The 55,972-nt window shown below is 68.8% G+C and carries 48 protein-coding genes, 2 tRNA genes and 3 pseudogenes (2 of these 53 cut by a window edge); 35 read left to right on the top strand and 18 right to left on the bottom strand.

Features of this window, described 5'->3' with window-relative positions; translation table 11 throughout:
* The 17 genes from pheS to KHF85_RS12065 form a co-directional block, all read left to right on the top strand.
* A protein-coding gene (gene pheS, locus KHF85_RS12145; RefSeq protein ID WP_284566859.1) for a phenylalanine--tRNA ligase subunit alpha crosses the window boundary here: on the top strand, window positions 1-137 show its 3' portion. Its footprint begins 859 nt before the window's first position; 137 of the gene's 996 nt are visible here — the last part of the coding sequence; the start codon falls outside the window, past its left edge; the stop codon is at window positions 135-137.
* Window positions 138-257: 120 nt separating this feature from the next.
* Window positions 258-2,636, top strand: coding sequence for a phenylalanine--tRNA ligase subunit beta (gene pheT, locus KHF85_RS12140; protein ID WP_284566858.1), 2,379 nt, complete (start codon window positions 258-260; stop codon window positions 2,634-2,636).
* Between the two features lie 21 nt (window positions 2,637-2,657).
* Window positions 2,658-2,957, top strand: a complete 300-nt coding sequence (locus KHF85_RS12135) for an integration host factor subunit alpha (RefSeq protein WP_003480904.1) — start codon at window positions 2,658-2,660, stop codon at window positions 2,955-2,957.
* Window positions 2,938-3,294, top strand: coding sequence for a MerR family transcriptional regulator (locus tag KHF85_RS12130; RefSeq protein ID WP_009597860.1), 357 nt, complete (start codon window positions 2,938-2,940; stop codon window positions 3,292-3,294). The genes KHF85_RS12135 and KHF85_RS12130 overlap by 20 nt, the downstream gene beginning before the upstream one ends.
* 97 nt (window positions 3,295-3,391) lie before the next feature.
* Window positions 3,392-3,468, top strand: a tRNA-Pro gene (locus KHF85_RS12125).
* Window positions 3,469-4,074: 606 nt separating this feature from the next.
* Entirely contained in the window at window positions 4,075-4,773 is a 699-nt protein-coding gene (locus KHF85_RS12120) for a polysaccharide biosynthesis/export family protein (protein ID WP_284566857.1), read from the top strand.
* Window positions 4,755-6,182 (top strand): GumC family protein, encoded by a 1,428-nt coding sequence (locus KHF85_RS12115; protein ID WP_284569545.1) that lies wholly within the window; start codon window positions 4,755-4,757, stop codon window positions 6,180-6,182. The genes KHF85_RS12120 and KHF85_RS12115 overlap by 19 nt, the downstream gene beginning before the upstream one ends.
* A gap of 315 nt (window positions 6,183-6,497) precedes the next feature.
* A complete protein-coding gene (locus tag KHF85_RS12110) occupies window positions 6,498-7,958 on the top strand; it encodes an undecaprenyl-phosphate glucose phosphotransferase (RefSeq protein WP_053834316.1) in 1,461 nt (486 codons plus the stop codon).
* A 244-nt stretch (window positions 7,959-8,202) separates the two neighbouring features.
* Window positions 8,203-9,459: a polysaccharide biosynthesis protein GumE gene (locus tag KHF85_RS12105; RefSeq protein WP_284569544.1), complete on the top strand. Its 1,257-nt coding sequence runs from the start codon at window positions 8,203-8,205 to the stop codon at window positions 9,457-9,459.
* Window positions 9,456-10,553: an acyltransferase family protein gene (locus tag KHF85_RS12100; protein WP_284566856.1), complete on the top strand. Its 1,098-nt coding sequence runs from the start codon at window positions 9,456-9,458 to the stop codon at window positions 10,551-10,553. Before KHF85_RS12105 ends, KHF85_RS12100 begins: the two co-directional genes overlap by 4 nt.
* A 43-nt stretch (window positions 10,554-10,596) precedes the next feature.
* Window positions 10,597-11,730 (top strand): glycosyltransferase family 4 protein, encoded by a 1,134-nt coding sequence (locus KHF85_RS12095; protein WP_284566855.1) that lies wholly within the window; start codon window positions 10,597-10,599, stop codon window positions 11,728-11,730.
* Entirely contained in the window at window positions 11,727-12,776 is a 1,050-nt protein-coding gene (locus KHF85_RS12090; protein WP_064538543.1) for a glycosyltransferase, read from the top strand. Before KHF85_RS12095 ends, KHF85_RS12090 begins: the two co-directional genes overlap by 4 nt.
* Entirely contained in the window at window positions 12,773-14,278 is a 1,506-nt protein-coding gene (locus KHF85_RS12085; protein WP_284566854.1) for a lipopolysaccharide biosynthesis protein, read from the top strand. Before KHF85_RS12090 ends, KHF85_RS12085 begins: the two co-directional genes overlap by 4 nt.
* Window positions 14,279-14,330: 52 nt before the next feature.
* On the top strand, window positions 14,331-15,518 hold the full coding sequence (locus KHF85_RS12080) for a GumK N-terminal domain-containing glycosyltransferase (RefSeq protein WP_074375757.1): 1,188 nt from the start codon (window positions 14,331-14,333) through the stop codon (window positions 15,516-15,518).
* A gap of 54 nt (window positions 15,519-15,572) precedes the next feature.
* Window positions 15,573-16,364 carry a polysaccharide pyruvyl transferase family protein gene (locus KHF85_RS12075; RefSeq protein WP_081004817.1) on the top strand — a complete coding sequence of 264 codons (792 nt, stop codon included), beginning with the start codon at window positions 15,573-15,575 and terminating at the stop codon, window positions 16,362-16,364.
* Complete coding sequence (locus tag KHF85_RS12070) at window positions 16,351-17,112, top strand: WecB/TagA/CpsF family glycosyltransferase (protein ID WP_284566853.1); 762 nt, start codon at window positions 16,351-16,353, stop codon at window positions 17,110-17,112. Before KHF85_RS12075 ends, KHF85_RS12070 begins: the two co-directional genes overlap by 14 nt.
* Window positions 17,113-17,214: 102 nt before the next feature.
* Window positions 17,215-17,685 carry a cupin domain-containing protein gene (locus KHF85_RS12065; RefSeq protein ID WP_284566852.1) on the top strand — a complete coding sequence of 157 codons (471 nt, stop codon included), beginning with the start codon at window positions 17,215-17,217 and terminating at the stop codon, window positions 17,683-17,685.
* 72 nt (window positions 17,686-17,757) lie between these two features.
* Here the strand turns inward: KHF85_RS12065 and dxs are convergent, their stop codons facing one another.
* The 5 genes from dxs to KHF85_RS12040 form a co-directional block, all read right to left on the bottom strand.
* Complete coding sequence (gene dxs / locus KHF85_RS12060; RefSeq protein WP_284566851.1) at window positions 17,758-19,671, bottom strand: 1-deoxy-D-xylulose-5-phosphate synthase; 1,914 nt, start codon at window positions 19,669-19,671, stop codon at window positions 17,758-17,760.
* A 138-nt stretch (window positions 19,672-19,809) separates the two neighbouring features.
* Window positions 19,810-20,475, bottom strand: coding sequence for an HNH endonuclease (locus KHF85_RS12055; protein ID WP_284566850.1), 666 nt, complete (start codon window positions 20,473-20,475; stop codon window positions 19,810-19,812).
* A gap of 102 nt (window positions 20,476-20,577) precedes the next feature.
* Complete coding sequence (locus tag KHF85_RS12050) at window positions 20,578-22,362, bottom strand: acyl-CoA dehydrogenase C-terminal domain-containing protein (RefSeq protein ID WP_284566849.1); 1,785 nt, start codon at window positions 22,360-22,362, stop codon at window positions 20,578-20,580.
* A 161-nt stretch (window positions 22,363-22,523) separates the two neighbouring features.
* Window positions 22,524-22,844 carry an HlyD family secretion protein gene (locus KHF85_RS12045; RefSeq protein WP_284569543.1) on the bottom strand — a complete coding sequence of 107 codons (321 nt, stop codon included), beginning with the start codon at window positions 22,842-22,844 and terminating at the stop codon, window positions 22,524-22,526.
* A 66-nt stretch (window positions 22,845-22,910) separates the two neighbouring features.
* Window positions 22,911-23,387: an LEA/WHy family protein gene (locus KHF85_RS12040; protein ID WP_284566848.1), complete on the bottom strand. Its 477-nt coding sequence runs from the start codon at window positions 23,385-23,387 to the stop codon at window positions 22,911-22,913.
* Window positions 23,388-23,998: 611 nt separating this feature from the next.
* On the opposite strand from KHF85_RS12040, the gene KHF85_RS12035 reads away from it, so the two are divergent.
* From KHF85_RS12035 to KHF85_RS12025, 3 genes are all read left to right on the top strand, one after another.
* Window positions 23,999-24,074, top strand: a tRNA-Phe gene (locus KHF85_RS12035).
* A 359-nt stretch (window positions 24,075-24,433) separates the two neighbouring features.
* Window positions 24,434-24,670, top strand: coding sequence for a hypothetical protein (locus KHF85_RS12030; RefSeq protein WP_284569542.1), 237 nt, complete (start codon window positions 24,434-24,436; stop codon window positions 24,668-24,670).
* A gap of 323 nt (window positions 24,671-24,993) precedes the next feature.
* Entirely contained in the window at window positions 24,994-25,536 is a 543-nt protein-coding gene (locus tag KHF85_RS12025; protein WP_284566847.1) for a lipocalin family protein, read from the top strand.
* Window positions 25,537-25,575: 39 nt separating this feature from the next.
* On the opposite strand, the gene KHF85_RS12020 is transcribed toward KHF85_RS12025, so the two are convergent.
* The 3 genes from KHF85_RS12020 to queG are packed head-to-tail and all read right to left on the bottom strand — an operon-like array spanning window position 25,576 to window position 28,502.
* Window positions 25,576-25,971 carry an antitoxin Xre/MbcA/ParS toxin-binding domain-containing protein gene (locus KHF85_RS12020; RefSeq protein ID WP_284566846.1) on the bottom strand — a complete coding sequence of 132 codons (396 nt, stop codon included), beginning with the start codon at window positions 25,969-25,971 and terminating at the stop codon, window positions 25,576-25,578.
* A 44-nt stretch (window positions 25,972-26,015) separates the two neighbouring features.
* On the bottom strand, window positions 26,016-27,347 hold the full coding sequence (gene xseA, locus KHF85_RS12015) for an exodeoxyribonuclease VII large subunit (protein WP_284566845.1): 1,332 nt from the start codon (window positions 27,345-27,347) through the stop codon (window positions 26,016-26,018).
* 27 nt (window positions 27,348-27,374) lie between these two features.
* Complete coding sequence (queG, locus tag KHF85_RS12010; RefSeq protein WP_284566844.1) at window positions 27,375-28,502, bottom strand: tRNA epoxyqueuosine(34) reductase QueG; 1,128 nt, start codon at window positions 28,500-28,502, stop codon at window positions 27,375-27,377.
* Window positions 28,503-28,525: 23 nt separating this feature from the next.
* Between queG and KHF85_RS12005 the strand changes: the two genes are divergently transcribed.
* From KHF85_RS12005 to KHF85_RS11980, 6 genes are all read left to right on the top strand, one after another.
* Window positions 28,526-30,004 carry an NAD(P)H-hydrate dehydratase gene (locus KHF85_RS12005; RefSeq protein WP_284566843.1) on the top strand — a complete coding sequence of 493 codons (1,479 nt, stop codon included), beginning with the start codon at window positions 28,526-28,528 and terminating at the stop codon, window positions 30,002-30,004.
* Entirely contained in the window at window positions 30,001-30,480 is a 480-nt protein-coding gene (tsaE, locus tag KHF85_RS12000) for a tRNA (adenosine(37)-N6)-threonylcarbamoyltransferase complex ATPase subunit type 1 TsaE (protein WP_284566842.1), read from the top strand. Before KHF85_RS12005 ends, tsaE begins: the two co-directional genes overlap by 4 nt.
* Before the next feature lie 81 nt (window positions 30,481-30,561).
* On the top strand, window positions 30,562-32,181 hold the full coding sequence (locus KHF85_RS11995; protein WP_284566841.1) for an N-acetylmuramoyl-L-alanine amidase: 1,620 nt from the start codon (window positions 30,562-30,564) through the stop codon (window positions 32,179-32,181).
* A 159-nt stretch (window positions 32,182-32,340) separates the two neighbouring features.
* Window positions 32,341-34,209, top strand: coding sequence for a DNA mismatch repair endonuclease MutL (gene mutL / locus KHF85_RS11990; protein WP_284566840.1), 1,869 nt, complete (start codon window positions 32,341-32,343; stop codon window positions 34,207-34,209).
* Window positions 34,209-35,138, top strand: a complete 930-nt coding sequence (locus KHF85_RS11985; protein WP_284569541.1) for a DUF1684 domain-containing protein — start codon at window positions 34,209-34,211, stop codon at window positions 35,136-35,138. The genes mutL and KHF85_RS11985 overlap by 1 nt, the downstream gene beginning before the upstream one ends.
* Before the next feature lie 13 nt (window positions 35,139-35,151).
* Window positions 35,152-36,123 (top strand): TraB/GumN family protein, encoded by a 972-nt coding sequence (locus KHF85_RS11980; protein ID WP_284566839.1) that lies wholly within the window; start codon window positions 35,152-35,154, stop codon window positions 36,121-36,123.
* Window positions 36,124-36,241: 118 nt separating this feature from the next.
* Here the strand turns inward: KHF85_RS11980 and phaR are convergent, their stop codons facing one another.
* The 3 genes from phaR to gluQRS form a co-directional block, all read right to left on the bottom strand.
* On the bottom strand, window positions 36,242-36,763 hold the full coding sequence (gene phaR, locus KHF85_RS11975; RefSeq protein ID WP_053834296.1) for a polyhydroxyalkanoate synthesis repressor PhaR: 522 nt from the start codon (window positions 36,761-36,763) through the stop codon (window positions 36,242-36,244).
* Between the two features lie 214 nt (window positions 36,764-36,977).
* On the bottom strand, window positions 36,978-37,718 hold the full coding sequence (gene phbB / locus KHF85_RS11970; protein WP_284566838.1) for an acetoacetyl-CoA reductase: 741 nt from the start codon (window positions 37,716-37,718) through the stop codon (window positions 36,978-36,980).
* 59 nt (window positions 37,719-37,777) lie between these two features.
* Window positions 37,778-38,686, bottom strand: a complete 909-nt coding sequence (gluQRS, locus tag KHF85_RS11965; protein ID WP_284566837.1) for a tRNA glutamyl-Q(34) synthetase GluQRS — start codon at window positions 38,684-38,686, stop codon at window positions 37,778-37,780.
* A gap of 103 nt (window positions 38,687-38,789) precedes the next feature.
* Here gluQRS and htpX point away from each other — a divergent pair, with 103 nt between their 5' ends.
* Window positions 38,790-39,674: a protease HtpX gene (htpX, locus tag KHF85_RS11960; protein WP_064538137.1), complete on the top strand. Its 885-nt coding sequence runs from the start codon at window positions 38,790-38,792 to the stop codon at window positions 39,672-39,674.
* A gap of 107 nt (window positions 39,675-39,781) precedes the next feature.
* Here htpX and KHF85_RS11955 read toward each other — a convergent pair whose 3' ends face one another.
* The 3 genes from KHF85_RS11955 to KHF85_RS11945 form a co-directional block, all read right to left on the bottom strand.
* A complete protein-coding gene (locus tag KHF85_RS11955; protein WP_284566836.1) occupies window positions 39,782-41,854 on the bottom strand; it encodes an EAL domain-containing response regulator in 2,073 nt (690 codons plus the stop codon).
* 119 nt (window positions 41,855-41,973) lie between these two features.
* Window positions 41,974-43,170, bottom strand: coding sequence for a BaiN/RdsA family NAD(P)/FAD-dependent oxidoreductase (locus KHF85_RS11950; protein ID WP_284566835.1), 1,197 nt, complete (start codon window positions 43,168-43,170; stop codon window positions 41,974-41,976).
* Complete coding sequence (locus KHF85_RS11945; RefSeq protein WP_284566834.1) at window positions 43,167-43,712, bottom strand: YaeQ family protein; 546 nt, start codon at window positions 43,710-43,712, stop codon at window positions 43,167-43,169. The genes KHF85_RS11950 and KHF85_RS11945 overlap by 4 nt, the downstream gene beginning before the upstream one ends.
* A gap of 42 nt (window positions 43,713-43,754) precedes the next feature.
* Here KHF85_RS11945 and KHF85_RS11940 point away from each other — a divergent pair, with 42 nt between their 5' ends.
* Window positions 43,755-44,660 carry a pseudouridine synthase gene (locus KHF85_RS11940; RefSeq protein ID WP_284566833.1) on the top strand — a complete coding sequence of 302 codons (906 nt, stop codon included), beginning with the start codon at window positions 43,755-43,757 and terminating at the stop codon, window positions 44,658-44,660.
* Window positions 44,661-44,749: 89 nt separating this feature from the next.
* On the opposite strand, the gene KHF85_RS11935 is transcribed toward KHF85_RS11940, so the two are convergent.
* The gene (locus KHF85_RS11935) at window positions 44,750-45,706 is read right to left on the bottom strand and encodes an IS1595 family transposase (RefSeq protein ID WP_284566649.1); all 957 of its coding nucleotides are present in this window, start codon (window positions 45,704-45,706) and stop codon (window positions 44,750-44,752) included.
* Between the two features lie 493 nt (window positions 45,707-46,199).
* Here KHF85_RS11935 and KHF85_RS11930 point away from each other — a divergent pair, with 493 nt between their 5' ends.
* On the top strand, window positions 46,200-46,409 hold the full coding sequence (locus KHF85_RS11930) for a cold-shock protein (protein WP_284566832.1): 210 nt from the start codon (window positions 46,200-46,202) through the stop codon (window positions 46,407-46,409).
* 199 nt (window positions 46,410-46,608) lie between these two features.
* Window positions 46,609-47,304 carry a glutathione S-transferase family protein gene (locus KHF85_RS11925; protein ID WP_064538131.1) on the top strand — a complete coding sequence of 232 codons (696 nt, stop codon included), beginning with the start codon at window positions 46,609-46,611 and terminating at the stop codon, window positions 47,302-47,304.
* Between the two features lie 47 nt (window positions 47,305-47,351).
* Here the strand turns inward: KHF85_RS11925 and KHF85_RS11920 are convergent, their stop codons facing one another.
* Complete coding sequence (locus KHF85_RS11920) at window positions 47,352-48,248, bottom strand: alpha/beta hydrolase (RefSeq protein WP_284566831.1); 897 nt, start codon at window positions 48,246-48,248, stop codon at window positions 47,352-47,354.
* Window positions 48,249-48,450: 202 nt separating this feature from the next.
* Entirely contained in the window at window positions 48,451-49,407 is a 957-nt protein-coding gene (locus KHF85_RS11915; protein ID WP_284566649.1) for an IS1595 family transposase, read from the bottom strand.
* A gap of 107 nt (window positions 49,408-49,514) precedes the next feature.
* On the opposite strand from KHF85_RS11915, the pseudogene KHF85_RS11910 reads away from it, so the two are divergent.
* The 3 genes and pseudogenes from KHF85_RS11910 to KHF85_RS11900 all read left to right on the top strand — a co-directional run.
* A pseudogene (locus tag KHF85_RS11910) lies at window positions 49,515-50,690 on the top strand (protein adenylyltransferase SelO); the annotation flags it as partial.
* Window positions 50,691-50,763: 73 nt separating this feature from the next.
* Window positions 50,764-51,720 (top strand): IS1595 family transposase, encoded by a 957-nt coding sequence (locus tag KHF85_RS11905; protein ID WP_284566649.1) that lies wholly within the window; start codon window positions 50,764-50,766, stop codon window positions 51,718-51,720.
* A 9-nt stretch (window positions 51,721-51,729) separates the two neighbouring features.
* A pseudogene (locus KHF85_RS11900) lies at window positions 51,730-52,113 on the top strand (hypothetical protein); the annotation flags it as partial.
* A 130-nt stretch (window positions 52,114-52,243) separates the two neighbouring features.
* Here KHF85_RS11900 and KHF85_RS11895 read toward each other — a convergent pair.
* Window positions 52,244-52,882, bottom strand: a complete 639-nt coding sequence (locus tag KHF85_RS11895; protein ID WP_284566830.1) for a TetR/AcrR family transcriptional regulator — start codon at window positions 52,880-52,882, stop codon at window positions 52,244-52,246.
* Window positions 52,883-53,010: 128 nt separating this feature from the next.
* On the opposite strand from KHF85_RS11895, the gene KHF85_RS11890 reads away from it, so the two are divergent.
* Together KHF85_RS11890 and KHF85_RS11885 are read left to right on the top strand one after the other, a co-directional pair.
* Complete coding sequence (locus KHF85_RS11890; RefSeq protein WP_284566829.1) at window positions 53,011-54,165, top strand: efflux RND transporter periplasmic adaptor subunit; 1,155 nt, start codon at window positions 53,011-53,013, stop codon at window positions 54,163-54,165.
* Between the two features lie 6 nt (window positions 54,166-54,171).
* Window positions 54,172-55,972 (top strand): annotated as a pseudogene (locus KHF85_RS11885) (efflux RND transporter permease subunit); it runs 1,312 nt beyond the window's last position.

The following is a 55,972-nucleotide window of genomic DNA, read 5'->3' as shown; positions in this document are numbered from 1 at the left end:
TCGGCATCGATCCGGAACGCTACACCGGCTTCGCCTTCGGCATGGGCGTGGAGCGCTTCGCGATGCTGCGCTACGGCGTCAATGACCTGCGCGCGTTCTTCGAGAACGATGTGCGGTTCTTGCGTCAGTTTGCTTGAGTTCTGTTCGGGACTCGGGACTCGGGACTCGGGACTCGCAGGAGCATCATCGGTGCTCTGCCTGTCTGCGAGTTTTGATGTCCGAGTCCCGGGTCCCGAGTCCCGAGTCCCGGAAAAACAATGAAATTCTCTGAAAACTGGCTGCGCAGCCACGTCCCCACCCAGGCCTCGCGCGATGAACTGGCCGCGACCCTGACCGCCATCGGCCTGGAGGTCGAGGAGGTCACGCCGCTCGGCGAGTCGCTGCAGCAGGTGGTGGTGGCGCGCATCGTCGAGGCGGTGCGGCACCCGGAAGCCGATCGGCTGCAGGTGTGCCAGGTCGATGCCGGGCAGGGCGACTTGCTGCAGATCGTCTGCGGCGCGCCGAATGCGCGCGCCGGGCTGGTCGCGCCGCTGGCGCTGGTCGGCGCCCAGGTCGGCGGCATCGCGATCAAGGCGGCCAGGCTGCGCGGCGTGGAGTCCAACGGCATGTTGTGCTCGGCCAAGGAGCTGGGCCTGGACGGCGATGCGGCGGGCCTGTTCGAACTGCCCGACGATGCGCCGATCGGCCAGGCGCTGAGCGACTACCTCGGTTTGCCCGACGCCAGCATCGAGATCAAGCTGACCCCGAACCGCGCCGATTGCTTCGGCGTGCGCGGCATCGCCTACGACGTGGCCGCGGCCTGCGCCAGCGAAGTGCTGCCGTTCGCGGCCGCGCCGGTCGCCGTCGCCAGCGAGCGTCGCCTCGAGGTGCGCCTGCAGGCGGGCGCCGATGCGCCGCGCTACTGCGGGCGCGTGGTCGAGGATCTCGACCCGGCGGCGAAGACGCCGCTGTGGATGGCCGAGCGCCTGCGCCGCAGCGGCGTGCGCCCGGTGTCGCTGCTGGTCGATATCACCCAGTACGTGATGCTGGAGCTGGGCCAGCCGATGCATGCCTTCGACCTGGACACGCTGCGCGGCCCGGTCGGCGTGCGCCGCGCGCGTGCCGGCGAGACGCTGACGCTGCTCGACGGCCGCGACGCGACGCTCGACGACGGCTTCCTGGCCGTCACCGACAGCGACCGCGTGGTCGCCCTGGCCGGTTTGATGGGCGGACACGACACCCGCGTCACCGATGCGACCCGGCATGTGTTCCTGGAGGCCGCGCATTTCGCGCCGGCCGCGATCATGGGCCGCGGCCGCAAGCTCGGCCTGCACACCGATGCCGGCCACCGTTTCGAGCGCGGCGTGGACCCGGCGCTGCCGCGGCCGGCGCTGGAGTTGGCGACGCGGTTGGTGCTGGAACTGGCCGGCGGCCGTGCCGGTCCCGTGGTCGAGGCCGAGTTGCCCGAGCACCTGCCGGCGCCGGCGCCGATCGCGCTGCGCCGCGCGCGCATCGTGCGTGTGCTCGGCATCGAGGTCGCCGACGCCGAGGTCGAGCGCATCCTGCGCGCGCTGGGCATGGAGGTCGCGGTTGTCGCCAATGGCTGGCAGGTCACTGCGCCGAGCCGGCGCTTCGATATCGCCCTGGAAGAGGACCTGATCGAGGAACTGGCGCGCATCCACGGCTACGACCGCTTGCCGACCACGCTGCCGGGCGGCGCATCGCGCATCGCCATGGGCAGCGAGACGCAGCTGGACGAATTGAGCGTGCGCCGCCAACTGGTGGCGCGCGAGATGCTGGAAACCATCAACTACGCCTTCGTCGATGCGGCGCTGCTCGACCAGTGGGGCTTGGGCGCCGGGCGCGTGGCGCTGGCCAATCCGCTCAGCGCCGAACTGGCGGTGATGCGTCCGTCGCTGTTGCCGGGGCTGGTCGCGGCGTTGGGCCGCAACGTCGCCCGCCAGGCTGGGCGGGTGCGGCTGTTCGAGCTGGGCAAGGTGTTCGAGGCTGCGGCGACCGCTGGCGCCGCGCCCACCGAGACGCAGCGCGTGGCCGCCGCGGTGTGCGGCGATGCCGACGCGCTGCAGTGGGGCGTGCCGGCGCGCAAGGTCGACTTCCACGACCTGAAGGGCGACCTGGACGCGCTGGCCAGCGCTGCCGGCGCACGCCTGGACTACCGTCCGTCGGCGCTGCCGTTCGCGCATCCGACCCGGTCGGCCGACGTGTACCGCGACGGCGCGCGGATCGGCTGGATCGGCCAGCTGCATCCGCGCTTGCTGCAGGCGCTGCAGATCGACGTGGAGGTGCTCGGCTTCGAACTGGATCTGGCGCCGCTGGCCGCGCGCGCGCTGCCGCGTGCCGCCGAGCTGTCGCGGTTCCCGTCGGTGCGCCGCGACCTGGCCTTCCTGGTGCCGGAGGCGGTGGCCTGGTCGGCGCTGGCGGGCAGCGTGCGCGGCGCGGTCGGGCCGCTGCTGCGCGAGGTGGTGCTGTTCGACCGCTACGTCGGGCCGGGGGTCGAGGCGGGTTTCAAGAGTCTCGCTATGGGCTTGATTTTGCAGGACAACTCGCGCACTCTGACGGATCGCGATGTGGAGGCGGTGGTCGCCGATGCAGTGGCGGCGCTGGCGCGCGAACACGATGCGCGGATTCGCGGCTGAGACGTAGGGGATAGCAGGGCAATGGCGTTGACCAAAGCGGAAATGGCCGAACGGTTGTTCGACGAAGTCGGGCTGAACAAGCGCGAGGCCAAGGAATTCGTCGATGCTTTCTTCGATGTGCTGCGCGATGCGCTGCAGCAGGGGCGGCAGGTGAAGCTGTCCGGTTTCGGCAACTTCGATCTGCGCCGCAAGAACCAACGGCCCGGTCGCAATCCCAAGACCGGCGAAGAAATCCCGATCTCGGCGCGGACGGTGGTGACCTTCCGCCCGGGACAGAAGCTCAAGGAGCGAGTGGAGGCTTATGCTGGACCCGGGCAGTAACCGCGAACTTCCGCCGATTCCGGCCAAGCGCTACTTCACCATCGGTGAGGTCAGCGAGCTGTGCGACGTCAAACCGCACGTGCTGCGCTATTGGGAAACCGAATTTCCCAGTCTTGAGCCGGTCAAGCGCCGCGGCAACCGCCGCTACTACCAGCGCCACGACGTGCTGATGGTGCGGCAAATCCGCAGCCTGCTGTACGAACAGGGCTATACCATCGGCGGCGCGCGCTTGCGCCTGGAAGGCGAGGGCGCGCGGCAGGAGTCGGCGTTGAGCAACCAGATCATCAAGCAGGTGCGGCAGGAACTGGAAGAAGTGCTGCAGTTGCTGCGGCGCTGAGCGGCCACGGCGCGACCGGCTAGGAATGGCCGCGCCAATCCCGCTATAATCGCCAACTCGCCGCAAGGCGGGACCGCCCAACGGCGGATGTTTTTACCGGGGTATAGCGCAGCCTGGTAGCGCACTAGTCTGGGGGACTAGTGGTCGTCGGTTCGAATCCGGCTACCCCGACCATCTTCGAAGGCCCATGTCAGCGACATGGGCCTTTTTCGTTTGGCGGCGTTTGCGCCACGCGATCGCAGGCGCCCAGCCGAGGCCTGCGCACGATTCGGCAGGCGTGGCGTCGCCTGGGTCTGGCATTTGCGCCATGGCGGCCGGGTGTTCTCGCGCGTTCTTTCCCGCCGCACGGCAGCGGACGCGAAGCGGCTCGGACGAAGGGGTAGACAAAGGCGCCGGCGCTGGCGTCATACGCGCGTAACCTGCCGGCGAGCGGGACGGGAATCTGGCAGCAAACTGCAGAATAGGGCCGTCAATGCCTTGACATGCGTCACGTTAACGTTGTGTATTTTGAGACGCGTCTTCGCTGTCCATGCTGAATGCCTGGACATGTAGTTGAATCCGCGCGGTATGGCGTCAAAAAAATGTCGGAAGATGTCTTGGTAGGGGCCAATAGCTGTGCCATAGTGCACTGCAGCACAAGGCTTCGCTGTTGGTCCGGGCCGTCGCCCCGGGCATGAAATGACACTGCAATCGTCTTGCCCCGACCGCTGATGGAGCGCTGGTTGGTTGGACGAGTGCGGCGTTCCCAAAATCACTCGACAGAGGGCATCTGCATCACGCATGGGTAAACTCTCCGGTACGTTCAACTGGGCATGGTGCCTGGCCCTTTCCAGTCTGGTCTTCCTGTCCGCCTGCAGCAGCGGGCCGAAGATGCGGACGGAATTGCCGCCTGGCGATCCGCTGGCCGGCTCCATGGGCCAGCCGGAATATTTGCTGGGTCCCGGCGATCTGCTGACGGTCAAGGTGTTCCAGGTGGACGACCTTGAGCGCCAGGTGCGGGTCGACAACGAGGGCCGCATCTCGCTGCCGCTGGTCGGCGACATCAAGGCCGCCGGGCTCAGCGTCAACGCGTTGCAGAAGGACATCACCGAACGCTACCGCAACGGCTATCTGCAGAACCCGCAGGTGTCGGTGCTGGTCAACGAGTTCACCGGCAACCGGGTCACCGTGACCGGCGCGGTGGGCGAGCCGGGCATCTACCCGATCGCCGGGTCGGCATTGACCCTGCAGCAGGCGTTGTCGCTGGGCAAGGGTGTCAGCGATGTGGCCAGCCGCGGCAACGTGGTGGTGTTCCGCAACGTCGGCGGGCAGAAGATGCTGGCCCGTTTCGATCTGCGCGATATCCAGAAGGGCCTCTCGCCGGATCCTGAAATCTACGGCGGCGACATCGTCGTGGTGTACCGCTCCGATGCACTTGTAGTGCTGCGCACCATGGTGCAGCTGACCCCGTTCGTCATGGTCTGGCGGGCATACCGATGAGTCTCTCGAGCATGCACACCCGTACTTCTTCGGCGCCGCTGAGCCCGGCCGACATCAGCCTGCTGGACTACTGGAACGCCCTGTACCGGCAGCGCTGGCTGATCGTCGGCATCACCGCGGCGGTGGTGTTGCTGGCGCTGCTGGTAACGTTATTGATGACCCCCAAGTACCGCGCCACCAGCGTGCTGCAGATCGAGCGCGAGTCCTTGAACGTGACCAACGTGGCGAACCTGATGCCGGTGGAATCGCCGCAGGACCGCGACTTCTACCAGACCCAGTACGAACTGCTCGGCAGCCGTTCGTTGGCGCGGGCGGTGATCCGCGAGGCGCACCTGACCCAGGAGCCGACGTTCAAGCCGCTGATCGACAAGGCGCTGGAGAAGCTGCAAGGTAATGGCGATGGCCGCGCGCCGTCGCCGCAGGCGCGCGCGGCTACCGCCGAGAACGCGGTGCTCGGTGCGGTGCTGGACGCGTTGATGATCGAGCCGGTGCGCGATTCGCGGCTGGTGCGGATCAACTTCGATTCGCCGGATCGGGCGCTGGCCGCGCGCGTGTCCAACACTTACGCGCGCATGTTCATCGCCTCGACCCAGGAGCGGCGCCTGCAGGCGTCCTCGTTCGCCGCCAAGTACCTGTCCGAGCGGCTGGAGCAACTGCGCGCCAAGGTGGAAGAGTCGGAGAAGAACGCGGTCGATTACTCCAGCAAGGAGCAGATCGTGTCGCTGGGCGACGACAAGCCCTCGCTGCCGACGCAGAACATGAGCGAATTGAACGTGCGCCTGGCCGCGGCCCAGGATGCGCGGATCAAGGCCGAGTCGGCATGGCGCCAGGCCGGCATCGGCGACGGCATGGGCCTGCCGCAGGTGATCAGCAGCCCGCTGATCCAGAGCCTGCGCACCGAGCAGGCCAAGCTGGAGGCGGATTACCAGCAGAAGCTGGCTACGTTCCAGCCCGGCTATCCGGAAATGCAGCGCCTGCATAACCAGATCTCCGAGACCAAGCGCCAGATCGGCAATGAGATCGCCAATATCCGCAGCGCGCTGAAGAACGATTACGAAGCGGCGCGGCAGCAGGAGACCCTGTTGTCCGAACGCATCTCCACCCTGAAGAACGACGAGCTGGATCTGCAGACCCGCAGCATCCGCTACAACATGCTCAGGCGCGAAGCCGACACCAACCGCCAGCTCTACGACGCGCTGCTGCAGCGCTACAAGGAGATCGGCGTGGCCGGCAACGTGGGCACCAACAATGTGTCGATCATCGACCGCGCCGATGTGCCGGGCAAGCCGAGTTCGCCGAAGATCTTGCTGAATCTGGCGCTGGCGTTCGTGTTCGGCCTGTTCTCGGCGATCGCCATCGCCTTGATCCGCTACTTCCTGCGCGAAGCCAATGCAGCGGCCGCGGCGTGAAGCGCATGGCGCACAGCCCGGCGCGATGCGGCGTGATCGCGATCGCGGCGGATGCGACGACGCAGGCACATCGTCTTTTTTTCTACGCAAATTCTTCAGCGAGGTGATACGTGATTCAGCTAAGTAAGGAGGTGCTCCATTATTTTCCTGATCGGTTGTACGCAGTCGTCCTTGTCTTGAATTAACACGGGCTGCCGTGGACCTGGGGTCGGTGAGGAAGGCACCGCAGCGGTCCACTGGCAGATGAGATCGAGGCTCGCATACGTTGCATGTTCCCCCGCATGCCACCGACCGAGTTTGGATGGGAATCCCGCCATGCTTCTTGCAGACCTGAGTAGCGCCACCTATACGACATCGTCCCCCCGCCTGCTGTCCAAATATGCAGCCGCCGCGGACATCCTGCTACGCGTGTCGGATCTGACGGTCATCGTCGCCGGCGCGCTGGCGACCCACCGCCTGCTGTTCTCCAGCTGGCTGCCGGAAGCGCCTTACCGGGTCGCGATCGGTACCACCTTGCTGTACGCGGTGATCTGCTTTGCCTTGTTCCCGCTGTACCGCAGCTGGCGCGGACGCGGCCTGCTGCGCGAAATGATGGTGCTGAGCCTTGCCTGCGGTGGCGTGTTCGCGCTGTTCGCGGTGCATGCGTTCGTGGTTCAGTTCGGGCAGCAGGTCTCGCGGCTGTGGATCGGCCTGTGGTTCGTCACCAGCCTGGCCACGTTGCTGGTCTCGCGCACCATGGTGCGCGGCGTGCTCAACCACCTGCGCTCGGAAGGCGTGGACGTGCAGCGCGTGGTGGTGGTGGGCCTGCGCCATCCGGTGGTCAAGATCCACAACTACCTGAGCCGCAATCCGTGGGTCGGCATGCAGCTGGTCGGCTATTTCAGCAGCGATTACGATCTGTCGGTGGCCGACCACCCGAAGAAGCTGCAGTGCCTGGGAGCGGGCACGCCGGAATCGCTGATCGACTACCTCAACAACAACGAGGTGGAGCAGGTGTGGATCTCGCTGCCGCTGGGCGAGCGCGACCACATCAAGCAACTGCTGCAGCAGATGGACCGCTACCCGATCCAGGTCAGGCTGATCCCGGACCTGTTCGACTTCGGCATGCTCAACCAGTCCGGCGACCAGATCGGCAACGTGCCGGTGATCAATCTGCGCCAGGGCGGGGTGGACCGCAACACTTACTTCGTGGTCGCCAAGGCGCTGCAGGACAAGCTGGTCGCGCTGGCCGCGCTGGCGATGCTGTGGCCGGTGATGCTGGCGATCGCGGTGGGCGTGAAGCTGAGTTCGCCGGGTCCGGTGTTCTTCCGCCAGCGCCGCCATGGCCTGGGCGGGCGCGAGTTCTACATGTACAAGTTCCGCTCGATGCGCGTGCAGCAGGAACCCAGCGACGTGGTGGTGCAGGCCAAGCGCGGCGACAGCCGGGTCACGCCGTTCGGCGCGTTCCTGCGCCGCAGCAGCCTGGACGAGCTGCCGCAGCTGTTCAATGTGCTCGGTGGCAGCATGTCGGTGGTGGGGCCGCGGCCGCATGCGGCGCAGCACAACACCCACTACGAAAAGCTGATCAACCATTACATGCAGCGGCACTACGTCAAGCCGGGCATCACCGGCTGGGCCCAGGTCAACGGGTTCCGCGGCGAGACGCCCGAACTGCGGACGATGAAGAAGCGCATCCAGTACGATCTGGACTACATCCGGCGCTGGTCGCTGTGGCTGGATACGCGGATCATCGTGCTCACCGCGGTGAAGGTGCTCGGGCAGAAGACCGCCTACTGATGCGCCCGATGTACCGTTACCCCGCCGACCGTTCCCACTGCCGGCGCCGCCCCGTCGTCGCCGTCGGCAGCGGGGACGGCGGCGGCTGGGCCGCGTGCCGTAGCACCATCGAGCTCGCTTGCCGCCGTGGCGTGCGCGCGGGGCGTGCCGCCGTGGCTGCGTGGCGGCCGTTTTCGCAGCGTGTGGCGCGTCGCGTCGCGCAGCGAGGTGCCGCGTGCTGAACACCGCCATCGATGCGCCGCCGATGACGCTGCGCGAGCAGCGCCACAACCTGCTGATCGAGCTGGTGCTGCTGTTCGCCATCGGCTACAACTTCCTGCTCGCGGTGGTGAACGCCAAGGTGTTCCGGGTCAGCCCGGCCATGACCTATGTGGTGGAAGTGGCGATCTACGGCGCCTGCTTCCTGATCGGGCTGTGGTCGCTGGACCGCAAGCGCACGGCGATGGTGTTCACCGGCATCGGCCTGCTAGCGGTGCTGATGCTGGTGCGGCTGTTCCTGGTCTGGTCGATCGATCCCAAGTTCTTCCGCGACGCGCTGATCCCGTTTGCGTTCCTGGTGCTGGGCGCGGCCTATACCGGTTCGCTGCCCAAGCTGTTCCTGCGCATGACGCTGGTCGTGTCGCTGGTGGCGGCGTTCGAGTTGGCCTTGCCCAAGGTGTACGGCGACGTGGTCAACCCGAAGAGTTACTTCGTCAATGCGCGCGGCGCCAGCGCGTCGAGCTTCTGGAACCAGGACAGCAACCTGTTCGTCAGCGCGACCCGGCCGGGCGCGCGCAACTTCCTGCCCTCTTCCAACCTGCCGCGCGCGTCCTCGGTGTTCATCGAGCCGGTGACGATGGGCAACTTCATCATCTTCTTCACCGCGATCCTGCTGACCTTCTGGCGCTGGATGCGGCCGCTGGGCATCGCCGCATCGGTGGCGATGATCGGCTTCCTGATCGTGGCCTCGGATGGACGCCTGGCCGCCGGCACCTGCGTGATGATGGTGGCGCTGACGCCGCTGCTGCTGCGCATGGACCAGCGCCTGGGATTCCTGATTTTCTTCGGCGTGCTGCTGGGCGCGTGGTTGATGGTATGGGCGTCCGGCATCCAGAGCTACGAGGACACCACGTTGGGGCGGGTGTTCTTCACCGTCTATTCGATCCGCAATATGACCGCCGAGTCGTGGCTGGGCCTGGATTTCGACACGCCGTACAAGTATTTCGATAGCGGCATCGCCTATTTCATCTCCTCGCAGTCGGTGGTGCTGGTGCTGGCGTTCCTGCTCGCCTATTCGTTCGCGATGCTGATGCGCACGATCGAGGGCCAGCTGTTCAAGAACCTGCTGATCTTCGCCTTCGCGCTGAGCCTGCTGGTGTCCAACGGCTACTTCTCGATCAAGACAGCGGCGCTGTGGTGGTTCGTCTGCGGCTGCCTGTGGCAGATGGTGCCGCGGCGCGCGACGGCGGATGCGTTGCCGCCGGCAAGCGACACGCCGCCGCGTACGGCGGTGGCGACATGAGCGCCTCCACGCAGGCGGTGCAGACGGTGCTGGCCGAGCAGCCGGCCAGCACCGGCGTGCGCGGCACGCGCGATGCGCGGATCGATGCGGCCAAGGCGCTGGCAATCCTGCTGGTGGTGTTCGGCCATGCCAAGGGCATCCCGCATGCCTATGTGATCCTGGCCTACAGCTTCCACGTGCCGATGTTCTTCGTGCTGTCCGGCTGGGTCGGCGAGGCGTTCGGCAAGCGGCCGCTGGGCTTGGCGACCTGGACCAAGCTGGCGCGCAGTCTGCTGCTGCCGTATCTGGCGTTCTTCCTGGTCGCTTACGCGTATTGGATGCTGACCCGCCACATCGGTTCCAAGGCGCAGCTGTGGGGCGACCGGCCGTGGTGGGAGCCGCTGCTGGGACTGGTCAGCGGCATCGGACCCAAGCTGTACGTGATGCCGGCGCTGTGGTTCCTGCCGGCGCTGTTCGTGACCACGCTGAGCTATCTGTACCTGCGCCGGCGCCTGTCGCTGGACGTGCTGGCGGTGCTGTCGCTGCTGCTGGCCTGGGGCTGGGCGATCTGGTTCCCGACCCAGGATTACCGGCTTCCGTTTGCGCTGGATGTACTGCCGGTGTCGTTGTGCTTCTTCGCGCTCGGTGCGGCGGCGGCCAAGCGCAGCGGTTGGCTGCCGACCAGTCGCACCGGCAATGCCGTGGCGGCGTTGCTGTTGGCGGCGGCGTGGTTCGCGATCGCCTGGAACAACGGCCGCGTGGACGTGAACATGATGAAGTTCGGCCATTCGCCGTTGGGGTTCCTCGCCGGCAGCCTGCTCGGCAGCGCGATGGCGCTGTGCGCAGCGCGGCTGGTGCAGGAGTGGGCGTGGGTGCAGTGGATCGGGCGCAATACCTTGCTGATCCTGTGCACGCATACGCTGCTGTTCTCGGTCATGGCCGGCGTGGCCAGCCGCACCGGCCTGGTCCGCGGCGATGCCTGGGGGCCGGCCTGGGCGGTATCGGTGGGCGTGTTCGCGGTGCTCGCCAGTGTGCCGATGCGCGCGGTGATCGTGCGCGTGGCGCCGTGGATGATCGGGGTGCGGCGCGAGCCGGCACGGCCGGAGGCGTCCTGATGGCGCCGTCGCAATACGGTGCGCTGGCGCACGGGAGTGTTCAATGAAGGTGGTCCACGTGGTGCGCCAGTTCCATCCGTCCGTGGGCGGCATGGAAGAGGTCGTGCTGAATATCGCGCGGCGGCATCTGCAGCAGGGCCGCGACCAGGTAGAAGTGGTGACCCTGGACCGGGTCTTCACCCGGCCGCAGGAGCGGTTGGCGCCGCGCGATGCCTACCAGGGCGTGCCGATCGTGCGCCTGCCGTTCCGCGGTTCCTCGCGCTATCCGCTGGCGCCGACGGTGCTGGCGGCGCTGCGCGGCGCCGACCTGGTGCACGTGCACGGGATCGATTTCTTCTACGACTTCCTGGCCTTGACCCGGGTCCTGCACGGCACGCCGATGATCGTCTCCACCCACGGCGGTTTCTTCCATACCACCTATGCCTCGCGGCTGAAGATGCTGTGGTTCAAGACCCTGACCCGGGCTTCGGCCTGGGCGTACGCGCGGGTCGTGGCGACCAGCGAGAACGATGGCCAGGTGTTCTCCGCGGTGGTCGCGCCGCAGCGCCTGCGGGTGATCGAGAACGGCGTGGACGTCGGCAAGTTCGCCGGGCAGGGCAGCGCGACGCCCGGGCGCACGCTGATCTATTTCGGGCGCTGGTCGGTCAACAAGGGCTTGCTGGAAACGCTGGACCTGCTGCGCGCGCTGGCGGCGCAGGATCCTGCCTGGCAGCTGATCGTGGCCGGGCGCGAATACGACTTCACCCAGGCCGATCTGCTGCAGGCGATCGCCGAACGCGGCCTGCAGGACTGCGTGCAGCTGCGCGTGGCGCCGTCGCAGGAGGAACTGGCGCAGCTGCTCGGCAGCGCGCAGTACTTCGTGTGCCTGTCGCGCCACGAAGGCTTCGGCCTGGCCGCGGTCGAAGCGATGAGCGCCGGCCTGCTGCCGGTGCTCAGCGACATCCCGCCGTTCGCGCGCCTGGTGCGCGAATCGGCGCAAGGGCTGCTGCTGGATCCGGCCGATTCGCAGCGCGCCGCCGACGCGGTGCAGGCCTATGCGGCCGCGACCGACGCCAGCTTCGCCGTGCAGCGGCAGGCGGCCATGGCCTATGCGCAGCGCTACGACTGGGAGCATGTGGTCGGCGCCTATCTGGACGAGTATCGCGCTGCATTGGGCACGGCGGAGGCAGGGCGATGAGCGGCGAACAGCGTTGCAGCGGCGATGCGCGCGTGCCCGGTCCGCCGATCAGCGTGCTGCTGTCGACCGAACGGCCGACCGCGACCACCAATCCCTATCTGACCCAGCTGTATGCGGCATTGCCGCAGCAGGTGCAGTTGCGCTTCTTCTCGATGCGCGCGGCGCTGCTGTCGCGCTACGACGTGCTGCACGTGCACTGGCCGGAATACATGATGCGGCATCCCACCGCCGTGGGCACGCTGGCCAAGCAGGCGTGCATGGCGCTGCTGCTGCTGCGGCTCAAGCTCGGCGGCGTGCCGCTGGTGCGCACCCTGCACAACGTGGCGCCGCACGAGGACAAGGGCTGGCGCGAGCGCCTGCTGCTGCGCTGGACCGACCGCCTGACCGCACGCTGGATCCGCATCAATGCGACCACGCCGGAACGCGCGCCGGCCACCGACACCATCCTGCACGGGCACTACCGCGACTGGTACGCGGCGATGCCGCAGCCGCCGCGGGTGCCGGGACGTTTGCTGCATTTCGGCCTGTTGCGTCCGTACAAGGGCGTGGAAACCCTGGTCGCGACGCTGCAGGCCTTGCCCGATCCGGCACTGAGCCTGCGCATCGCCGGCAATCCGATCGACGCGCAGATCCGCGCCGTGGTCGAACAGGCCTGCGCCGCCGATCCGCGGATCAGCGCGCGCCTGCAGTATGTGGAAGACGAAGTGCTGGCGCGCGAGGTCGCCGAGGCCGAGCTGGTGGTGCTGCCGTATCGGCAGATGCACAACTCCGGCACCTTGCTGCTGGCCTTGTCGCTGGCGCGGCCGGTGCTGGCGCCGTGGAGCGCGGCCAATGCGGCGATCGCCGAAGAGGTCGGGCCGGGCTGGGTGCTGTTGTACCAAGGCGAGCTGGATGCGGCGCAACTGGCCGACGCGCTGGCGCAGGCACAGCGCCTGCCCGCCGACGCGGTGCCGGATCTGTCGCGGCGCGACTGGTGCGCGATCGGCCTGCAGCATTACCGCAGCTATCTGGATGCGCGCGGCGTACGCAGCGAGGCACGGGCATGAGCGCGACCGAGACCCCAGGTTCCGCCACGCCGCCGCAGCGTAGTCTCGGTGCGCGCGCCGCCGGTGGCGCGGCGGTGACCATGGCCGGGCAGCTGGCGAAGATGGTGGTGCAGTTCGGCGGCATCGTGCTGCTGGCGCGCTTGCTGACGCCCTACGACTACGGCCTGATGGCCATGGTCACCGCGATCGTCGGCATGGCCGAGATCCTGCGCGACTTCGGCCTGTCCTCGGCCGCGATCCAGGCCAAGCACGTCAGCCGCGAGCAGCGCGACAACCTGTTCTGGATCAACAGCGGCATCGGCCTGGTGCTGGCGATCGTGGTGTTCCTGTCCTCGTCGTGGATCGCGCACTTCTATCGCGAGCCGGCGCTGCTGGGCATCTCGCAGGCGCTGGCGGTGACCTTCCTGCTCAACGGCATGACCACCCAGTACCGCGCGCATCTCAGCCGCGGGCTGCGCTTCGGTCAGGTCTCGCTGAGCGATGTCGGCGCGCAGGTCATGGGCCTGATCGCCGGCGTCGGCGTGGCCCTGGCCGGCTACGGCTATTGGGCGCTGGTGTGGCAGCAGGTGGTGCAGGCGCTGGTCAATCTGGCCATCGCCGGCGTCTGCGCGCGCTGGCTGCCGCGCGGCTATCGTCGCGACGCGCCGATGCGCGCGTTCCTGAGCTTCGGCTGGAACCTGATGGCCGCGCAGCTGCTCGGCTACGCCAGCCGCAACGTCGGCCAGGTGATCATCGGCCACCGGATCGGCGCCGAGGCGCTGGGCCTGTACAACCGTGCGTTCCAGCTGCTGATGATGCCGCTGAACCAGATCAATGCGCCGGCCACCTCGGTAGCGCTGCCGGTGTTGTCGCAGCTGCAGGACGACCCGCCGCGCTTCGGCAGCTTCCTGCTGCGCGGGCAGACGGTAATGGTGCATCTGATCGTGGCGCTGTTCTCCTTCGCCTGCGCACTGGCGTTGCCGCTGATCGTGCTGGTGCTCGGCGAACAATGGCGGCCGGCGGTGCCGCTGTTCCAGGTGCTGACCCTGGGCGGCATCTTCCAGACCGCGTCCTATGCCACCTATTGGGTGTTCCTGGCGCAGGGCCTGATGCGCCAGCAGCTGGTGTACTCGGTGGTCGGGCGGGTGATGCTGATCGCCTGCATCTTCGCCGGCTCGGTGTGGGGGGTGATGGGCGTGACCATCGGCTACACGCTGGGCCTTCTGGTGATGTGGCCGCTCTCGGTGATCTGGATCGCCAAGGTGGCGCCGCAGGTGCCGGCCATGGAGTTGTTCAACAACGCCCTGCGCGCGATCCTTGGCTATGGCGCGGCCGGCGCGGCGGCGTACTTCGCCGCGCAACAGTGGGGCGGCAGTTCGCTGTGGCAGCAACTGGCGGTGGGCGCTTTGGCCATGGCGATGGGCTGCGTGTTGGTGTTCGCGCTGTGGCCGGCATTCCGCCGCGACGTGATGGCGATCCTCAACATGCGCACGCTGTTGCGCGATGCCAGAGCCAAGCGATGAGCTGCGCGCTGTCGATTTTCCCCGAACACCCTTCCCGCAAAGGAGCAATGGCATGAGTGATTCTTCCGCGTCAGCGACGCTCGCCGCGGCACCGGCAGCGGCCCTCGCCGGACGTCCGCCGTGCTACCTGGTGCTGTCCGCGCACGATTACCGCACGCCGCGCCGCGCCAATATCCACTTCATCGCCGACGAGCTGGCCAAGCGCGGCACCACGCGCTTCTTCTCGTTGCGCTACAGCCTGCTGTCGCGGCTCAAGGGCGACCTGCGGCTGCCGCTGGACGCCACCGCCAACAGCGTGGTCGAGCACAACGGCGTGGAGTGCTACCTGTGGCGCGCGCCGCTGCACCCGTTCAACACGCGGCGGCGCTGGCTGCGGCCGCTGGAAGACCTGATGTTCAAGCTGTACGCGGCCAAGCCGCCGGCCACGCTGCTGCGCTGGATGCGCGAGGCGGACGTGATCGTGTTCGAAAGCGGCATCGCGGTGGCCTTCATCGAACTGGCGGCGCGCATCAACCCGACCGCACGCAAGGTCTACCGCGCTTCCGACGGCCTGAGCACGATCAACGTCGCCGACTACATCGAGCGCGAGTTCGCGCGCGTGGCGCCGAGCCTGGACGTGATCGCGCTGGTGTCGCCGGCGATGGCCGAGGAGATTTCCAGCCGCCACAACGTGTTCCATGTCGGGCATGGGGTGGACCACAACCTGGATACGCTCGGCGATCCGTCGCCGTACGGGGAGGGCATCCATGCGGTGGCGGTCGGCTCGATGCTGTTCGATCCGGAATTCTTCGTCGTCGCCAGCCGCGCCTTCCCGCAGGTGACTTTCCACGTGATCGGCTCGGGCATGGGCCGCGCGCCGGGCTACGGCGACAACGTGGTGGTGTACGGCGAAATGAAGCACGCCGAGACCATCGGCTACATCAAGCACGCGCGCTTCGGCATCGCGCCGTATGCCTCCGAGCAGGTGCCGGTGTATCTGGCCGACAGCTCCATGAAGCTGCTGCAGTACGATTTCTTCGGCCTGCCGGCGGTGTGCCCGAACGCGGTGGTGGGCAGCTACCAGTCGCGCTTCGGCTATACGCCGGGCGACGAGGCTTCGATCGTCGCGGCGATCGGGAAAGCGCTGCACGCGCCGCACGTGCGCCACCGCCAATGCCTGAGCTGGTCCGAAACCACCGACCGCGTCCTGGATCCGTCGGCGTATCCGGAAACCCGGCTTTTCGCAGGCGATGCCGCCTGACCAGAACCGATTCGCCGTCGAGCGCCATGCGCGCACCAACAGGAGGATGTTGCATTGTCCGCATTGCAAAAATGGATCGATTACGCGGAGCGCCGCGCGTTGTTCTGGTGGAAGCCGAAGAACGGGGAGATCAACGTCGGCGATCACCTGTCCAAGATCATCGTGTCCAACGTGCTGGGGCAGCGCGACCGGACCCTGCTGGACAAGCGCGACAAGCGCAAGCGCCTGATCGCGATCGGCTCGGTGCTGCATTTCGCCAGCGATGGCGACACGGTGTGGGGCAGTGGCGTCAACGGCAAGATCCCCGCCGACCGCCATACCTTCCGCACGCTCGACGTGCGCGCCGTGCGCGGTCCCAGGACCCGCGCCTTCCTGCGCGAGCGCGGCCTGGACGTGCCGGAGATCTACGGCGACCCCGGGCTGCTGATGCCGCTGTTCTTCCCGCGCGAAGCGTTGGAGCCGCCGTCCACGCGGCAGCCGTTCCTGATCGTGCCGCACTTCAACGAGCCGTCGGACAAATATGTGCGCTACAAGGACCAGCTGGTGCTGCCGAACCGTCAGCCGGCCGGGTTCGTGCGGCAATTGCTGTGCGCGGAACTGGTGGTGTCCAGTTCCTTGCACGGCCTGATCCTGGCCGAAGCCTACGGCGTGCCGTCGGTGTACCTGGAATGGGGCAACGGCGAGGATCGGTTCAAGTACGACGACTACTACCACGGCACCGGGCGCATGCAGTGGCATGCCGGTCACAGCGTGGAGGAGTGCCTGGCCCTGGGCGGCAACCGCCCATTCGATTTGAACGCCGTGCAACGCGGCCTGTTGGACAGTTTCCCTCATGACCTCTGGTAACCCGCAAGCCGAACCCCGGGAGGTGATGGCGCTGGGCGGCTATCCGATCCTGCGCACCACCGAAGCGGCATTCGCCGATGCGCTGTTCCAGGCGCAGGCGCATGGCGAGCAGCGCCTGGTGTTCTTCGCCAACACCAATTTCGTGGTGCAGTGCCAGGCGCTGCGCGCGGGGTTGCGCGCGCCGGGCGTGCGCATCGTCAACGACGGCATTGGCATGGACCTGGGCGCGCTGCTGGTGCATCGCCGCCGCTTCGCCGGCAACCTCAATGGCACCGACCTGATTCCGTACCTGTGCCGGCACAGCCGGCGGCCGCTGCGCTTCTTCCTGCTCGGCGGGCGTCCGGGCGTGGCCCAGGCCGCCGCGCAGACGCTGCGCCAGACGCTGGGCCAGGACGTGGTCGGGACCTGCGACGGCTATGCCGAGTTCGCCGCCGCGGGGGCCGCTCTGGCCGAGCGTATCAACGCCAGCGGCGCCGACGTGGTGCTGGTGGCGTTCGGCAATCCGCTGCAGGAAAGCTGGATCCTCGAGCATGCCACGCAGCTGGATGCGCGCTTGCTGTTCGGGGTCGGCGCGCTGCTGGATTTCCTGTCCGGCAACGCCCAGCGCGCGCCGGCCTGGGTGCGCCGCTTGCACATGGAGTGGATGTACCGCCTGTTGCGCGAGCCGCGGCGCCTGCTCAAGCGCTACAGCTGGGACCTGCTGGTGTTCTTCGGGGTCTGCCTGCGCAACGGCCGGCGCCTCGGCTAGCCAGCCGCGGTTGGCCGGCTGCCGCCGGCGCGCATCGAGCGCCAGGGCGGCGGACGCGTGGGTGCTCTAGCCCAAGCCGGCCGCCAGGCCCTAAACTGCGCCATGTCTACGAAATCGTCCATTCGCATCGCCACCTTGCTGCGCGACCTGTCGCTGCTGCCGCACCCGGAAGGCGGGCGCTATGCGCGCGTGCACACCTCCGCGTTGCAGGTCCAGCACGAAGGCACCACGCGCCCGGCCTGCACTGCGATCCGCTTCCTGCTGGTGCGCGGCGAGTACAGCGATTGGCACCGGATCGATGCCGACGAAACCTGGCAATGGGAGGAGGGCGGCGCGCTGGACTTGCTGAGCTTCGATCCGCAGCATGGCCTGCAGCGCTACCGGATGGACGCCAGCGAGCGCGGCGGCCTGCCGTCGGTGGTAATCCCGGCCGGCAGCTGGCAGGCGGCACGGCCGCTGGACGACTACAGCCTGGTGCGCTGCGTGGTGACCCCTGGCTTCCTGTGGGAACGTTTCGAATTGCTGCCCGCCACCGATCCGCTGGTCGCGTACCTGCCCAAGCTGGCAGGCTGAACATCCCGCGATGTGCGGCGCGCCGATAGCCCGGCGACGCCGCACATGCCGCACCACCAACGCGGATTGCGCTCAGCCGGCCGCGGTGCGCGGCGGATTGGCGCCGGCCGCCAGTTGCGGCCAGCGCGCCAGGATCGCAGTATGGATGCCGGCGGCGTCGATGCCGGCTTCGGCCAGCAACTGCTCGCGGCTGGCATGGTGCTGGAACGCGTCGGGCAGGCCCAGGTGCAGCAGCGGGCGCAGCACGCCTTCGGCATTGAGCAGTTCGGCCACGCCGGAGCCGGCGCCGCCCGCCACCACGTTGTCCTCGATGGTCACGAAGCCGTCGTGGCTGCGCGCAAGCTCGAGCAGCAGCGCACGATCCAGCGGCTTGACGAAGCGCATGTTGACCACGCTCAGTCCCAGCTCGCGGCCGACCTGTTCGGCCGCGGCCACGGTCGATCCGAATGCCAGCAGCGCCAGCGTGGCGCCCTGGAAGCGCAGTTGCGCCTTGCCGATCGGCAGCGTGTCCAGGGCGGTGCCGGGCGCCACGCCGGGACCGGTGCCGCGTGGATAGCGCACCGCGGCCGGGCCGGCGTGCTGCAGGCCGGTGCTGAGCATTTGCCGGCACTCGGCTTCGTCGGCCGGGGCCATCAGTACCAGGTGCGGCACGCAGCGCAGGAAGCTCAAGTCCAGGTTGCCGGCATGGGTGGCGCCGTCGGGGCCGACCACCCCGCCGCGGTCGATCGCGAACAGCACATCGAGCTGCTGCACCGCCACGTCGTGCACCAACTGGTCGTAGCCGCGTTGCAGGAAGGTCGAGTAGATCGCCACCACCGGCTTGGCGCCCTGCGTGGCCATGCCCGCCGCCAGCGTCACCGCATGCTGCTCGGCGATCGCCACGTCGAAGTAGCGCTGCGGGTATTCCTTGCTGAAGCGCACCAGGCCCGAGCCTTCGCGCATTGCCGGGGTGATCGCCAGCAGCGCCGGTTCGGCCGCGGCCATGTCGCAGATCCAGTCGCCGAACACGTCGGTATAGGTCGGCGCCTTGGCGCCCGGCTTGGACACCAGGCCCTTGCTGGGATCGAACGGGCCGACCGCGTGGTAGCCGATCTGGTCGCCCTCGGCCAGCTCGTAGCCCTTGCCCTTGGTGGTGATCACGTGCAGCAACTGCGCACCCTTCAGTGTCTGCAGGGTCTTCAGCGCGCCGATCAGCGCCGGCAGGTCGTGGCCGTCGATCGGCCCGGTGTAGTGGAAGCCCATCTCCTCGAACAGCGTGGACGGCACGAACATGCCCTTCCAATGCTCCTCCCAGCGGCGCACGAAACGCGCGGTGGGATTGCTCTTCTTGTCGCCGAGGATCTTCTTGCCGCCCTCGCGGATCGCATTGAGGGTCTTGCTGCCGCTCATCCGCCCGAGCATCTTGGTGACCCCGCCGACCGCTTCGGAGATCGACATGCGGTTGTCGTTGAGGATCACCAGCAGGTTCGGTTCCGGGTCCATGCCGCCGGCGTGATTCAGCGCCTCGTAGGCCATGCCGGCGGTCATCGCGCCGTCGCCGATCACCGCCACCACCTTGCGCTCGTCGCCGGCGCGTTGCAGCGCGATGGCCATGCCCAGCGCCGCGGAGATCGAGGTCGAGGAATGGCCGACGCCGAAGGTGTCGTACTCGCTCTCCTCGCGCTTGGGAAACGGCGCCACGCCGCCGGCCTGCTTGACCGAATGGATCTGGTCGCGGCGCCCGGTCAGGATCTTGTGCGGATAGGTCTGATGGCCGACATCCCACACCAATCGATCAACCGGGGTGTCGTACAGATAGTGCAGGGCCACGGTGAGCTCGATCACGCCCAGCCCGGCGCCGAAATGGCCGCCGCTCTTGCCGACGCACTCGATCAGGTAGGCGCGCAGTTCCTCCGCGATCGCCGGCAGTTCCGACTCCTCGAAGCGGCGCAGTTCGGCGGGGATCTGGATGCGCGCAAGGCGCGGATAGCGGGTGGGGTCGATCATCGGGATTCGGGTTCAGCGGACCGTCCATTTTCCTCCCCATTCCGGGCACGGGCAAGCAACCCGTTCAGTTGCGCACGGGCGCGGGCCAGGCTGGAAGGGAGGTGCGGCAATCCGTCGCAGTGCGCGGCGGCGTGCGGTTCAGAGCCACAGCTTCGAGCGCTTGGGCAATTGCGCCTTCAGGAACGACATCTGGTCGGCGAGGATGTTGCGGTTGGACAGGATCAGGTGCTCGATCCAGCTCGGCCGGTACGGCACCGCCAGCAGCGGCATCGACGCCTGCTGCGGGGTGCGGTTGCCCTTGCGCGAATTGCAGTGGAAACAGGCGGTGACCACGTTTTCCCAGGTGTCGCGGCCGCCCTTGGACACCGGCATGACATGATCGCGGGTCAGGTGCGGACGGCTGAACTGCTGGCCGCAGTACAGGCACAGCTGCGCGTCGCGGGCGAACAGCGCGGTATTGGTCAAGGTCGGTGTGGGATCGAGTGCGCGCGAGCGGGCATGGCCGCGCGCGGCGATGATCGGATGCAGGTGCAGCACGCTGCGCTCGCCGCTGGCGCGCGACATGCCGCCGTGGATGTGCATGCACGGCTCGCCCAACGTCCAGGCCACCGCGCCGCGCGCATACAGGCAGGCGGCCGATTGCCAGTTGATCCAGTCCAGCACCCGGCCATGCGCATCCAGCGACAGCAGTCGCACCGAAGGCAGGTGGGCGTGAACAGGGGACGGCGGCAACGACGCGTCGCCGGCCGAAGCGGCGAAGGCTCCGGTATCGATCAGACCAAGCGTTGTTGTGTCTGTCTCCATCGGGAAAACAGCTTATACCCGATTGTTGACGATTTGTGTATCGAAGCAGGACGGATCCGCGCGACCGGCGCGTTGCGCCGCCGGTCGCGCCGCGCGCGCTGCTCAGAAGTGCGCGTCGGACATCGCCATCAGCGGTTCGGCACCGGCCTCGATCACCGCGGCGTGGGTCAGCGTGCGCGGCAGGAGCTTGGCGTAGTAGAAGCGCGCGGTCTCGCGCTTGGACTGCTTGAACGTCTCGCTGTGCGCCGATGCATCCGCGGCGGCGACGCTGCGCGCCCACCAGTAGGCCAGCACCACGTAGCCGGAATAGAACACATAGTCGTAGCTGGCCGCACCCAGCTCGTCGGCGTTGCCGGCGGCGCGCTGCAGGATGCGCTTGGTCAGCGCCGCCCATTCGCCGGCCTTCGCGCGCAGCGGGCCGATGAACTCGGCCAGCGCCGGGTTGTCCGCATGCTCGGCGGCGAAGGCCTCGATCTGCGCCAGGAACAGCTTCAGTCCCGCGCCCTGGCTGGACGCGGTCTTGCGTCCGATCAGGTCCAGCGCCTGGATGCCGGTGGTGCCTTCGTACAAGGTGGTGATGCGCGCGTCGCGCGCCAGCTGTTCCATGCCGTGTTCGTGGATGTAGCCGTGGCCGCCGAAGCACTGCAGCGCGTGGTAGGTGTTCTCCACGCCCCATTCGGTCTGGCAGGCCTTGGAGATCGGGGTCAGGAAACTGACCAGCACGTCGGCCTGCTCGCGCTCGGCCGGATCCTGCGCGTGGTGGGCGATATCGATGAGGGTCGCGGCATGCAGCGCCAGCAGGCGGCTGCCTTCCGTCAGTGCCTTCACCGTCAGCAGCATGCGGCGCACGTCCGGATGCACCAGGATCGGGTCGGCCGGCTTGTCCGGCAGCTTGGCGCCGGTCAGCGAGCGCGACTGCAGGCGTTCGCGCGCATAGCGCAGGGCGTTCTGATAGGCGCGCTCGGACAGGCCGATGCCTTGCAGGCCCACGCCCAGCCGCGCCGTGTTCATCATCGTAAACATGGCCTGCAGGCCCTTGTGCGGCTGGCCGACCAGGTAGCCCTGCGCGCCGTCGAAGTGCATCACGCAGGTGGCCGAGCCGTGGATGCCCATCTTGTGCTCCAGCGAGCCGCAGCGCACCGCGTTGCGCGCGCCGACGCTGCCGTCGCGGGCGACCTTGAACTTGGGCACCACCAGCAGCGAGATGCCCTTGGCCCCAGCCGGCGCATCCGGCAACCGCGCCAGCACCAGGTGCACGATGTTGTCGGTGAAGTCGTGCTCGCCGGCGGTAATGAAGATCTTGGTGCCGCTGACCGACCAACTGCCGTCGGCGTTGGCGTCGGCGCGGGTCTTGAGCAGGCCCAGGTCGGTGCCGCAGTGCGGCTCGGTCAGGCACATGGTGCCGGTCCAGCGGCCATCCACCAGCGGCTTCAGGAAGACCTCCTGCTGCCAGGCCTCGCCGTGCTGCTTCAGCGCCTCGACCGCGCCATGCGACAGCAGCGGGAAGTTGCCCCAGGCCAGGTTGGCCGCGTTGACCATTTCGTTGAGCGGCACGCCCAGCGTATGCGGCAGGCCCTGGCCGCCGAATTCGGTGGCTGCGGTCAGCCCGGTCCAGCCGCCCTCGGCGAACTGCCGGTAGGCCTCACGGAAACCGGGCGCGGTGGTGACTGCGCCGGTGGCCGCGTCCAGCGTGCAGCCATGCTCGTCGCCGACCCGGTTCAGCGGCGCCAGCACCGTGCCGGTGAAGCGCGCGGCTTCCTCCAGCACGGCGTCGACCACGTCGGCGGTGGCCTCGGCATAGCCCAGGCGGGCGAACAGCGCCTCCACCTGCAGCACGTCGTGCAGCGCGAAGCGCAGGTCGGTCAGCGGGGCTTGGTAGGTGCTCATGCGGTCGCTCGGACAGGGGCCGCGGCGCGGCCGAGGTGCGCAGGATACTACGGCGTATGGATGTGGGGCGGGGATTGGGGATTGGGGATTCGTAACGGCCGTCGCGCGGTGTGGATGGGTCTGAGGCTCGCCGTTGGCTTTTGCGAATTCCCAATCCGCAATCACGGCCCCCCATGCACCGTCACTGTCGCGGTCATGCCGGCGGCCAGGATCGTATTCGGTGGGACGCTGGCCGGATCGATGCGCACCCGCACCGGCACCCGCTGCGCCAGGCGGATCCAGTTGAAGGTGGGGCTGACGTCGGCGAGTAGCGAGGCGCTGGTCGGGTTGTCGCTGTCGGCGATGCCCTCGACCGTGCCGTGCAGCAGCACCCCGCCGCTGATCAGGCGGATGTCGGCGCGATCGCCGACGTGCACCCGCGGCAGCTCTGTTTCCTCGAAATAGCCGTAGATCCACATCGCGTCGTCGCGCACCAGCGCCAGCCGCGCGCTGCCCGCCTGGGCGTCGTCGCCGACCCGCAGGTCCAGGGTGGCGATGCAGCCTTGCGGCTAGCGCAGGACGCCGTCCAGGCCCGGGGCAGGGGTGAGCATGTTGCGCGTGTCGATCTCGAAGTTGCGCTGCTTCTTCTCTTCCGGCGTGGCGTCGATGCTGCCCTTGAGCGTGTAGTCGAGGCTGCGGCGGCCGGCCAGCGCATCGGCGACGGCGATGCGGGCGGCCGAACTCGGGCGTAGCGCGATGCTGACCACGTCCGCGGTTTCCGGTCCGATCGAGATCGCGGGCGCAAGCTGCAGGGTCCCGGCGGCTTCGCCGCCCACGCCCAGGTCCAGGCGCACGCGGTCGTAGCGCATCGGAATGCTGCTGTAGTTCTGCAGACGCAGTTCCACCTTCCAGCTGCCGTCCATGTTGACCGTGACTTGCTGCAGGCTGGCCGCGGGGTCGGACACGCGCCGCACCATGCCGTCGCCGCAGGCGGCCAGCAGCGCAGTGCACAACACGAGCAAGCCGAGGCGGAGCCGCTGACGCATGACCGGATTCCAGGACGTGAAGACCGGCGAAGAATACTACGGCGCCAGCGTACCCAGCGTGTGGCCAGCGCCCAGCTGGACATGCGCGCCCGCGCTGCCGTCCAGCTGCGGTTTGCGCCTGTCCAGCCAGGCCGCGGCATCCTGTCGCCGAGGTCCTGTCGCCGCAGCTGTGTCCGGCCCAGCCGCCCGCACCGAGTTCGCGCGCGCTGCTGCGCGACCGCGCCGGCCTCCGCGCCCCATTCACCTTGCCTTCCCGTGGGTCGGCAGTGTCCGAGGCCTGTGGGGCGCGACCGACCCGCGGGACACACCGATGCCGGCGCTGGTCAGCTGCCCGGATCGGACGCCTGTGCCGACAACGTCATCGGCGCAGCGGCTACGACGATGCGCTGGCCGCTTCGCGCGGCCTGGCCCACGACCATCGCCAGGGGCATCCGTGCCCGTGCATGTACCAGGCCGCCGAGAACGCCATCAGCGTGCGCGGCGGGGCCGCCTGGCGCAGTCGGTGCAAGCCATGCCGGCCGGTAGGGAAAATCCGCAATGCCACACTTGCCCAATCCCGAGCGCATCGCTATGATGCGCGTCCCCGCACCGGTCCTGCCGCGTTGCGCAGTGGCCGAGTAGCTCAGTTGGTAGAGCAGGGGATTGAAAATCCCCGTGTCGGCGGTTCGATTCCGTCCTCGGCCACCATATATAGGCAAGGCTCTGCAGCGATGTAGAGCCTTTTCTGCTTTTCGGCTTGCAGCGAATTTGCACCGATCCGTGCCCCCGGCGCCGCCATGCGTGAACGGGATGCCGGAACTGTGACGGGCCATCGCCGTTAACGCATTGTGTGCCGATTTCCGCATCCTGGCTGGCCTGTTCATGCTATCGCTGGCGGCCGTGGCCATGTCCACGTTCGTAGACAAGAGCATGAATTTGGGTTTTACAGGGATGTAGCGCTCAACTATGCGGCGCGGATGTCGTAATCATTAGCACATGGTTAATCCGGGAGTGGGCTAATGCACAGGGACTTCACACGGGGATGTGTACTAGCCCTTTCATTGGCGGTGGCCGCTGGCGCCAGCGCCGCGCCGACGGCGAGCAAGCCGGATGCCGATTCCTATCAGGGCGGCCCCAATCCAGGCGCTCCATATATTGAGCAGGTCGGCTCCGAGTGCGTGATGGTCAACGTGTACCTGGAGCAGCGCGACGGTGTCGCCCAGCAGGTCATCCTGCGCGAGCCGGTGGAATGCACTGGCGGCAACCAGGGCAAGGATCTTGCCGTGGCCCACTTGTCCAACTAGCAAGCGTCGGCCTGGCGCGCTGGCGGTCTCCTCATTATTTCGGCGATTGCCGCCCGTGGCAACGGGCGAAGCCTCTTGCGCCCGGTGCCGCGTAGCCGGGTCCGCTGCATTGCATGCATTGCCGCCGCGCTTCGCCCGGTATGGTCCATCCGCAGCTTGCTTCGCTTGCGTCATGTTGGCCTGTCGTAACGGCCAGGCCGTCGGCTGTCACGGCATCCCGCCGCAGCGGCCGTTGGCCAGAGACCTGCGCCAAGGCTGCGCTTTACATCGCCGCGTCGCTGCTGCATAAGGCTGGTCTTCATCTTTTTTGCAGGACCGCTCGCATGCGTCATCCATCGATCGCGGTGCTGCTGGCCTGCCTGCTGTGCCTGGCGCAGCAGGCGCGGGCCGCGCAGCCGGTGCGCTCGGTCGCCGAGTTCGATCTTGGCCGCTACGCCGGGCAATGGCACGAAATCGCGCACCTGCCGGTGTCGTTCCAGAAGAAGTGCGTCGCCGACATCACCGCCGCCTACGTGCTGCGCGACGACGGGTTGGTGGGCGTGCGCAATGTCTGCCGCACCGGCAAGGGCGACCTGCTTGCCGCCGAGGGCGTGGCGCGCCGGGTGGCGGGCCATCCCGGGCGGCTGCAGGTGCGGTTCGCGCCGGATTGGCTGGCCTGGGTGCCGCTGGTGTGGGCCGATTACTGGGTGATCGCGCTGGATCCGGAGTATCAGTGGGTGCTGATCGGCGAGCCGGACCGCAAGTACCTGTGGGTGCTGTCGCGTTCGCCGCGGATGCCGCGTGCGCTGTTCGAGCAGATCAAGGCCAGGGCAACGGCGATGGGCTACGACCTGGATCCGTTGTTGGTCGTCGCGCCGCTGGACTGAACCGCCTGCCGGTCTGCGTGCACGCGCGGCGCGGCGCCGCTAACCGGCGAAGCAGGCGCGGGCCGCATCGAGCAGTCGCGCGCTGGCGCCGTCCATCAGCAGCTGGCGCGGCGTATGCCCGCCGAGCTGCGTGTGGCGGCTGTTGAGCCACTGCGACACCGCGGCACCGTCGCCGCCGCAGCCGTTCCAGATCACGCAGATCATCTCGCCGACATCGAGTAGGTGCTCCTTGCGCAAGTGCGCCAGCGTGTCCGCATCGCGCGCCAGCCAGTCGATCACGCGCTGCGCGTCTGCAGTGGAGCCGTAGGTGGCGCCGTCGATCAGGGACAACAGGTTGTTCGAGCGCGCCAGTTGGCCGGCCCTGGCGCGCTCGGCACGGCGCATGCCATGCAGCACCGCCTTGATACGTTGTTCGTTGGAGGTGGGCGGCGACATGCGGATGCGGTGACCATGCGTGACGGCGTATAGGTGTACCGCATTCATTCTGTACGCAGCGTCACCTCGCCATCGGCAAGCCGTGCGCGCAGGCGGTCGCCTGGTGCGAGCTGCGCGGTCGAGCGCACCAGCGTGCCGTCGTCGATCCGGCTCAGGATCGCGTAGCCGCGGGTCACCGTGGCCAGCGGGCTGACCGTCTCCAGCGCGCGGGCCAGTGCGCGCAGGCGCTGCGTGTCGGCCTGCAGTTGCCGCGCCATCGCGGCCTGCGGGCGCCGGCCGAGCGCGAGCAGGCGCTCATGCAGTGCGGCCAGGCGCCGTTGCGGCTGGGCCGCGCGCAGGACCGCGGCGGCATGGCGCAGGCGCGCGCCTCGGCGTTCGTGCTGCTGGCGCCACACCGCCAGCAGCCGGCGCGCCGCATCCTGCTGGCGGCGCTTCAGCAATTGCAGTTGCGCCTGCGGACTTTGCGCCTGCAGCCGCAGCAAGGCGCGGTCGGCGCGTTGCATCGCCTGGCGCAGGCGGTGCTGCTGCCACTGCAGCAGCCGCGCGTGCTGGCCGCGCAGGCGCACGGCGAGGTCGCGCTGGTCGGGGGCGAGCAGTTCCGCCGCGACCGAGGGGGTCGGCGCGCGCAGATCGGCGGCGAAGTCGGCCAGGGTCACGTCGGTCTCGTGGCCGACCGCCGACACCACCGGCGTGGCCGCGGCGGCGATCGCCCGCGCCAGGCGTTCGTCGTTGAACGCCCACAGGTCTTCCAGCGAGCCGCCGCCGCGGGTCAGCAGGATCGCGTCGTAGCGGCCGCTGGCATCGGCACGCTGCAGCAGCGAGGTCAGCTGCGCAGCGGCGCTGTCGCCTTGCACCAGGCTCGGCAGGATGTCCACCTGCAGCAGCGGCAGGCGCCGGCCGAGCACGCTCAGCACGTCGCGCACCGCTGCGCCGCTGGGCGAGGTGATCACCGCCAGGCGGCGCACGAAGGCGGGCAGGGCACGCTTGCGCTCGCTGGCGAACAGGCCCTCGGCGGCGAGCCTGGCCTTGAGTTCCTCGAACGCGCGGCGCAGCGCGCCTTCGCCGGCTTCCTCCAGGTGATCCAGCACCAGTTGGTAGTCGCCGCGCGCCTCGTACAGGGTCAGCCGGCCGCGGGCGAGCACGCGCAGGCCTTCGCGCGGAACGAACTTCAGCCATTGGCTCTTCGGCTTGAACATCGCGCAGCGCACCTGCGCGCGCGCGTCCTTCAAGGTGAAGTACAGATGGCCGGACGAGGGCCGGGTGACGTTGCCCAGCTCGCCTTCCACCCAGGCCAGCGGGAACGCGCTTTCCAGCAGGTCGCGCGCCAGCGTGTTGAGCTGGCTGGGGCTGAGGATCTGGTCGTCGCGATCGGGCATGCGGGCGGTGCGTGGGCGTGCGGGCGCCTATCCTCGCATGCCGCCGTGAGCGGGCGGTGGCGGCGCTGCTGCGTTGTCCGCGCCGGTCTGCCCGGCATGCTGCGCCAGCGCCCATTGCACGTGCTCGCGCACCAGCGGCGAGGCATGCTGCGCGCGCGCGCCGAGCGCGGCCAGCACCTGCGGCGTGGTCGGTGCGTTGCCCAGCGCCACCGCCAGGTTGCGTAGCCAGCGCTCGTGGCCGCTGCGGCGGATCGCGCTGCCTTCGGTGCGGCGCAGGAACTCGTCCTCGTCCCAGGCGAACAGCTGCGCCAGCGTGGCCCGGTCGAGATCGTTGCGGGCGCGGAAGTCGGGTTCGTCGCTGCGCTTGGCGAACTTGTTCCAGGGACACACCAACTGGCAGTCGTCGCAGCCGAAGATGCGGTTGCCGATCGCCGGGCGCAGTTCTTCGGGAATCGCGCCGTCGTGCTCGATGGTCAGATAGGCGATGCAGCGGCGCGCGTCCAACCGGTACGGGGCGACGATTGCCTGGGTCGGGCACACGTCGATGCAGCGCCTGCAGGTGCCGCAGTGCGCGCTGGCCGGCGGATCGATCGGCAGCGGCAGATCGACGTAGATCTCGCCGAGGAAGAACCAGGAGCCGCCGTTGCGGTCGATCAGGCAGGTATGCTTGCCGATCCAGCCCAGGCCGGCATCGCGCGCCAGGGCGCGCTCCAGCACTGGCGCCGAATCGACGAAGACGCGATGGCCGAACCGGCCGATCTCAGCCTGGATGCGCTCGGCCAGCTTCTGCAGGCGGTTGCGCATCAGCTTGTGGTAGTCGCGGCCCAGCGCGTAGCGGGCGACGTAGGCGCGCTCGCCGTCGCGCAGCGTGTCCCAGGCCGAATCGTCGTCGTTGCGCCCGTAGTCCAGTCCGACCGAGATCACCCGCAGCGTGCCTGGAATCAATTCGGCCGGACGCGCGCGCTTGTCGCCGTGCTGCGCCATCCATTGCATCGTGCCGTACAGGCCTTGCGCCAGCCAGTCGCGCAGATGCGCTTCGTCCTGTTGCAGTTCGATCCCGGCGATGCCGCAGCGCTGGAAGCCGAACTCGCGCGCCAGCGTGCGGATGCGCGCGGCGGCGGCATGGGGGTCGGCGTGGGCGGCGCTGCTGGACATGGCGCAAGTATAGAATCTCGCGCATGTCCGACTCGTTCGATCTCTACGACACCGCCGCCGCGCGGCGCATTGATGCGCAGGCCACGGCCTTGCTGGGCGGCGATAGCTATACCCTGATGCAGCGCGCCGGCCAGGCCGCCTGGCAAGTGCTGCTGCAGCATTGGCCGCAGGCGCAGCGCATCCTGGTGGCCTGCGGCAGCGGCAACAACGGCGGCGACGGCTATGTGTTGGCACGGCTTGCGCATTGCGCCGGGCGCCGCGTGCGCGTGTTGCAGTTGTCCGGCCCACAATCGGCGTTGGCGCAGCGCGCCTGCACCGACTACATCGGCGTCGGCGGCCGCATCGAGGTGTTCGATGCGGCGCTGGAAGCGGCCGACGTGGTCGTCGATGCGTTGCTCGGCATTGGCCTCAATCGCGCGCCCGACGCCGAACTGTCCGCCTTGCTCGGCGCGCTTGGCGGACTCGGCGCGCCGGTGCTGGCGCTGGACGTGCCCAGCGGCGTGGATGCCGAACACGGCAGCGTGCCCGGCGCGGTATTGCCAGCGACGCTGACCGTGCAATTCATCGTCGCCCACGCCGGGTTGTACACCGGGGCGGCGCTGAACCAGGTCGGCGCTACCGCGCTGGCGACGCTGGAGGTGCCGGCCGCCGCATTCGACGGCTGTGTGGCGCAGGCGCAGGCCTGGACCGGCGCGGCGCTGGCCGCGCGCCTGGCGCCGCGCCGGCGCGACAGCCACAAGGGCGATTCCGGGCATGTGCTGTGCATCGGCGGCAATTTCGGCAGCGGCGGTGCGGTCATGCTCGCTGCCGAAGCGGCATTGCGTAGCGGTGCCGGCCTGGTCAGCGTGGCCACGCGCGCCGCGCATGTCGCGCCGCTGCTGGCGCGGTGTCCGGAGGCGATGACGCATGCGGTCGAGGACGGCGCCGCACTGGCACCGCTGTTGCGCAGGGCCAGCGTGGTCGCGCTCGGTCCGGGACTGGGTCAGGACGAATGGGCGCAAGGGCTGTGGCGGCTGGCACTGGCGGCCGAGCTGCCGTTGGTGATCGACGCCGATGCGTTGAACCTGCTGGCGCAGGCGCCGTGTGCGCTGCCGGACGCGGTGCTGACTCCGCATCCGGGCGAGGCCGGGCGCCTGCTCGGCCTCGCCACCGCCGAGGTGCAGCGCGACCGTTTCGCCGCCGCTGCGGCGCTGGCCGAGCGCTACCAGGCGGCGGTGGTGCTGAAAGGCGCCGGCAGCATCGTCGCCGCGCCGGGACAGGTCCCGCGGGTGATCGCTGCCGGCAATCCGGGCATGGCGGTCGGCGGCATGGGCGACCTGCTGACCGGGGTGATCGCGGCGCTGCGTGCGCAAGGCCTGGCCGCCTTCGAGGCGGCCAGCGTCGGTGCGCTGCTGCATGCGGCGGCCGGCGATCGCGCCGCCGCCGAAGGCCAGCGCGGCCTGCTGCCATCCGACCTGCTGCCCGCGCTGCGCCAGCTGGCCAATCCGGAAGCTAGGCCATGATGCGGCTCTACCTGGAACACAGCGACGCCACCGAGCGCCTCGGCCAGGCGCTGGCCGCCACCCGCCCGGCGCAGGCGACGGTGCACCTGCGCGGCGATCTGGGGGCCGGCAAATCGACCCTGGCACGGGCGCTGCTGCGCGCGCTGGGCGTGCAGGGCGCGATCCGCAGCCCGACCTACACCCTGGTCGAGCGCTATCCGCTGGCCGATGGCGAAGCCTGGCACCTGGACCTGTACCGCATCGGCGCTGCCGGCGAGCTGGATTTCCTGGGGCTGGACGAAGCCGCGGCGACGTTGTGGCTGGTGGAGTGGCCCGAACGCGGCGGCGATCTGCTGCCGCCGGCCGACCTGGTCGTCGCGCTGGCGCTGCATGACGCGGGGCGCGAAGTGCAATTGCAGGCCGGCACGGCGGTGGGCGCGGCCTGGTTGTCGCGGATGGCCGAACGCGATGACTTGCGGGGTTTTTCTGCCGGCTGACACTAGGAAGTGCAGGCAGGTTATGGATTATTAAGGGAAAACCGCTTGTGTTTATGTCCCGGTGATGCTTGAATCGCCTCCATGCGCCTGGGGATCCATTTTTTCGCTTGTTCCGTTATCGCCGCAGGCTGCTGCCTGGCGGCGCAATCGGCGTTTGCGGGCCAGGTGCAGACGGTGTCGGTCGGCAACGGCGCCACCGGCACCCGTGCCGAGATCCGGCTGCAGGGCAGCGGCGGCTTCACCACGCTGACCTTGTCCAACCCCAACCGGCTGGTCGTCGATCTTCCTGAATCCTCTGCCGCGCAGGGCCTGAAGCTGCCTGCGGGCACCGGCGTGGTCACGGCGGTGCGCACCGGTCATCCGGTCCCGGGCACCTTGCGCATCGTGTTCGACCTGAGCAGCCCGGTGGTGGCGTTCAAGCCGCAGATGCAGACCGTGGCCGGCAGTTCGGTGCTGGTGATCGAGTGGCCGGGCGATGCGTCGTCGGCCAAGCCGCTGGCCAGTGCCGGCAATGGGACGGCGACGCCCGCTCCGACGGCATCCGCGGCGCCCACCGCAGTGGCGGTCGAACCCAAGCCGACGCCCGATCCACGTCAGGATGCGGCGCGTGCGACCGCGGCCCTGACCTCGTCGGTGCTGCAGCGCGCAGCGCCGCCGCCGACACCAGGACACACAGCGACGACGACCGCGGCGGCTCGCCCGGGCGTGGTGCCGGCGCCGGCCGCTGCGCCCGCCAGCGCCGTTAGCTCGATGGCGCCGACCGCATCCGCGTCCGCGTCGGTCGGCGCCGCGGTGCCGGCGCAGCAGGGCGCCGTCGCGCCAGCGCCGATGCCCGATCGGCCCGACGCGGCCGGCATCGACGATGCGGCGGTCGCTGCCGCTGCCGAAGCGCGCCCGGTGATGCCGAGCGCGTCGTCGCGGGTGGCGATGAAGCCGGGCATGCGGCCGTTGATCGTGGCCATCGATCCCGGCCACGGCGGCCAGGATCCCGGCGCGATGGGCCCGACTGGCAAGCGCGAGAAGGACGTGACTCTGGCGATCGGCCGCGAACTGGCGCGGCAGATCAACGCCACGCCGGGCATGAAGGCCTACATGACCCGCGATACCGACGTGTTCATCCCGCTGCCGATGCGCGCGCAGAAGGCGCGTGCGGCCAAGGCCGACATCTTCATCTCGATCCACGCCGACGCCGCCGAGAACCGCAGCGCGACCGGCTCCTCGGTCTATGTCCTCTCGACCAAGGGCGCCTCCTCGCAGCGCGCGCGCTGGCTGGCGGACAAGGAAAACGCGGCCGACCTGGTCGGTGGCGTGCGCCTGCAGAAGACCGACAGCACCCTGGCCAGCGTGTTGCTGGACCTGGCCCAGAGCGGGCACATGAAGGCCTCCGAAGACGCGGCCGGCCACGTGCTGGGCGGACTCAAGCGGATCGGCAACAACCACAAGCCGGAGTTGGAGCGCGCCAATTTCGCTGTGCTGCGTACCTCGGACATGCCGGCGATGCTGGTCGAGACCGCCTTCATCTCCAATCCGGACGAAGAGCGCCGGCTGACCGATCCGGGTTACCAGCGGCGCCTGGCTGGCGCGGTGCTGGACGGCGTCGATACGTTCTTTACCCGCCAGCCGCCGCCAGGCACGCTGTTCGCCGCGCGCGCGCAGGCCGAGGCGGAAGCGGCAAGCACCGTGGCCGGCGGCAGCCGCTGAGGCGCTCGGCTATCATCGCCGGCTGATCCCGATGGCGGCGTCCGCGCCGTGAGCCGTGCCGATGTCCTGTAACCGTTTCTGCTCTCCCGTTTCCGAATTCCACGCGATCGCGCGGCGCGCGCATTGCGCGTGCACGCCGCTGCGCGGGCGGGAGCCGGCATGAGCATTCGCCAATTGCCCGAGATCCTGATCAACCAGATCGCCGCCGGCGAAGTGGTCGAGCGCCCGGCCTCGGTGGTCAAGGAGCTGGTCGAGAACGCGCTGGATGCCGGCGCGCGCCGGGTGGACATCGACCTGGAAGAAGGAGGCGTCCGCCTGATCCGGATCCGCGACGATGGCGGCGGCATCCCGCCCGAGGAATTGCCGCTGGCGGTGTCGCGGCATGCGACCAGCAAGATCGCCTCGCTCGACGACCTGGAGTCGGTCGGCACGCTCGGCTTCCGCGGCGAGGCGCTGCCGTCGATCGCCTCGGTCAGCCGCTTCACCCTGGCCTCGCGCCGCCCTGGCGACGAGCACGGCGCCGCGCTGCAGGTCGATGGCGGCAAGGTCGGGCAGGTGCAGCCGCGCGCGCAGGCGCCGGGCACCACGGTGGAGGTGCGCGAGCTGTTCTACAACGTGCCGGCGCGGCGCAAGTTCCTGCGCGCCGAGCGCACCGAACTCGGCCATATCGAGGAATGGCTGCGCTCGCTGGCGCTGGCGCGCCCGGACGTGGAATTGCGCGTGTCGCACAACGGCAAGCCGTCGCGGCGCTATAAGCCGGGCGACCTGTATTCGGACGCGCGGCTGGGCGAAACCCTGGGCGAGGACTTCGCGCGGCAGGCGTTGCGCGTGGACCACAGCGGCGCCGGGCTGCGCCTGCACGGCTGGATCGCGCAGCCGCATTATTCGCGCGCCAGCGCCGACCAGCAGTACCTGTACGTCAACGGCCGCTCGGTGCGCGACCGCAGCGTCGCGCATGCGGTGAAGATGGCCTATGGCGACGTGCTGTTCCATGGCCGGCAGCCGGCCTATGTGCTGTTCCTGGAGCTGGAGCCGGCGCGGGTCGATGTCAACGTGCATCCGGCCAAGCACGAGGTGCGCTTCCGCGATGCGCGGCTGATCCACGATTTCGTCTATCGCACGCTGCAGGACGCGTTGGCGCAGACTCGCGCCGGCAGCACGCCGACTGCCGGCGATGCCGCGCAGGCGGCGCCGCTGGCGTATGCCGGTGGCGCGTTGCCGATGGCGTCCGGCAACCCGAGCGGTGGTGGCTCGGGCGGCCAGGGCTACGGCGCGCAATGGCGCCCGGCGCAATCGCCGCTGGGCCTGCGCGTCAACGAGGCGCCGGCCGCCTACGCCGCGCTGTACGCCGCGCCTGCAGGTGCGGCCGATGCCGCAACGGGCATGCCGCTGCAGGCTCAGGATGCGGCCGGCGGCCTGCCGGCGACCTCGCCCGACAGCGGCGTGCCGCCGCTCGGTTACGCGATCGCGCAGCTGCACGGCATCTACATCCTGGCCGAGAACGCCGAAGGCCTGATCGTGGTGGACATGCACGCCGCGCATGAGCGCATCGGCTACGAGCGGCTGAAGAACGCGCACGACGGCATCGGCCTGCATGCGCAGCCGCTGCTGGTGCCGATCACCCTGGCGGTGGGCGAGCGCGACGCCGACACCGCCGAGCGCGAGGCGGAAACGCTGGCCGCGCTCGGCTTCGAGATCACCCGCAGCGGCCCGCAGTCGCTGCACGTGCGCAGCATCCCGGCGTTGCTGGCCCAGGCCGAACCGGAAGCCTTGCTGCGCGACGTGCTGACCGACCTGCGCGAACACGGCCACAGCCGCCGCGTCGCCGGCGCGCGCGACGAACTGCTGTCGACGATGGCCTGCCACGGAGCGGTGCGCGCCAACCGGCGCCTCACCGTGCCGGAAATGAACGCGCTGCTGCGCGACATGGAGGCCACCGAGCGCTCCGGGCAGTGCAATCATGGGCGCCCGACCTGGGCGCGCTTCACGCTGGGCGAGATCGATCGTTGGTTCTTACGGGGGCGCTGATGGGCAAGCGGGGAAGGGCGGCGGCGCTGCTGGCAGCGCTGCTCGCGTTGGCTGCCTGCGGCAGGCAGGCGCCGGCACCGGCCGCGCCGGCGGTCGCCGACAAGGCGTTTTTGGCCGATGAACAGCGCTGGCGCGCGCAGCGCAAGCAGGAGCTGCTCGCGGCCGACGGCTGGACCAGCCTGGTCGGCCTGCACTGGCTGGAACTGAAGGAGCACTACATCGGCAGCGGCCCCGGCAGCGGCATCCGCCTGGCGGTCGGACCGGCGCGGATGGCGCTGGTGTCGCGGGTGGGCGCGCAGGTGTTCCTGACCCCGGAACCCGGCGCGGCGCTGAGTATGGACGGCACGCCGCTGCAGTGGCGCACGCGCGTGTACAGCGACCACGACGCGACGCCGAGCGTGATCGACTTCGACGGCGGCAAGGGCAAGCTGAGCTTGATCGAGCGCGGCGGCCGCTATGCGCTGCGGGTCAAGCATGCCGATGCGCCGACCCGGCTCGGCTTCGCCGGGCTGAACGATTGGCCGACGGCCGAATCCTGGCGCATCCGCGGCCGCTTCGTGCCCAACGCGCCGGGCAAGACCCTGCCGATCGTCGACATCATCGGCGTCACCACAGAATCCCCCAACGCCGGCGCGCTGGAGTTCGAGCGCGACGGCAAGCGCTTCCGCCTGGAAGCGATCGGCGAACCCGGACGCCCGCTGTTCGTGGTGTTCGCCGATCGCAGCAGCGGCCGCGGCAGCTATCCGGCCGGGCGCTTCCTCGACGTGCCGGCGCCCAACGCCGACGGCAGCGTGGTGCTGGATTTCAATCGCGCCTACAACCCGCCGTGCGCGTTCACCCCGTTCGCGACCTGTCCGCTGCCGCCGCCGGAGAACCGGCTGGACCTGGCGGTGCAGGCCGGCGAGAAGACCTACGCCGCCGCACACTGAACCGAGACTTCCGATGACCCCGATCCCGCGCCTGCTGCGCTGCCTGCTGTTGTGTCTGACCCTGTTCGCCGCCGCGCCGGTGCCGGCGCGCGCACCGCCTCCTCCGGCGGCAGCGCCCAGCGCGACGCCTGCGCCGCCGACGCCGCTGTTGTGGAAGGTCAGCGGGCCGCGCGGCGCGCTGTACCTGCTCGGTTCGTTCCACCTGCTCAAGCCGCAGGACTATCCGTTGGCGCACGAAGTGGATGCGGCCTACGCGGCGTCGTCGCGGCTGCTGTTCGAACTGTCGCCGCGGGAGGTGGACTCGCCGCAGCTGGGTGCGCAGATGCTGCAGGCGGCGCAGCGCCAGGACGGCAAGCGCCTGCAGGACGACCTGGATGCGGCGATCTGGCAACGCCTGCGCCGCTATGCTGCCAGCCACGGCCTGCCGCTGGAACAGATGGGCGGGTTCGAATCGTGGTTCGTCGGCCTGAGCATCAGCATCGCCGAGATGAAGGCGCAGGGGCTGCAGGCCGATGCCGGCCTGGACCGCCATTTCATGGACATGGCGATGCAGGCCGGCAAGTCCGCCGAGGGCCTGGAGACCGCGCAGGCGCAGATCGCGATGCTCGACGGCATGGAGCCGGTCGAGCAGAAGCAGATGCTGGTCGAAGCGCTGGACGATGCCGAGCAGGGCGTGGCGCAGACCCAGCGCCTGTACGTGGCCTGGCGCCGCGGCGACGAGCGCCTGCTGTGGCAGGACATGGGCATGGAGATGAAGCGCGACTATCCGCGCCTGTACCAGCGCATCAACGTCGATCGCAATCAGGCCTGGGTGCCGCGGCTGGAGCAGCGTCTGCGCGACGGCCAGGGCGACACCCTGGTGGTGGTCGGCGCCTTGCACCTGCTCGGCCCCGACGGCGTGGTCGAGGCGTTGCGCGCGCGCGGCTACAAGGTCGAGCGGATCTGCGCCGGCTGCCTGCCGTCGCCAGCGCCGCGTTCGCGCTGAGGTAGCGGCAATTTTGTAGGAGCGGCTTCAGCCGCGACAGGCTCTCCGGATAGATTCTGTCGCGGCTGAAGCCGCTCCTACATAGGGGGCTCGCCGCGCAGGCGCGCTAGAGCGCGGCTCAGCGCGCCCGCGACTTCGGTGCGGCGCCGGCAGCGGCCGGCGGCTCGCTCGGCTTGCTGCTGCCACCCGCGGCGGGGCGGCCGAAGCCGGTACCCAGGTTGCGCTGGAATTCCTGCCACAACTCCATGTTGCGCTCGGTCAGCTGGTTCATCATGGTCCACGGGGTCTGCCCGAGCAGGTTGCCCATCTGCTGGCGGAACTGCTGCTGCTGGTCCAGGAACACCTGCATGCTGCGCTCCAGGTAGTTGCCCATGAAGCCCTGCAGCGAATCGCCGTAGAAGCGGATGATCTGGCTGAGCAGCTGGGTGGACAGCATCGGCTCGCCGTCCTGTTCCTGGTCGGCGATGATCTGCAGCAGCACCGCGCGGCTCAGGTCTTCGCCGGTCTTGGCGTCGCGCACTTCGAATTCTTCGCCGTCGATGATCAGCTGGCGGACGTCTTCGATGGTGATGTAGCTGGAAATCTCGGTGTCGTAGAGGCGGCGATTGGGATACTTCTTGATGATGCGGATCTCAGCCATGAAGCGGTCGCTCTTGACGGTAGGCGCGCAGCATGGCGCAGCGCAGCAGGGCTTGCAACTGCCACAAGCCCCTGAACTGCGGCGGAACGGCAAAAAAATGCTGCGCAGTACGTGCGCAGCACGGGTGCACGGCGCGCAGCGCCAGCTGCAGCATTTTCGGTAGCGTTACCTTGACTGTGCCGCGCATCGACCTGAGCGGTTCAGCCGGCTGCCGCTACCAGCCCATGTGGTGGCCGCCATTGATGTCCAGATTGGAGCCGGTGATCCAGGCCGCCTCCTCGGCAACCAGGAACGCGACCGCATAGGCGATCTCTTCCGGCCTGCCCAGGCGCCCGGTGGGGATGTCGGCGATGATCTTGGCGCGCACCTCGTCCGGCACCGACATCACCATGTCGGTGGCCACGTAGCCCGGCGATACCGTGTTGACGGTGATGCCGTGGCCGGCGTTCTCGCGCGCCAGGGAAATGGTGAAGCCGTGCATGCCGGCCTTGGCCGCGGCGTAGTTGGCCTGGCCGTACTGGCCCTTGAGGCCGTTGATCGAACTGATCTGGATGACCCGACCCCAGCGCTGCTTGCGCATGCCTTCGATCACCGGGCGTGTGACGTTGAACACCGAGTTGAGGTTGGTGTTGATGACCTCGTGCCACTGCTCGGCGGTCATCTTGTGGAAGGTGGTGTCGCGGGTGATGCCGGCATTGTTGATCAGCACCTGGATCGGGCCAAGCTGTCGCTCCACCTCCTGCACCAGCGCCTGTGCGTGGTCGGGCGAGGCGACGTCGCCGGCGACGATGGCGATCTCATGGCCGCGTTCGCGCATGCGCTGCTGCCAGGCGCGCGCCTTGGCCGCGTCGCGGTAGTTGCTGGCCACGCGGTGGCCCTGCGCGGCCAGCCGCTCGCAGATCGCAGTGCCGATGCCGCCGGTACCGCCGGTGACCAGCGCAACGCGTGATGTCATGGATTCGCTCCGGATAGGTGAAGAAAAGGGGGAGAGCCGCTGCGGCCGAACCCGCGATTCTAGTCAGCCTTGGCGTCGCTGGGGATACCGGCCGCATCGGCCAGCGTCCGATCCTGCGCCGGCAGCCGCGCCGGCTCGAACGCGCGCCGCGCTGCGGCCAGCAATGCGGCCACCGAGCCGGCCGCGGTCAGCGCCGCCGGGGCCTGGCCCAGCAGGGTCCAGGCCAGGCGCAGCGCGGGCAGCGGATCGGCGTCGTCCAGCGGCAGCGCGGCATGCGACTTGGACAGCTTGCGGCCGTCCGCGCCGAGCAGTAGCGGCAGGTGCAGGTAGTGCGGCGTCGGTAGGCCCAGCGCGCGCTGCAGCAGGATCTGCCGCGGCGTGGAGTCGAGCAGGTCGGCGCCGCGGACCACGTCGCTGATGCCTTGCGCTGCATCGTCCACCACCACCGCCAGCTGATAGGCCCAGCAGCCATCGGCGCGCAGCAGCACGAAGTCGCCGACCTCGGCATGCACGTCCTGTGCGATGTCGCCGCGCAGGCCGTCGCGAAACCCGATCGCGCTGCCTGTCGCGACCCGCAGGCGCAGCGCCGGCTGCGGCCGCGCCTGTGCGGCCACGCAGCGGTGGTGCACGCCGCCCTGCGCGGCCAGTTCGCTGCGGCTGCAACTGCAGGCGAACGCCTGGCCAGTCTGCAGCAGGCGCTGCGCCGCGGCCTGGTAGGCCGCGGCGCGCTCGCTCTGGCGCAGGACCGGTCCGTCCGCCTCCAGCCCGCAGGCGCGCAGGCTGGCCAGTTGCCGCGCAGCCGCGCCAGGCACGCTGCGCGGCCGGTCCACGTCCTCGATGCGCAGCAGCCATTCGCCGCCGGCATGCCGCGCCAGCAGCCAGCTGCCGAAGGCGGCGAGCAGCGAGCCCAGATGCAGCGGGCCGGTGGGCGAGGGCGCGAAACGGCCGCGGTAGGGAGACGAGGACATGGGCAAGCTGAATCGTCGGTCAGGTATGCGCTTGAATTCAAGCTGTACGCGCCGCAGATCCGAACCAATCCTTCATGTTTCCAGGTGCGGAGTCCACGCTCACATGTTCAATCGAATCGCCTTGTTCCTCATCACCAATCTGGCGGTGCTGGTGCTGGCCGGCATTGTCATGTCCGTGTTCGGGATCAATCCCAACCAGATGGGCGGCCTGCTGGTGATGGCCGCGCTGTTCGGCTTCGGCGGCTCGCTGGTGTCGCTGCTGCTGTCCAAGTTCATGGCCAAGCGCGCCACCGGCGCGCAGGTGATCGCCGAGCCGCGCAACCACACCGAGCGCTGGCTGCTCGAGACGGTACGGCGGCAGGCGCAGGCCGCCGGTATCGGCATGCCCGAGGTCGCGGTCTACGACGGCCCGGAGATCAATGCCTTCGCCACCGGCGCCAACCGCAACAACGCGCTGGTGGCGGTGTCCACCGGCCTGCTGCAGAACATGACCGAAGACGAAGCCGAGGCCGTGCTGGCCCATGAGATCAGCCATGTCGCCAATGGCGACATGGTGACGATGGCGCTGCTGCAGGGCGTGCTGAACACCTTCGTGATCGTGCTGGCGCGGGTGGTCGGCGGGGTGGTGGACGGCTACCTGTCCGGCAACCGCGACGGCCGCCGCGGCCTGGCCTACTACGCGATCGTGATGGTGCTGGAGCTGGTGTTCGGCCTGTTCGCGACGATGATCGCGATGTGGTTCTCGCGTTACCGCGAGTTCCGCGCCGATGCCGGCGGCGCCAGCCTGGCCGGGCGCAACAAGATGATCGCGGCGCTGCAGCGGCTGGAACTCAACCACGGGCAGAGCACGCTGCCGTCGCAGGTGCAGGCGTTCGGCATCGCCGGCGGCCTGGGCCAGGGCGTGCGCAAGCTGTTCATGAGCCACCCACCGCTGTCCGAGCGCATCGCCACGCTGCGCGCCTCGCACCGCAACGCGACGGTGAGCTAAAGCCACCGCACCAACGGAACGCAGCGGCTCATCATCCGTTTCCACCCATAGCGTTTCAGCGTCAGTCAACCGCTTTCCCGAGTCCCGGGTCCCGGGTCCCGAGACCTTCAAGCAAAATCGAACGTCATCCCCGGCCCAGCCAGTCCGACGAATTCGCCCTGCACGTAATCCACGCCGGCGCTGAACAGCAGGCTCATCGAGGCGGCGTCGGCGACGCACTCGGCGATGCTGCGGATCCCGGCCGACTGCGCGCGCTCGGTGATCTCGCGGATCTTGTCCTGGTGCTCGCGGGTCTGCGCCAGGTCCTGGGTGAAGCCGGGGTCCAGTTTCAGGAACGAGGGCTGGAAGTGCGCCAGCAGTTGGAACGAGTCCAGGCCCGAACCGAACTGCTCCAGTCCGACCTTGCAGCCCAGGCCGGCGGCTTCGGCCAGGAACTGCTGCGCGTTGCGCAGGTGGGTGAACACCTTGGCTTCCGGCGTCTGCAGCCACAGCCGCTCGCCGGGCACGCCGTGCGCGGCCAGTTCGCGCCGGATCAATTCCACCATCTGCAGATCGGCGAAGGCATCCGGGCTGATATTGACCAGCAGGCTGGTGGCGTGGCCGGCACGCTGGCGCTCGCCGATCACCGCGATCGCGCGCGCCACCACCCAGCGGTCGATCTCGGCCATCAGCCCATGTTCGGCGGCGATGCCGAGGAACGTGGTCGGGCCGATGATCTCGTCGTTGCGCTCCAGGCGCAGGTAAGCCTCGTACAGTTCGTGTTGCTCGCCCTGCAGGTTCAGCACCGGCTGGTAATGCAGCAGGAAGCCGTCGCCGGCCAGCGCCTCGCGCAGCTGCTGGACCCAGCGCTGGATGCGCTCTTCCTCGACCCGGTCGGCCGCGCCGGGGTCGAAGATCTTGCAGGCGTTGCCGCCCAGTTCGATGGTGGCCTGCACGTTCTCGCTGGCGCGGGCCAGGACCTGGCCGACGGTGGCGATCTTCTCGCCGATCTGCACACCGCCGATGCTGACGGTGACCGTGGCCGAGCGCTCGCCGACGCTGAACACGTGCGCCGCGTAGGCGTTGAGCAGGCGTTCGGCCTGCGCCGCGGTACGGCCGTAGTCGCCCTGCAGCAGCAGCGCGAAGTTGTGCTCGCCGAAGCGCGCGGCATGCACGTCGCCGTCGATCGCCGCGGCCAGATGCTGGGCCAGCGCCGCGACCAGCGCGTCGGCCGAGTCCAGACCGATGTCGGCCAGCAGCCGCGTGTAGTGGTCGGGTTCGACCAGCAGGAAGCCGTAGTGGCTATCGCCGCGGCCGACCTGGGCCACCGCGTTCTCCAGCGCCAGCATGAAAGTCGGGCGGTTGAGCAGGCCGGTGACCTGGTCGCGCTGGCGCAGGTCCTCGACCTCGCGCGCCAGTTCCGGATCGAATTCCTCGCGGCGGCGGAACACCACCTGCACGCAGGCCTCGCCCTCGTAGCTGGCGGTGGCGAACTCCATCGTCGCCGGGAAGCTCTCGCCCTCCATGGTGCGCGCATCGACCTGGTACTGCGCCGGCGGCGGTTCGCCCTTGCCCAGCGACTTCAGCAATTGCTTGAATTCCTCCACGTGCTGCGGCGCGACCATGTCCAGCAGCGAGACGCCCTCGACGTCGTCGAACGAGCCGAAGCCGAACATCTCCAGGTAGGCGTCGTTGGCGCGGATGTGCATGCCTTCGTGGATGTAGGCGATCGGATCGCGCGAGGAGGCGATCAGCGCGTCGCAGCGGCGCTCGGTCTCGCGCATCTGCGCCTCGATCCGGCGCAGCCCGCGGCGCGCCTGCAGGTCGGCCCAGGTGGTGCGCAGTACCGACAGCAGGTGCTCGGGGCGCTGGCGCAGGGCGATCGCGCGGGCGCCGCCGGCCACCGCCTCCACCCATTCGTTCTCGTCGATGCTGTCGGCGAGCAGGATCACCGGGATGTCCTTGCCGCTGGCGCCCACCCGCTGCAGCACCTGCGGCAGCGGGATGGTCTGCGAGCGCGCGCTCAGCACCAGGTCGATCGGCTGTGCGGCGAGCATCGCGCCCAACTCCTCGGCGTGCTGCGGCCGCGACGGCCGCACCGCGATGCCGCTGTTGCGCAGGCTGCTGACGATCGCTTCGGCGTTTTCACCGCTATCGTCGACGATCATCAGACGTAGGGTGATGTCTTTGCCTGGTTGCATGAAGCCTCCCTGAGACGGGGTTTAATACACGATGCCCGCTGTGGCGTCCATGTGGGGTGCAGGGATGGCGAATCCCAAATCCCCGCTTTCAACAGCCGAATGGCTGCTCATCCCGGCCCTCAGACCACCGAGCCAGCCGCGTGGCCCGAGGCCCAGGCCCACTGGAAGTTGTAGCCGCCCAGCCAGCCGGTCACGTCCAGCACTTCGCCGACGAAATACAGGCCGGGCACCTGGCGCGATTCCATGGTCGCCGACGACACCTGATTGGTGTCCACCCCGCCCAGGGTGACCTCGGCGGTGCGGTAGCCTTCGGTGCCGCTGGCCACCAGCGGCCAGGCGCCGAGCAGGGCGGCGGCGGCGCGCAACTGCGGTTCGTCGAGCTGGCGCACCGGCTTGTCCGGCAGCCAGACCTCGCACAGGCGCTGCGCGAAGCGGCGCGGCAGCGCCTCGCCCAGCACCGTGCGCAGCTCGGCGGCGCCGCGCAGGCGCTTTTGTTCGCGCAGCCAGGCGGCCGCGTCCTGCCCGGGCAGCAGGTCCAGGCGCAGGTCGTCGCCCGGCTGCCAGTACGAGGAGATCTGCAGGATCGCCGGGCCGCTGATGCCGCGGTGGGTGATCAGCATGAAGTTGCGGAAGCTGGCGCCGTTGCAGCTGGCTTCCACCGGCAGCGCCAGTCCGGACAGGTCCTGCAGGCGTTCCTGGTGCTTGCCGCTGAGGGTCAGCGGCACCAGCCCGGCGCGGGTCGGCAGCAGCGCGTGGCCGAACTGGCGCGCCAGTTCGTAGCCGAAGCCGCTGGCGCCCAGGCTGGGGATGGACAGCCCGCCGCTGGCCACCACCAGCGAGGCGGCATGCAGCGGGCCGTCGTCGGTGTCGATGCGGAAGCCCTCGCTGCCGCGTTCCACCCCGCGCACCGCACACTGGGTGCGGATGGTCACCCCGGCCGCGTCGCACTCGTCCACCAGCATGCGCACGATCTGCTTGGAGGAGATGTCGCAGAACAGTTGGCCCAGTTCCTTCTCGTGGTAGGCGATGGCGTGGCGCTCGACCATCTCGACGAAGTCGGACGGGTGGTAACGCGCCAGCGCCGACTTGCAGAAGTGCGGGTTGGCGGACAGGAAATTGCCCGGGCCGGTGCCGGTATTGGTGAAATTGCAGCGCCCGCCGCCGGACATCAGGATCTTCTTGCCGACCTTGTTGGCGTGCTCGATCACCCGTACGCGGCGGCCGCGGCGGCCGGCGGTCAGCGCGCACATCAGCCCGGCGGCGCCGGCGCCGATGACGGCGACATCGACGCGGAGAGGCTCGGCGCGCGCGTTCATGCCGCGGCTTTGCGCACCGTCGGGGTGAAGGTGACGCTGGCCTCGTCGCCGAGCAGTTGCACTTCGCCGTCCTGGATCACCACGTCGAAGCGCATGCTGCGCTGGATCAGTTCGGCCGCCGCGGCGACCGCGTCGCCGGGCAGGTCGAGCACCTGCAGCGGCTTGAGCTTGAGCAGGCCGGAGCCGTTTTTCTCCCACCAGATGTCGGCGAGGCGGCCGCCATAGTTGACCACCAGCACCTCGCGGGCGCGGCCGCAGGCCTTGCGGATGCGCGATTCGTCGGGCTGGCCGACCTCGATCCATTGCTCGATCGCGCCGGTGTAGTCCATCCGCCACAGGTCCGGCTCGTCGTCGCTGCTCAGGCCCTTGCCGAACAGCAGGCGCTCCTCGGCGAACAGGGCGAAGGTCAGCAGCCGCGCCATCAGCCGCTGGTCGGTCTCGGACGGGTGCTGGGCCAGGGTCAGCGAATGCGCCGCGTAGTAGCCGCGGTCCATGTCGGAGATCTGCAGTTCGGCCTTGCGGAGGGTGGCGGTGAGGGCCATGCGGCTACCGGGATCAAAGGGCGGCCATGATAATGCGTGGCGATGTCCGATCCCCGCCCACCGTCCGCATTGGTTCCGGCCCCGAGCCGCTGGCAGCTGCCGCCGGGGCCGTGGCCGACCCTGCTGGACGGCTTGTGCGCGCGCTTCCCGCAGGTGTCGCGGGCGCAATGGCAGGAGCGTTGCGATCGCGGCCGGGTACAGGATCGGCACGGGCGGCCGCTGCCGGCGGCGCTGCCGTACCGGGTCGGGCTGGACGTGCGCTACTTCCGCGAGGTCGCCGACGAGGCGCCAATCGCCGGGGTGGAGCGCATCGTCTACGCCGATGCGCACCTGGTGGTGGCCGACAAGCCGCATGGGCTGCCGGTCACCCCGTCCGGGCGCTACCTGCGCGAGACCTTGTTGGCGCGGCTGGTGGCGCGATTGGGCAATCCGGCGCTGGTGCCGCTGCACCGGCTGGACCGCGCCACCGCCGGGCTGGTGCTGTTCTCGGCCGATCCGGGCAGCCGCGGCGCGTACCAGGCGTTGTTCCGCGAGCGGCGCATCGCCAAGACCTATCAGGCGCTGGCTCCGGCCTTGCCGGGACGGGCGTTTCCGCTGCTGCGTGCGAGCCGGCTGGTGCGCGGCGAGCCGTTCTTCCGCATGGCCGAGGCCGACGGCGAGGCCAACAGCCTGACCCGGATCGCGGTGCTGGATGCGCCGGACGGACCGCTATGGCGCTATGCGCTGGCGCCGGTGACCGGGCGCAAGCACCAGCTGCGCGTGCACATGGCCGCGCTGGGTGCGCCGATCCTGGGCGATACGCTGTATCCGCAGTTGCGTGCCGAAGGCGAAGGCGAGCCGGCCGGCGTCCTGCAATTGCTGGCGTGCGGCTTGGCGTTCCACGATCCGCTCAGCGGGCAGGCGCGCAGCTTCGCCAGTGCGCAGGCGCTGGTTTGGCCGGCGGAATAGCCGGCGCAATGGGGGGGCCTCATGCGCTTGAATCAGCGGGACGCCTCGCGCCTGACCCTCACCCCAACCCCGCTCCCGGGGGGACCTGATTAGCGCTGTGTCTCAGCTGTCGTACGCAGTTGCTGCTCTGTGAGCCTTCCCGCGCCGGCCAGGGCACTGGCCAGGCGCGGCACCATGGCGGCCAGGTTGAAGCGGCGATTGAAGCGGTAGGCATGCGCATGCAGGTAGCGCGCGCCGTATTTGGGGAAGTCCACCGCATGGTGGGTGCCGCTAAGCGCCGTTTTGAGATTGCCCAGGATCGTATTGACCCAACGCAGACGAGGCTGCTGGACGCCTTTGCGGCCGCTTCCGGTCACGATGGCATCGTGGGTCAGGCCTGCCCAGCCCACACCGGTGAACGCTGTCAGCCCATCACTGACGACATGGGTGCCCGGTGCCAGTGCCTGCTGAGCCCACGTGTGCACGACGCTTCTTCGGAAGCTGGAGACCACATCCAGGCGGAGATAGCGCGGGCGCCCTTGATGCAGGGAAACCGCTGCAATAAACGGCACTTTATTGCGCCACTGCGGTTGGCCTGGACCACCGGCGCGTTCGCCGCCCAGATAGGCATCATCGATCTGGACCTCTCCGTCGAGCCGGCGTGACTGCTCACGATCGGCCATCGCCGACATCACTTTGTGCTTGATCCGCCATGCAGTGCGATAGCACACGCCCAGTTGCCGAGCCAGTTCCAGCGCAGCAATTCCGTTCTTGGCTTGGCTCACCAGATAGATGGCCAGCCACCACACCCGCAAGGGAAGCTTGGTGTCTGCCATGGGCGTGCCGGCGGTCAAGCTGGTCTGTACCCGGCAGCGCGCGCACTGCCACAGGTGCTGGCGTCCCCGCTCAAAGCCACTGGCATGCGTGTGTCCGCACTGCGGACACACGAAGCCATTGGGCCACCTGGCCTGAACCAAGGCCTCGACACATTGCGCCTCGGAGCCGTAGCGGCTCAGAAAAGCCGGAATCGAAAGCCCCTTTTGGAACTGGATCCGATTGAGCGTCATCGCCGTATCTCACTGAAGAACCTGCATTTCTAAACCAAGGCAGCATCACCAGCTGAGACACAGCGCTAATCAGGCCGGGGGGAGAGGGGCTATGCATCTCATTCCCTTCTGCCACCGGGACCATGGCCCTTTTCGGGCGGAAATGGCCGGCAGGGCCGGATGAGGGTCCGGGCGAAGCCTCGTAGGGTCGGAACTGCGCTAGGCTTTGCGCGGAATGGCGAGGGTATCGGCCGCATCGGCCAACGCTTTAGGCCTGGGTTCAGCTTCTTTGTGGGGGATCTCGGTTTGTCTACACAAACTTGTCGCTTTTTGGGAACGACCCGCGTATGGTGCATCCCACTGTGTTTGCTAGGGTCACCGTGAATCGTGGCCTGGTGCAGTTGATCTCGCGATCCGCTTCATCGTTCCGCTTTACCAACGCCTGCAACTCAGTCTCGGCCCCGATACCCGGTGGCTGCGATTTTCTTCAATTCAATGTTTCAGGAGTTAGTAAATGAGCGATCGTCAGAGCGGTACCGTCAAGTGGTTCAACGATGCCAAGGGCTTCGGCTTCATCACCCCGGAAATCGGTGCGGACCTGTTCGTGCATTTCCGCGCGATCCAGGGCACCGGCTTCAAGTCGCTGCAGGAAGGCCAGAAGGTGACCTTCGTCGCCGTCCAGGGCCAGAAGGGCATGCAGGCCGACCAGGTGCAGGCCGTCTGATTTAGACGCCAGCTACCGCAAGGTTGCCAAAACGCCGGGAGCGCAAGTTCTCGGCGTTTTTCATTTGCGCGCCGTGGCGCCGCGGTTGCCACGATCGGTCCGTGCTCGCATCGGGGCGTAGCCGCGCCTGCATTGCATGCGCGGCCTGCCGCCGGGTACGGCTACCATTGCCGGCCCCGCGTCCTCCGGAGCCGTCGCCATGATCACCGTCCATCACCTCAACCAGTCCCGTTCCCAGCGCGTGCTGTGGCTGCTGGAGGAACTGGCGCTGCCCTACCAGGTGGTCAAGTACCAGCGCGACAAGCAGACCATGCTGGCGCCGGCGGAACTGCGCGCGATCCATCCGCTGGGCAAGTCGCCGGTGCTGGTCGACGACGGCCACGTGCTGGCCGAATCCGGCGCGATCCTCGATTACCTGGTGGAGCGCTACGACACCGGGCGCGCGCTGTCGCCGTCGCCGCAGCCGCTGGAGGCGCCCGAGCGCCTGCGCTACCGCTACTGGATGCATTACGCCGAAGGCTCGGCGATGCCGCCGCTGCTGATGAGCCTGGTGTTCGGGCGCATCCGTTCGGCGAAGATGCCGTTCTTCGCGCGGCCGATCGCCCGCGCCATCGTCGACAAGGCGATGCACGGCTTCGTCGGCCCGCAGCTGACGCTGCACCTGGACTGGATGGAGCGCGAGCTGGCCGCCACCGGCTGGTTCGCCGGCGAGCGCTTCACCGCCGCCGACGTGCAGATGAGCTTTCCGGTGCAGGCCGCGGCCGCGCGCGCCGGGCTGCAGGCCTATCCGAACCTGGCCGGTTTCGTGCAACGGATCGAGCAGCGCCCGGCTTACCAGCGCGCGCTGCAGCAGGGCGGGCCGTTCGAGCTGCTCGGCAGCGGCAAGGCCGGCTGAGGCCGGGCGTCGCGCGCGGCGCGGGCGCTCGCCACGCCGTGCCGGGTTCACGGTGGCGGCATGCGCGGCTGGCACTGGCGCACGAAGGCGATGCTGTCGGCCATGACTGGCAGCGCCGGATCGTCCTTGCGCAGCGCCAACGCCAGGGGCAGGTGGCCGACACCGGGATAGAGCTTCAGTTCGGCGGGCACGCCGGCGCGTTGCAAGGCCGCCTGCAGCGACTGGCTGTCGCGCGGTTCGACCACGCGGTCGTCTGCGCCGTGCAGCAGCAGCGCCGGCGGTTCGTCGCCATCGACGAAGGCGACCGGTTGCGAGCGCCGCTGCTGCGCCGGGTCGCGGCCGAACATGCCGATCAGGTCGGGATCGGTCAGCGGCAGGAAGTCGTAGGGACCGGCCAGGCCGACCAGACCGCATAGCTGCCGCGGCGACAGGCCCTGCGCCTGCAGCCAGCGGCCGTCGCTGGCCAGCAGCGCGGCCATGTGCGCGCCGGCGGAATGGCCCATCAGCACCAGCCGCTGCGGGTCGCCGCCGTGCTCGGCGGCATGGCGCTGGCTCCAGGCCACGGCGGCGGCGGCGTCGTGCATGAAGCCGTCCAGGGTCACCTGCGGGTATTTGCGGTAATCCGGCACGATCGCGACCACGCCGTGCCGCGCCAGCGCCTCGCCGGCCCAGCGGTATTGCTGGCGGTTGCCGGTCTTCCAGGTGCCGCCGTGGAAGAACACCACCACCGGCGCGTCCTCGGCTGCGGCCGGGCGGTAGACGTCGAGCTTCAAACCATGCGCTGCATCGAACACGATGCCGCGCTGCTCGCTCAGCCCGTGGCGCCCGGAGCCGGCGTTGAGGCCGGCGAAGAACACGCTGCTGCAAGCGGAGACCAGCAGCGAGGACAGCGCGACCAGCAGGTGGCGCGGCCAGCGCGGCGGCAACGGCGAACGTTCGGACATGGACGGTACCTGCAGGAAAGGAGCGGAAGCATGCCGCATGCGCATGTCGGCAGCGAGTGCATGGTGTGGCGGTGCTGCAGGCACTACGCGGGAGATGACGTTGCGGATGCGCTGTGCCGGCTGCAGGCGCAGCCTCGTGCACTCCACTGCGCCAGGCGCTTTGCGCCGGACCCTCACCCCAACCCCTCTCCCGACGGCCTGATTAGCGCTGTGTCTCAGCTGTCGTACGCAGTTGCTGCTCTGTGAGCCTTCCCGCGCCGGCCAGGGCACTGGCCAGGCGCGGCACCATGGCGGCCAGGTTGAAGCGGCGATTGAAGCGGTAGGCATGCGCATGCAGGTAGCGCGCGCCGTATTTGGGGAAGTCCACCGCATGGTGGGTGCCGCTAAGCGCCGTTTTGAGATTGCCCAGGATCGTATTGACCCAACGCAGACGAGGCTGCTGGACGCCTTTGCGGCCGCTTCCGGTCACGATGGCATCGTGGGTCAGGCCTGCCCAGCCCACACCGGTGAACGCTGTCAGCCCATCACTGACGACATGGGTGCCCGGTGCCAGTGCCTGCTGAGCCCACGTGTGCACGACGCTTCTTCGGAAGCTGGAGACCACATCCAGGCGGAGATAGCGCGGGCGCCCTTGATGCAGGGAAACCGCTGCAATAAACGGCACTTTATTGCGCCACTGCGGTTGGCCTGGACCACCGGCGCGTTCGCCGCCCAGATAGGCATCATCGATCTGGACCTCTCCGTCGAGCCGGCGTGACTGCTCACGATCGGCCATCGCCGACATCACTTTGTGCTTGATCCGCCATGCAGTGCGATAGCACACGCCCAGTTGCCGAGCCAGTTCCAGCGCAGCAATTCCGTTCTTGGCTTGGCTCACCAGATAGATGGCCAGCCACCACACCCGCAAGGGAAGCTTGGTGTCTGCCATGGGCGTGCCGGCGGTCAAGCTGGTCTGTACCCGGCAGCGCGCGCACTGCCACAGGTGCTGGCGTCCCCGCTCAAAGCCACTGGCATGCGTGTGTCCGCACTGCGGACACACGAAGCCATTGGGCCACCTGGCCTGAACCAAGGCCTCGACACATTGCGCCTCGGAGCCGTAGCGGCTCAGAAAAGCCGGAATCGAAAGCCCCTTTTGGAACTGGATCCGATTGAGCGTCATCGCCGTATCTCACTGAAGAACCTGCATTTCTAAACCAAGGCAGCATCACCAGCTGAGACACAGCGCTAATCAGGTCCCGACGGGACAGGCGCTGTAAGCTGATGCTTATGCCTGCATTGCGCTTCGACAACCGTTTCACCGCCGAATTGCCCGGCGATCCCGAGCATGGCCCGCGCCTGCGCGAGGTGTTGGGCGCGCTGTGGTCGGAGGTCGCGCCGACGCCGGTGGCCGCGCCACAGCTGCTGGCCCACTCGCGCGAGGTCGCGGCGATGCTGGGCTTCTCGGAGCAGGAGGTGCTCGCGCCGCAGTTCGCCGAAGTCTTCGCCGGCAACGCGCTGTACCCGGGCATGCGGCCGTACGCGGCGAACTACGGCGGTCACCAGTTCGGGCATTGGGCCGGGCAGCTCGGCGACGGCCGCGCGATCGCGCTGGGCGAGGCGCTGGGCGCGGACGGACGACGCTGGGAGCTGCAGCTCAAGGGCGCCGGGCGCACGCCGTATTCGCGCGGCGCCGACGGCCGCGCGGTGCTGCGCTCGTCGATCCGCGAATTCCTGTGCAGCGAAGCCATGCACCACCTCGGCGTGCCGACCACGCGCGCGCTGAGTCTGGTCGCCAGCGGCGAGCGCGTGGTGCGCGACATGTTCTACGACGGCCATCCGCGTGCCGAGCCGGGTGCGGTGGTGTGCCGGGTCGCGCCATCGTTCGTGCGCTTCGGCAGTTTCGAACTGCCGGCCGCGCGCGGCGACACGGCCTTGCTGCGGCAGCTGGCCGACGTCGTGATCGACCGCGATTTTCCCGAACTGCAGGCACGTGGCGCCACGCGCTACGCCGACTGGTTCGGCGAGGTCTGCGCGCGCACCGCGGCGATGGTGGCGCAGTGGATGCGGGTCGGCTTCGTGCACGGGGTGATGAACACCGACAACATGTCGATCCTGGGGTTGACCATCGACTACGGCCCTTACGGCTGGATCGACGACTACGATCCGGACTGGACGCCGAACACCACCGATGCGCAGGGCCGCCGCTACCGTTTCGGCACCCAGCCGCAGATCGCGTACTGGAATCTGACCCGCCTGGCGCAGGCGCTGGCGCCGTTGTTCGCCGACGTGGCGCCGCTGCAGGCTGGACTGGCGCGTTTTCGCCAGACATACGCGCAGGCCGAACGCGACACTGCCGCCGCCAAGCTCGGCCTGGCCGCATGCGGCGAGACCGACCTGGCGCTGATGCAGGATCTGTTGCAACTCCTGCAGCAGGGCGAGGTGGACATGACCCTATGGTTCCGCCTGATTAGCGCTGTGTCTCAGCTGGTGATGCTGCCTTGGTTTAGAAATGCAGGTTCTTCAGTGAGATACGGCGATGACGCTCAATCGGATCCAGTTCCAAAAGGGGCTTTCGATTCCGGCTTTTCTGAGCCGCTACGGCTCCGAGGCGCAATGTGTCGAGGCCTTGGTTCAGGCCAGGTGGCCCAATGGCTTCGTGTGTCCGCAGTGCGGACACACGCATGCCAGTGGCTTTGAGCGGGGACGCCAGCACCTGTGGCAGTGCGCGCGCTGCCGGGTACAGACCAGCTTGACCGCCGGCACGCCCATGGCAGACACCAAGCTTCCCTTGCGGGTGTGGTGGCTGGCCATCTATCTGGTGAGCCAAGCCAAGAACGGAATTGCTGCGCTGGAACTGGCTCGGCAACTGGGCGTGTGCTATCGCACTGCATGGCGGATCAAGCACAAAGTGATGTCGGCGATGGCCGATCGTGAGCAGTCACGCCGGCTCGACGGAGAGGTCCAGATCGATGATGCCTATCTGGGCGGCGAACGCGCCGGTGGTCCAGGCCAACCGCAGTGGCGCAATAAAGTGCCGTTTATTGCAGCGGTTTCCCTGCATCAAGGGCGCCCGCGCTATCTCCGCCTGGATGTGGTCTCCAGCTTCCGAAGAAGCGTCGTGCACACGTGGGCTCAGCAGGCACTGGCACCGGGCACCCATGTCGTCAGTGATGGGCTGACAGCGTTCACCGGTGTGGGCTGGGCAGGCCTGACCCACGATGCCATCGTGACCGGAAGCGGCCGCAAAGGCGTCCAGCAGCCTCGTCTGCGTTGGGTCAATACGATCCTGGGCAATCTCAAAACGGCGCTTAGCGGCACCCACCATGCGGTGGACTTCCCCAAATACGGCGCGCGCTACCTGCATGCGCATGCCTACCGCTTCAATCGCCGCTTCAACCTGGCCGCCATGGTGCCGCGCCTGGCCAGTGCCCTGGCCGGCGCGGGAAGGCTCACAGAGCAGCAACTGCGTACGACAGCTGAGACACAGCGCTAATCAGGATGGTTCCGCGGGCTGAGCGCGGCGCAGCTGCCGACGCTGGCGGACCTGGCCGTTGCGTTCTACGACCCGGCCAAGCTGGCCGCGCAGGCGCCGGCATTCGACGCCTGGCTGGCGCACTATGCGCAGCGGCTGCAGGCCGATCCGCTGCCGGCGGCCGTGCGCGTGGCGAAGATGCGCGCGGCCAATCCGCGCTACGTGCTGCGCAATTACCTGGCGCAGCAGGCGATCGACCGGGCCGAGCAGGGCGACGCCGACGGCATCGCCGAATTGCTGGACGTGCTGCGCCGGCCCTACGACGAGCAGCCGGGACGCGAGGCGTTCGCGGCGCGGCGCCCGGACTGGGCGCGCGAACGCGCCGGCTGCTCGATGCTGTCGTGCAGTTCCTGACGATGCGTGAAGCACTGTAGGAGGGGCTTCAGCCCCGACGCTTTGCCGGCAACATGTCGGGACTGAAGTCCCTCCTGAAAGCTCCGCATCGCCGTGATTTCTCAGTCGCGCCGTCAGGCCCGGATGGACGTCAGCGCGGCGCAGCTGCGCGATAGCGCCAGGCGGCAAGGAACGTGGCCACCACTTCCGCCGCCAACGCCTGCTGGCTGTCGCGATCCGGGGCCTGCCCGTTGAGCATCGCGCCGGGGTAGGCGTAGCCGATCGCCGCGCCGATGAAGGCGCTGGCGGCCAGCATGGGCGAGGCCACGCTGACGTCACCGCGCGCATCCAGCCTCTGCAGCAGGTCGCTCAGGCGCTGGCGCAGGCGCCCGGTGCGGCGCTGGTGCATCGACTGCAGCAGGTCCGGCATCTGCGCGCTGGCCTGCACCAGCAGCCGATGCAGGCGCAGCGAGGACGGCGCGTACAGGTGCGCCTGCACGGTCAGCGCGATCTGCTGCAGCGTGCGCGGCAGGTCCTGCGAAGCCGCATCGCCGATGTTCTCCAGCTGCGCCTGCAGTTCCTCGTTCAGCGCCTCGAACACCTGCATCAACAGGTCGGCCTTGCTGGAGAAATGGTTGTACAGGCTCTGCCGGGTGAGCCCGGCATGCAGCGCGATCTGCTCCAGCGAGACCTCCAGGCCGTGCTCCAGCAGCAGTTCGCGCGCGGCGCGCAACAACCGCGGCCGCGCCAGCGCGGGACGCCCGCGCTGACGGCCGGCCGGCGCAACCACGCCTGTCTCGGCGGCCGCTGCGACGGGGTGAGGCGGCGTCGCGCGGGCGATTGTGCGATCCTTCATGTTTATTTATTTGTCTTTAAGTAAATTAAATGATCCTCCCCCCAGCCTCCAGGATCAAGCGCATGCCCGCGCCTCTCGTCCAGCGTTCCCGCCGCACGCTGTCGCTGCTGCTGTGCATCGCCCTCGTCACACTCGCCGGCTGCAAGGGCGAACGCACCGCACCGCCGGCGCAGGCCAGGACCGTGGGGGTGCTGACCTTGCAGCCGCAAAGCGTGCCGCTCAGCGCCGAACTGGCCGGGCGCACCGCCGCCTCCGAAGAATCCGAAGTGCGCCCTCAGGTCGGCGGGATCCTGCGCAAGCGGCTGTTCGAGGAGGGCGCGATGGTGCGTGCCGGGCAGCCGCTGTTCCAGATCGAGCCGGTCCTGTACCAGGCTGCGGCCAACGAGGCGCAAGCCAACCTGGCCACCGCCGAGGCCACGCTGGCCACCGCCAAGTTGCGTGCCGAGCGTTATCGCGAACTGGGCAAGACCCGGCTGGCCGCGCAGCAGGACGTGGACGACGCCCAGGCCACCTACAAGGAAGCGCTGGCCAGCCGCGACGCCAACCGCGCCGCGCTGGACACCGCGCGCACCCAGCTGCGCTTCGCTACGGTGGAGGCGCCGATCAGCGGCCGCATCGGCCGCGCGCGGGTGACCCCGGGCGCGCTGGTCACCGCCAGCCAGGCCGATGCGATCGCCAAGATCCAGCAGCTGGATCCGATGAACGTGGACATCACCCAGTCCGGCAGCCAGTTCCTGGCGCTGCGCCGCGCGATCGCCGCCGGCGGGGTGCAGCCGGCGGCCGCCGAGGTGCGGCTGAAGCTGTCCGACGGCAGCGACTACCCGCTGCCGGGCACGCTGCAGTTCGCCGACATCGACGTGGAGGAAACCACCGGCAGCGTGACCCTGCGCGCGCGCTTCCCCAACCCTGACGCGCAGCTGTTGCCCGGCATGTACGTGCGCGCGATCGTCGGCCAGGGCATCCGCCAGCAGGCGCTGCTGGTGCCGCAGGCGGCGGTGGACCGTACGCCGCGCGGCGACGCGCAGGCCTGGGTGGTGGGCGCCGACAACATCGTGCGCCAGCGCCAGTTCACCACGCTGCGCGCGGTCGGCGACCGCTGGCTGGTGGGCGATGGGCTCAAGCCCGGCGAGCGGGTGGTGGTGGAGGGCCGGCAGGGACTCAGCGACGGCGCCAAGGTCACCGTCAAGCCGGCCGCCGCTGCCGCCGGCAAAGGCTGAGCCGGCATGCTCGCGCGCTTCTTCATCGCCCGCCCGATCTTCGCTTGGGTGCTGGCGATCTGCATCATGGCCGCCGGCACCATCGCCGTGGTCACCCTGCCGGTGGAGCAGTACCCGGACATCGCCCCGCCCACGGTCAACGTCACCGCCACCTACAACGGCGCCTCGGCGCAGACGGTGGAGGACAGCGTCACCCAGGTGATCGAGCAGCAGATCAAGGGCATCGACCACCTGCTGTACTTCTCCTCGACCAGTTCCTCGTCCGGGCAGGCGCGGATCAGCATCACCTTCGACCAGGCCGCCAATCCCGATATCGCCCAGGTGCAGGTGCAGAACGCGGTCAACCAGGCGCTCAACCGCCTGCCGCAGGAAGTGCAGCAGCAGGGCGTGACCGTGGCCAAGTCGCAGGGCGACAGCCTGATGGCGGTGTCGCTGTACGACAGCACCGACCGGCTGGACAACGTCGATATCTCCGACTACCTGATCAGCACCCTGCAGGACCCGATCAGCCGCATCAACGGCGTCGGCGAGATCAACGTGTTCGGCGCGCAGTACGCGATGCGCGTGTGGCTGGACCCGCACAAGCTCAATGCCTACAAGCTGATGCCCGGCGACGTGCGCAGCGCGATCGAGGCGCAGAACACCCAGGTCACCGCCGGCGAACTGGGCGCGCTGCCGACCGGCGCCGAGCAGGCGCTCAACGCCACGGTCACCGCGCAGTCGCGGCTGCGGACCGCGGAGCAGTTCCGCGCCATCATCCTGGCCACCCAGGCCGACGGCTCCAGCGTGCACCTGGGCGACGTGGCGCGGGTGGAGATCGGCGCGGAGAACTACCAGAACAGCGCCACGCTCAACGGCCATCCGGCGTCCGGCTTCTCGGTGACGATGTCCTCCGGCGCCAACGCGGTGGCCACCTCCGATGCGGTGCGCGCCACCATCGAGCGGCTCAAGCCGACCTTCCCGCCGGGCATGGAGGTCGCCTATCCGCGCGACAGCACGCCGTTCGTGCGGATCTCGATCGAGGCGTGGTGCACACCCTGATCGAGGCGATCGTGCTGGTGGTGGTGGTGATGTTCCTGTTCCTGCAGAACGGCCGTGCCACGCTGATCCCGGCGATCACCGTGCCGGTGGTGCTGCTGGGCACGTTCGGCATCACCATCAACACGCTGACCCTGTTCGCGATGGTGCTGGCGATCGGCCTGCTGGTGGACGATGCGATCGTGGTGGTGGAGAACGTCGAGCGGATCATGCATGAGCAGCATCTGCCGCCGCGCGAGGCGACCGAGCAATCGATGGGCGAGATCACCGGCGCGCTGATCGGCATCACCGTGGTGCTGGGCGCGGTGTTCCTGCCGACTCGCCGCGGCCGGCTTCTGGCGTTCTTCGGCGGTTCCACCGGCATCATCTACCGGCAGTTCTCGATCACCATCGCCTCGGCGATGGCGCTGTCGGCGCTGGTCGCGCTGACCCTGACCCCGGCGCTGTGCGCGACCCTGCTCAAGCCGGTGGAAAAGGAGCGCCAGCTCGGACGCTTCTTCCGCTGGTTCAACCGCGGCGTGGAGCGCAGCCAGCACGCCTACCAGCGCCGGCTCGGCGCGATGCTGCGGCAGCCGCGGCGCTGGATGGCGCTGTACGTGGTGATCGTGCTGGCGATGGCGGCGCTGTACGCGCGCATGCCGACCGGCTTCCTGCCGGTGGAGGACCAGGGCCAGGTGCAGATCCAGTTCACCACGCCTGAGGGCACGCCGCTGGCCAGGACCGAGGCGCTGGGCCGGCGCATCAACGATTACTTCCTGGCCCATGAGAA

The organism is Xanthomonas graminis pv. graminis (genome assembly GCF_030168915.1).
Lineage (GTDB): Bacteria > Pseudomonadota > Gammaproteobacteria > Xanthomonadales > Xanthomonadaceae > Xanthomonas_A > Xanthomonas_A translucens.
The sequence above is the reverse complement of the archived record's forward strand: the minus strand, read 5'-3'. Positions and strand labels throughout refer to the sequence as shown.

Excerpts from the sequence above, each read along its gene's own strand:
- pheT (WP_284566858.1), top strand. The coding sequence starts at position 258 with ATGAAATTCTCTGAAAACTGGCTGCGCAGCCACGTCCCCACCCAGGCC.
- KHF85_RS12135 (WP_003480904.1), top strand. The coding sequence starts at position 2,658 with ATGGCGTTGACCAAAGCGGAAATGGCCGAACGGTTGTTCGACGAAGTC.
- KHF85_RS12130 (WP_009597860.1), top strand. The coding sequence starts at position 2,938 with ATGCTGGACCCGGGCAGTAACCGCGAACTTCCGCCGATTCCGGCCAAG.
- KHF85_RS12120 (WP_284566857.1), top strand. The coding sequence starts at position 4,075 with ATGGGTAAACTCTCCGGTACGTTCAACTGGGCATGGTGCCTGGCCCTT.
- KHF85_RS12110 (WP_053834316.1), top strand. The coding sequence starts at position 6,498 with ATGCTTCTTGCAGACCTGAGTAGCGCCACCTATACGACATCGTCCCCC.
- KHF85_RS12105 (WP_284569544.1), top strand. The coding sequence starts at position 8,203 with ATGACGCTGCGCGAGCAGCGCCACAACCTGCTGATCGAGCTGGTGCTG.
- KHF85_RS12100 (WP_284566856.1), top strand. The coding sequence starts at position 9,456 with ATGAGCGCCTCCACGCAGGCGGTGCAGACGGTGCTGGCCGAGCAGCCG.
- KHF85_RS12095 (WP_284566855.1), top strand. The coding sequence starts at position 10,597 with ATGAAGGTGGTCCACGTGGTGCGCCAGTTCCATCCGTCCGTGGGCGGC.
- KHF85_RS12090 (WP_064538543.1), top strand. The coding sequence starts at position 11,727 with ATGAGCGGCGAACAGCGTTGCAGCGGCGATGCGCGCGTGCCCGGTCCG.
- KHF85_RS12085 (WP_284566854.1), top strand. The coding sequence starts at position 12,773 with ATGAGCGCGACCGAGACCCCAGGTTCCGCCACGCCGCCGCAGCGTAGT.
- KHF85_RS12080 (WP_074375757.1), top strand. The coding sequence starts at position 14,331 with ATGAGTGATTCTTCCGCGTCAGCGACGCTCGCCGCGGCACCGGCAGCG.
- KHF85_RS12070 (WP_284566853.1), top strand. The coding sequence starts at position 16,351 with ATGACCTCTGGTAACCCGCAAGCCGAACCCCGGGAGGTGATGGCGCTG.
- KHF85_RS12065 (WP_284566852.1), top strand. The coding sequence starts at position 17,215 with ATGTCTACGAAATCGTCCATTCGCATCGCCACCTTGCTGCGCGACCTG.
- dxs (WP_284566851.1), bottom strand. The coding sequence starts at position 19,671 with ATGATCGACCCCACCCGCTATCCGCGCCTTGCGCGCATCCAGATCCCC.
- KHF85_RS12055 (WP_284566850.1), bottom strand. The coding sequence starts at position 20,475 with ATGGAGACAGACACAACAACGCTTGGTCTGATCGATACCGGAGCCTTC.
- KHF85_RS12050 (WP_284566849.1), bottom strand. The coding sequence starts at position 22,362 with ATGAGCACCTACCAAGCCCCGCTGACCGACCTGCGCTTCGCGCTGCAC.
- KHF85_RS12040 (WP_284566848.1), bottom strand. The coding sequence starts at position 23,387 with ATGCGTCAGCGGCTCCGCCTCGGCTTGCTCGTGTTGTGCACTGCGCTG.
- KHF85_RS12025 (WP_284566847.1), top strand. The coding sequence starts at position 24,994 with ATGCGTCATCCATCGATCGCGGTGCTGCTGGCCTGCCTGCTGTGCCTG.
- KHF85_RS12020 (WP_284566846.1), bottom strand. The coding sequence starts at position 25,971 with ATGTCGCCGCCCACCTCCAACGAACAACGTATCAAGGCGGTGCTGCAT.
- xseA (WP_284566845.1), bottom strand. The coding sequence starts at position 27,347 with ATGCCCGATCGCGACGACCAGATCCTCAGCCCCAGCCAGCTCAACACG.
- queG (WP_284566844.1), bottom strand. The coding sequence starts at position 28,502 with ATGTCCAGCAGCGCCGCCCACGCCGACCCCCATGCCGCCGCCGCGCGC.
- KHF85_RS12005 (WP_284566843.1), top strand. The coding sequence starts at position 28,526 with ATGTCCGACTCGTTCGATCTCTACGACACCGCCGCCGCGCGGCGCATT.
- tsaE (WP_284566842.1), top strand. The coding sequence starts at position 30,001 with ATGATGCGGCTCTACCTGGAACACAGCGACGCCACCGAGCGCCTCGGC.
- KHF85_RS11995 (WP_284566841.1), top strand. The coding sequence starts at position 30,562 with ATGCGCCTGGGGATCCATTTTTTCGCTTGTTCCGTTATCGCCGCAGGC.
- mutL (WP_284566840.1), top strand. The coding sequence starts at position 32,341 with ATGAGCATTCGCCAATTGCCCGAGATCCTGATCAACCAGATCGCCGCC.
- KHF85_RS11985 (WP_284569541.1), top strand. The coding sequence starts at position 34,209 with ATGGGCAAGCGGGGAAGGGCGGCGGCGCTGCTGGCAGCGCTGCTCGCG.
- KHF85_RS11980 (WP_284566839.1), top strand. The coding sequence starts at position 35,152 with ATGACCCCGATCCCGCGCCTGCTGCGCTGCCTGCTGTTGTGTCTGACC.
- phaR (WP_053834296.1), bottom strand. The coding sequence starts at position 36,763 with ATGGCTGAGATCCGCATCATCAAGAAGTATCCCAATCGCCGCCTCTAC.
- phbB (WP_284566838.1), bottom strand. The coding sequence starts at position 37,718 with ATGACATCACGCGTTGCGCTGGTCACCGGCGGTACCGGCGGCATCGGC.
- gluQRS (WP_284566837.1), bottom strand. The coding sequence starts at position 38,686 with ATGTCCTCGTCTCCCTACCGCGGCCGTTTCGCGCCCTCGCCCACCGGC.
- htpX (WP_064538137.1), top strand. The coding sequence starts at position 38,790 with ATGTTCAATCGAATCGCCTTGTTCCTCATCACCAATCTGGCGGTGCTG.
- KHF85_RS11955 (WP_284566836.1), bottom strand. The coding sequence starts at position 41,854 with ATGCAACCAGGCAAAGACATCACCCTACGTCTGATGATCGTCGACGAT.
- KHF85_RS11950 (WP_284566835.1), bottom strand. The coding sequence starts at position 43,170 with ATGAACGCGCGCGCCGAGCCTCTCCGCGTCGATGTCGCCGTCATCGGC.
- KHF85_RS11945 (WP_284566834.1), bottom strand. The coding sequence starts at position 43,712 with ATGGCCCTCACCGCCACCCTCCGCAAGGCCGAACTGCAGATCTCCGAC.
- KHF85_RS11940 (WP_284566833.1), top strand. The coding sequence starts at position 43,755 with ATGTCCGATCCCCGCCCACCGTCCGCATTGGTTCCGGCCCCGAGCCGC.
- KHF85_RS11935 (WP_284566649.1), bottom strand. The coding sequence starts at position 45,706 with ATGACGCTCAATCGGATCCAGTTCCAAAAGGGGCTTTCGATTCCGGCT.
- KHF85_RS11930 (WP_284566832.1), top strand. The coding sequence starts at position 46,200 with ATGAGCGATCGTCAGAGCGGTACCGTCAAGTGGTTCAACGATGCCAAG.
- KHF85_RS11925 (WP_064538131.1), top strand. The coding sequence starts at position 46,609 with ATGATCACCGTCCATCACCTCAACCAGTCCCGTTCCCAGCGCGTGCTG.
- KHF85_RS11920 (WP_284566831.1), bottom strand. The coding sequence starts at position 48,248 with ATGTCCGAACGTTCGCCGTTGCCGCCGCGCTGGCCGCGCCACCTGCTG.
- KHF85_RS11915 (WP_284566649.1), bottom strand. The coding sequence starts at position 49,407 with ATGACGCTCAATCGGATCCAGTTCCAAAAGGGGCTTTCGATTCCGGCT.
- KHF85_RS11905 (WP_284566649.1), top strand. The coding sequence starts at position 50,764 with ATGACGCTCAATCGGATCCAGTTCCAAAAGGGGCTTTCGATTCCGGCT.
- KHF85_RS11890 (WP_284566829.1), top strand. The coding sequence starts at position 53,011 with ATGCCCGCGCCTCTCGTCCAGCGTTCCCGCCGCACGCTGTCGCTGCTG.